Genomic DNA, 57,671 nt, shown 5'->3' on the forward strand with positions numbered 1-57,671 from the left:
GAGTCTGCGTGATCTCCCCTTTACTGCTCTTGTAGATCACGACTGCATTCGGGCCGAACTCGAAGATCACCTGGCGGCAGGCTCCGCAGGGAGCACAGGGAACGCCGTCGCGGTTGACCACGGCGATGGCGGCAATCTCCAGCTTACCGGAGCCTGCACCATCGGCAATGGCCGTGAAGATGGCAGTGCGCTCGGCGCAGTTGGTCAACCCATAGGACGAGTTCTCAACGTTGCAGCCGCTGTACAATTCGCCGCCCGCTGTCAGCAGCGCGGCTCCAACGAAGAATTTGCTGAATGGCGCATAGGCGCGCTCGCTCGCTTCCTGCGCCTTTTGCAAGAGAGCATCGCGATCACGCTCGTTCAGGGTGGCGGTAGTCGCTGTCATACGCACCTACTTTTTCTCAGCACCCTCGGCGGGAACGGCCGCACTGCACGACTTCTGCGAGCGCGGCTTCTCCGACTTCGGCGGCACGTAAGGCGGAGGCTCAACTGCGCTGTCGACCCACGCGGTATACCAGAGGTTCAAAAGCATCTGCGCCCCGCGCCCAAGCTGCTGACGCATAAACTCGCGGGATTCGGGAGTGCCCGCACCTTCAAATCCGCAGGCCTTCTCGATCTGATACACGCGCTCTACCTTGCCCTGCGACTCGCGCATATAAGCAATGTAGTCTTCGAAGGGATGGTCCAGCTTCTTAGGGGCGGCGACGAGATCGGCAAACGGAAGCTGGTCGAGGTTGCGCGAAACGAATAGGCCTTCCATCTTCCAATGAACATCTCGCTCGGTGCTGTAGCCGTTTGGATTGGGTCCGACCCAGCCGTTGTACTTGACGGTCGTGTGCAGCGGATTGGCGGCATCGCCAACGTAGTGGCCTAGCCATCCGGCATAGTGCAGGACGGCGGCTTCGGCGTCGGCCGTGGAGCGGCCTTCCTTCTGTGCCTTGCGGTATTCGCGGAACGAGACCTTGAGACGGTCATACGCTTCCATTGCGGCGTAAGGCTGGAGGCCAACTTTCTCTGGCGTCATCATGTCGATATCGCGCTGGTCGGCCTTGGCGGCCTGCATCTGCGTGCGATTCTCGTACACGTCGCGTATGAACTGAAAGCGGTCCTTCGGCAGCGCCTGCATGAACTCCACGAGTTCCATGTCCATGAAGTGCTCGGGCTCCTGCGCAGACTTGAGCGTGGCTTCCAACTTTTCGCGCCAGCGGTCGGGCTCGGGGCCCATGTAGGCGATGTGGTCGGCGCCGTTTTTTACAAACTGCGGCATGTCGGCCGGAATTTTCTGGGTGGCGGCGCGATTGATGGCCATATGGCCTTCGTTGCCCCAGGTGATGGCGATGGTTGGAATCAGTGCGACCAGAGCCGCGATGACAAGAACACGTGTGACGTTTCGACGCATGATGTACCCTTCGTGGATCAGAGCTGCAATAACCGCTACCCACTGCTCTCAACTACGGTTCTTAGCTACTGCTCTTCTCCGCGCCTTTGCCCATAGCTGCGGCTGCGGCTGCGTTGCGTTTTTCAAGGTTAGCGACATTAGGTTCAAAGCAGCGACGGCAGCGGGCTTCATACAGCCCGGCGGCACCGACCACGACCAGGTCGTTGCTGGCAATGAGGCGTTGCGTGTGCTTGGCCGGATTGCCGCACTGCATGCAGATGGCGAGCGTTTTCACAATCTCGTCGGCAACGGCCAGCAGTTCAGGCATGGGATGGAACGGGCGTCCAAGGTAATCGGTGTCGAGGCCGGCGATGATGATGCGCTTGCCCATGTCGGCGAGGCGGATGACGAGGTCGATCACGCCCTCGCCGAGGAATTGCGCTTCGTCGATGCCGATGACTTCCGTGCGCCAGTCAAGACGCTTTTCGAGCTCAGCCGCGTCCTTTACGCCCTCGGACGGAATCTTTAACTCGCTGTGGCTGACGATGTGGTCGTCGGAATAGCGCTGGTCGATTCCAGGTTTGAAGATCTGCACGCGCTGGCGGGCGATCTCTGCGCGGCGCAGGCGACGAATCAGTTCCTCGCTCTTGCCGCTGAACATGGGGCCACAAACGACTTCGATCCAACCGATACTTCCCTTAGTGATGTTCATAAAAGGCCAGTTCTCAGTTCCCAGGTATTAATGTCTGCCGGTTAAAGCGCCATCGAAGCCGATACGGCTTTCCGGCGTGGAGCGTACTTTTCCGTGAGGTACGACTTCAGTTGCTCGAAGCTGGTGAATACTTCGCTTGCACATCCCAGCACCCATCCGCTGACCTGCTCGACAGGCATGGTGGTGACCAGGTAGATGGGGACGCCGCGACGATGTGCCACGGTGAGTTCTCCCTGCGTTCCCGCGCCACGCCCGGCGTGCTGGTCCCAGTAGGCGATGATGTATTGCGCGCGACGCTCAACCCAGTCGAGATCGTAGCGGATGATTTTGCGGATCGTCTGCTGAAATCGTGGCAGGTCGGCAGTTTTCCAGGCCCGGAAGTTCCGCATCTCTTCGCTCGTCAGGTTCTTTTCTTCATCGAGTGCGGGATCATAAACCTCATGCCCAATGGCGTTGAGGAATGGCGTGATTTCGGCACGCCACGCCTTGCCGTGGTCGGGCGAGTATTCAATAGCACCGCATAGATATACAAGCATCGGAGTTTCGATTGTGCGGCGAGCAGGTGAGAACGTCAACCGTGAATCCGTGTGGAAATCATGGCAACTACGTATGTTGCGCGATAATGCACGATACATTGTGCAACTTACGGTTGCGGCGGCATTCCAGGAATTGCCACCTGCGGCTTGCGCGGCATGGCAAAGACAAGCACGACGACGCCGATCAGGTAAAGAGCCGCAACGTTCGCGCGATCCGCGCCGAGGAAGCGGAGAACCATGCCGAAAAGAACAATGGATTCCCCCATGGCCGCGGCAATGATGGTACCCATGCGCCAGCGGTTCTGAAGGGCAGCGTTCTCCGGGTCGGTCGAGAGTGCCAACTCTGCCGGCTTGGCCAATTTCGTACGCACGATCACTGCAACAATTGCGTTGCCGATGGCAAGTGCCGTCACAATGCCGACGATCATCCGGTCGGGCGCAGATGAGGCGGAAGCCATCTGCTCCGCGACGATGATGTAGAGAAATGCAGCGGCCAGCATTGCGCCATAGATGATTCGAAGTGTGCGATGACTGTTTTCCAAGAAAGCCTCTCAGTCGCAAGTTGGTTTTATCGAACTCTCGACCAATACGGATATTTGTTTCTTTCTGAGCGAGGGTTTCAACCCGAGCCGAAGAAACTTTTTTTCAGTTCTGTGCGGAGCAAAGGGGTCTTTGGACTGCGCGACTTCGTCGCTCCGCTCAAGAAGACGACACCCCTGGCGAAACCGCCAGCACTAACTCATTCCATTCCCGCCCAGTGAATGGCGTTGAACAGCAATTTGAAAGTCGCCTCGGTCTGAGCCCGGTGCTGCGGACGGAATCCGAGCATGACGAGTTTGCCTTTGCCCGTCGTGAAAGAAACAATTGCTGCTTTGCGCTCCAGGCGCTCGGCGCCTTTGATCCATCCAGAGACGAGAACGTCTTTGGCATTGTCTGGATACGAGGCGATCACCGCACGCTGCACATCGGTCATAGGCGGCGTGGTTTGGTATGCGATGTTGCCCTCTACGAAAGCTGCGCTTTCAGCGGGCATTCCATACGCTACGGGATGGCTGGGATCGAGTTCGATGCGCAGCAGTGAGCCGGGGCAGAGGAAGTCGTCGGGGCGCACTCCGGCGAGAGTGTTGCGCACGGGTACGTTGAAGTTGTCGGCTACGAAGTCTCCGGCATCTGCGATGGAGATCAGCGTGCCGCCCTTTTCGACAAAGTCCTTGAGCGCCGCGATGCCTTCCTTGCCGATACCGCCTGCGTACTCTGGCGGGAGATCGACGATGTACTTCATCGCTCCTTCAGGACGTCGCGGGCGGCCCTCAACAATGCTCTCCTTGTCCGCGTCCGGCAGGATGATGGCATCGAATTGCGCGCCCAGGCTGCCCGCCTTCATCATCTTATTGTCGATGGAGTTCACGTCGAAGCCGTACTGCTCCAGTAGCCATCGTGTCCAGCCTTCATCCATGGAAGAGGTATAGGGCTTGTACAGGCCTAAGCGTACACCGCGCAGCTTGCTGACTGCGACATCGGGCTTAGACTTCAGCGCGGTTAGCTTGAGGTGATGATCGGCGGCAAGCTTTGCCACGTCGGTGCTGGCGTCGAGCAGCACGGTTCCGGGGGCGAACTCCTGTCCTTCGGCGCTGAAGCTCGTGCGTGCCACAGATACCGCGGCGTTGCGCTTGCCAAGAAGATTGATAACGCGCGTGACATCGTTCTGCTGATGCGAGATGACATAGACGGCGCCGGAACCTTGCACTCCGCCGGTCGGCCAATCGGAAGCCCTGATCGCCTTGAGGGTGGCTTGCTCTGTCGGAGTGAGCGTGGTCTTGCCGACGGTGACGCCCATCAGCAGCGGCAACGACCATGTTGTCACGTCATAGGGTTGCAGGATTCCGCTGCCTGCTACGGGGCGGATCTCCGGGTAGCGCTGCACGCTAAAAAGTTCAGTAACAAACTTGCCATAGGGCTGTGCTGTCGGGATGAGATAGCTGCCGGTGATATCGGTAAAAACCTGGACGCCGTGCTCGCTCATGAGGTGCGCAAGCCGGGCAGCCGCGTTGGGATCGCGCTGGCGTCCGTCTATGGCGACCTGGTAGAACTCGCCCGGTTTGCCTTCGGCGATAGCGTCCTGTGCCATGCGCGCTGTGCCACGAAGATAGTCCTCGCGGTAGGTGCTCGCCGTCTCCAGCATCGCATCGGAGATGATGCGGTCATAATCCATGATGTCGCGCAGCCTCCACACGCCGCCGCGCCATGGATTTGGGTAGTTGATCTGTTTGCCGTACTCGGAGAGTCCCTTACCGCCGCCGCTCAACTCGGTGGGAGCAACTTCCAGGGGCGTTGCCATGCGCGCCGAAGCAACTTCGATGAGCAGGCCGGTGATGTTCTTCCACCATGCGGTGTTGCGCGTGCCGCCGGGCCAGTACGCATCGAACGCCCAGCCGTAAATCGCGCCGGACTTGCGCTGCTGCTCAAGGCGCCACGTCATGGTGGTGCCAATCATGTTCAGCCCGCGAAAAATGAGTGGATTGAGTGACTCTGCAATTGGGTCCGCATACGGCGGGATGAAGATGCGCGGCCCGGTGGAACCCATTTGGTGCTCATCAAGCCATATCTGCGGGAACCACTCGCCGTAGACGGCGCGGGTGACGTTCTTCGTCTCCTTCTGCGTGAGCATGTACCAGTCGCGATTGTTGTCGTGGCCGACATAGGGGTGATACAGCCACGGCATACGTCCGCCTTCGAACTTCGTCCCCACGTACTTGCGATACCACTCGGTCTCCATGATCTGGCCGTCTGGATTGAGCGACGGAATGAGAAGCAGGATGACGTTGTCGAGACGGCGAAGAGTTTCGGGATCCTGCGCAGTGGCAAGTGCGTGGGCCCACTCCATGGCCATCTGGCTTGAGCCGATCTCGGTAGAGTGGATATTGCAGGTGACGAGCGCAATGGTTTTGCCTTCACGCGCGAGTGCCTCGATCTGCTGCTGGCTAAGTCCGCGCGGATCGGCAAGCTGACGCGCGATTTGCCTATAGCGGTCCTTCTGCTTCAGATTCTCCGGCGACGAGATGACGGCCATGATCATGTCGTTGCCGAGCGTTGTCTGTCCGAGCGACTCGATCTGCACGCGTGGCGACGCGCCGGCGAGCGTACGCAGGTAACTGGAAATCTGCTTATAGTCGGCAAGCTGGCGGTCGGCGCCAACTTCAAAGCCAAGAGCCTGCGAGGGCGAAGGCACAGACTTCTGCGCGAAAGCAGCCGCCGAAAAAAGGAACGCGAAGATCAGCGACAGGAGTGCAAGACGGGAAATTCTGAGATTCATCGGCTCACCTATGACGAGCCGACGATTGTAAGGTAAGGCTTTGTCAGTTCCTAGTTCTTAGTTCAGCGAATCAATGAATGTTCCCAGCTTTTGACGGAAACCCCTATTTCGTCAGACCGAAGGCGCGCGAGTGCAACTCAAGAGACGCACCGAAGTGTTCGGCCATGAAAGCCCACGAGTGTCCGCCGGGATAGATGTGAAACTCATGCTTCACTCCGCGCTGAACGAGGAGCTTGTGCAGGGCTTCCGCGCCGGCGTCAAAGTTGTAGTCGTCATTGCTGCCGGCATCGAAATAGATGCTCATGCCCTTCAGCGCTGCAAGCGGCGCATTGCGGACCAGTGTGAATGGACTGTTGTTCTTGTAATAAGACGGGTCGAATGGCGTTCCAAACACCACGCCGAGCAGGCGCGCGTCCGGCGTGCCGTCCAGGCTTGGCGGCGGCGTTTCCCGCAGGGCCGACATATGTCCGCTCACGGAGATGAACTTCTGCGGATACTTGAACGCGTAGTGGAACGCTCCGTAGCCACCCATCGAGACGCCCATGATCCCGCGCCCTCCGCGCCCGACGCGTACCCGGTACTTCCGCTCAATCGCAGGGAGGAATTCCTTTATAAAGAAGTCTTCGTATAGAAACTTGCCATCTTTGGAATTGATATAGAAGCTGCGGAAGCCGTTGGGTGTGACGATGATGTACTCGCCAACCTTATTTTGCGCGAGCAGATCTTCGTAGAGGTTCCACCCGCCGCCGTTCACCAACGACTGCTCATTGTCCCCGAGCCCGTGCAGGTAATAAAGCACAGGATAGCGTCGTGTCTTGTCCTGGTCGTAGCTGGGCGGCAACATGACGCAGTACGGCACAGAGCGATTGAGGATCGTGCTCTTGAGCGCAGTGCAATCCACCCTGGAAGCGGCTTGGCTTAACGGCGCAAGCGCAGTGACGATTGCCAGTGCGAGAATGAATCGGAGTGATCGCAATATCAAAACAGGTCCTCAAGGGCTAAAGCCCCTTGTATGCAATTCCAATGGCACGGCTGAAGCCGTGCCCCCTCAAAGCAACTTCAAAGAACCTCAGAGCAATTTCAGAGCAAACTTCGAAGATGCTGTACCCAAAGATGCTGAAACTCAAACTGCGTCATCCGGCACGCCGTTGACTGACCGAAAGATCGTTCTAATAGCAGATCCCTCGCTGAGCACAGGATGCCCTCCCGCTCTTGCATCTGGCTTCTACTTTTCGTAGCCGGAGCTGCCGTGTCGAACGTACACCGGCTCATTCGTATCTCAGCGCTTTGATTGGATCCAGCTTTGCTGCCCTTGCAGCCGGGTAGAGTCCTGCGAGCAGGCTCACCAGCACGGCGAATCCTATGGCGCTGCCGACGAGCCACCACGGCACAGCCCAAATGTTCTCGGGCGGCAGATCGTGTCGCGTTAGATATAAGTTGGTGCCGAAATTGATGGCCCTCCCCATGAGCCATCCAAGCAGAACGCCGAGCGTGCCGCCTACGATTCCCATGCTTCCAGCTTCGGCAAAGAACAACTTCTTCACATCGACATCGCTCGCTCCAAGAGCTTTCATCACGCCGATCTCGCGGCGGCGTTCGAGCACCGCCATGACCAGCGTATTGATGATTGCCAGCGAAGCGACGGCGAGGGCGAGCGACCCGAAGATGCCAAGGAACATATCGAAGATGGCGAAGAAGCGTCGCAGGCTCTTCGTGGCGTCGAGGATGGAGTAGGTGCGAAAGCCCATCTTCTTTATCGCGTCCTGCACCTGCTGAACATGGCCGGGCGTGGAGACGCGCACGGCGAGCATGGTGTACAGCTTCCCGGTTGGCCTGGCGCGCATGGCGTTGCGCACGTCGGAAAACTGCATCATGTTCAGGTTATTGGCGGTATCGGTCGGCAGGAATGCTCGTGCGCGCGAGATCATGCGCAGGCCGCCGAACGGCTCGCTCTCGATGACGCCGACGATGGTTAGCGGCTGCTCCCGACGCACGACAGAGAACGATGTGTCTTCGTTCATGTCGCCCTGGTTCATGTCGCCCTGTGCCGTCGCATCCGGCGAAGCGCTTTCCTGCCCGGCCGTCTCGCCCGGCCTGCGTTCGGCGTAGCGGAGCGTGATCTGCTTGCCGATCAGGTTCTGCGGATTCGGATCGAGAGCCTGCGCGAATTCCTTCTGCAGGATGACTTCATTCGCCATTGGGCCGGAAAAGAACTTGCCCTGCATGTTCTCGAAGGCGTCGTTTTCGCGGGCGGAGAACGGCAGCCCACCGATGAATGCGGAGCGGTTCTTGCCGTTGTACGCCAACTCGGCGATAACGCGGATCTCCGGGGCAACCTCGGTCACGGCTGTGATGCGCTGGATATCGGCGCGCGCAGAGTCGTCGAGGGCGCGGTCGGGCACGCTGGCCTTTTCGCGCTCACGATCTTCACTGCTGTTTACGCCGCGATCATCCTGCGACGAAGTAACAAAGACGGTATCGAAGAGGCCGGAGCGGCTCAGGCGGCTGTTGGCAAGCTGCTGGAGCCCCACTCCAAGCGACAGCATGGCCACGAGGGAAGCGACGCCGACGGCGATGCCGAGCGTGGTCAGCGAATTGCGCAGCTTGGATTCGCGGAGATTGCGGGTTGCCAATTCCACCAGGTCATAGGTTTTCATTGCCGCACCTCCTGGCCGTTGTTCACCAGTTTGCCGTCAGCCAGAAAAACCTGGCGCGAAGCGTAGCGGTCGGCAAGCGGGCGCTCATGGGTCACCATGATCACGGTCATGCCGAACTGATTCAGTTCGCCCATAATCTCCATGATCTCCTGCCCGGTGCGGCTGTCGAGATTGCCGGTGGGCTCGTCGGCCAGCAACAGCGAGGGCCGGTTGACGAGGGCGCGTGCGATGGCAGCGCGCTGCTGCTCACCTCCGGAGAGTTCCGTTGGCCGATGGTCCATGCGACGCCCAAGGCCTACGCGGGTCAACGCCTCTGCGGTTCGCGCGGCACGCTCGGGGCGCTCGACTTCCGCGAAGCGCATGGGCAGCTCGACGTTCTCCGCCAGAGTCATGGTCGGGATGAGGTTGAAGGACTGAAAGACCATGCCGACAGTGTTTCGCCGGTATTCGGCAAGTTCTGCAGAGGTCATCTGCGCGAGGTCGCGTCCGTTGACAACGATGGAGCCGGCCGTGGGCCGATCCAATCCGGCGATCAGGTTCAGCAGGGTTGACTTGCCCGAACCGGAACTGCCGAGCAGCGCGAGAAACTCGCCACCCTGCACATCGATCGAAATGCCGTCGATCGCTCGGATAACGGAGTCGCCCATCTCATATTGGCGTGATACGTCCAGCGCGCGGACCGCGACGGCAGTAACAATGGAGGTTTGAAAAGATGTCATAGGAACGCTCTTTCGATGATATTGATACGCCCGAAGTAGCACCTTCGGTAGATTATTTTGGATACGGACGCCAGTTACGTGACGCTACGAGTCGCAACTGTGAAGGCGTGAGCTGAGGCACGCCAGCGCAGACCGTAAGAACGAAGCGTCCAGCTCTGGGTCGGACGCATCAAATAAAGTAACCGCGGAAAGCTAACTTGCGACAGTTCCCGTGAGCGCGCAACTGCCCCGGGCATGGAACATTTCTGATAACTTCTTAGCAGGGGCATTCTGTCCGGGGTGACAAATTCATTTCAGGAGCACTTTACATTGCAGGCGCAAGCCTTCCCTACCGCAGAAATTGTAGGTTCTGAAAACGAAGTACGCGAACGGGTCTTCGACGCGTTCCGCCGTTGGGGCTACCTGGAATCCGATCTCGACCCGCTCGGGTATTTTCCGCGCGAGCTTCACCCAGAACTTCACGTCGCCGGCGATATCGCCGATCAGGCTCGCAGAATTTATTGCGGTACGATCGGAGCCGAGTTCATGCACATCTACGACGCGGAGCGTCGCCGGTGGATACAGGACCAGCTAGAGCGCGAAGCACCTGCGTTCAATCGTGAGGCATTTCTCGATCGCCTCGTGGAAGCCGATCTCTTTGAGCAGGTCGTGCAAAACCTCTATATCGGCACGAAACGCTTTTCGCTCGAAGGCAACACATCACTGATCCCGCTGCTCGATATCATCCTTGTCGCTGGAGTGGAACTGGGCGCTGAAGAGTTCGTCATGGCGATGAGCCATCGCGGACGGCTGAACGTGGTGAGACATATCGTAGGGCGTCCGGCAGAAGAGATTTTCGCAAATTTCGAAGATGTTGATCCCCGCAGCGTGCTCGGTGGCGGAGATGTGAAGTACCACCAGGGCGCAACGGGAAGCCGCGAAATCAACGGAAAGGATATCCGTATCCACCTGGTCTCCAACCCGAGCCACCTGGAAGCCGTGGACCCGGTCTGCGAAGGACGCGTGCGCGCCAAGCAGACGCGGCGCGGAAAGGACGGGAAGCGCCAGACGCTGCCGGTGATCATGCACGGCGACTCCGCTTTTGCTGGACAAGGTGTGTGGGCCGAAACGCTGAACATGAGCCAGCTTCGCGGCTACACGGTCGGCGGCACGGTCAACATCATCGTCAATAATCTGATCGGCTTTACAACGAATCCCAGCGAGTCGCAATCGTCGCGCTTCGCCTCCGACGTGGCCAAGCGCTTACAGATTCCCATCTTGCACGTAAACGCGGAAGACCCGGAGGCAGTTGCGCGCGTGGCGCGCATCGCCACCGCGTACCGGTACACCTTCGGCTCGGACGTGGTGATCGATCTAATCGGTTACCGCCGTCACGGCCATAGCGAAGTAGACGATCCGACGATCACGCAGCCGCTGATGTACAAGCGCATCAAGGCACACGCGCCGCTGTATGAAATTTACGCGAAGAAGCTCGGCGTTGATCCCAAGCCAAAGATGGAGCAGGTGAGGACCGAACTGCAAGGCGCACAGAAGCAGGCGCAGCAGATGACGCGCAAGCCCATGCTCTACACGCTGCCTTCCTATTGGGACAACTACGAGGGCGGTTTGTACGAGCCATCGTACGAAGTGAATACCGGGGTTGTGCGGGAGGAACTCGCAGACCTGGCCGAAAAGCTTACGCAGTATCCTGCGGATTTCCATATCCATCCCAAGGTGAAGAAGCTGCTAGAGCAGCGTGCGGAAATGGCGCAAGGCAAGCGCCCGGTGGATTACGGCATGGCGGAAGCGCTGGCTCTGGCTTCGCTGGCCGTACAGGGCACGCCGATTCGCATCAGCGGACAGGACAGCCGCCGCGGCACATTCAATCATCGACACTCGGCTCTCATCGACACCGAAAATGAGCGCGAGTATGTTCCGCTCTGCCATCTGGATGCGAAGCAGGCACGGGTAGAAATCTATAACTCCGAGCTTTCGGAAGCCGCCGTGATGGGCTTCGAATACGGCTTCAGTCGAGACTATCCGGAAGCGCTCGTGGTTTGGGAAGCGCAGTTCGGCGACTTCGCCAACGGCGGGCAAATCATCATCGACCAGTTCATCACGGCCGGCGAAGAGAAGTGGGGCCTGCTGTCCGGCCTCGTGCTGCTATTGCCGCACGGCTACGAAGGCCAGGGACCGGAGCACTCCAGCGCGCGCATCGAACGGTATCTACAGCTTTGCGCGCGAGACAATATGCAAGTGTGCCAGCCATCGTCTGCCGCGCAGTACTTCCACTTGCTACGCCGCCAGGTGATGCGCCGGTGGCGTAAGCCGCTCGTGGTTTTTACACCGAAGAGCATGTTGCGGCATCCAGAGGCCGCAAGCAGCATAGATGCGCTGGGCACGCCACAGTTCCAGAACGTTATGCTCGATACCGAAGTGGAGAAGCCCACGCGCGTGCTGATGTGTACGGGCAAACTGGGCCACGAGCTCCGCATGGAACGCAAGCGCCGCAAGGATACCGAGACGGCCATCGTCTTCCTCGACCAGATGTACCCGTTCCCGGAGCGCGAGATCAAGTCAATGCTCAAGCAATATGGCGATGCGCGCGAAATCATCTGGGTACAGGAAGAGCCGGCCAACATGGGAGCTCTCTTCTTTGTACTGCCTCGCCTACGCAGACTGGCTGCGGGACGTCCGGTACGCTCGATAAAACGTGCAGCTGCCGCCAGCCCCGCAACGGGCTCGGCCAAAGCGCATGAGATGGAACAGCATACCCTGATCTCGCTGGCTTTCGGCAGCTAGACAGGGTTATGGAGCAGATGCTTCGCTGCGCCCAGCATGACACCCTTGAATGAGAAGAGGCCGGCTGTACATTCAGCCGGCCTTCTTTTTCGGAACACTCGATTCCTTGAACCGGGCACAGCATCCAGGTATGCGAGAGGCGAAAGGTCCTTCGGTACTGCTGTTTTGCAGAATCAACGCGAACCGCTGCGTCGCTGCAGACAACCATCTTCAGACATGGATCGTATTAGCAGCATGTTATCGTAGCTGCCTTGAGCCGCGCCCCAGTATCACCGGGATCGGTTCAGGCGTTACACATGCATTCATTGCAGATGAAATTCGTGAAGTCGCGAGAAAGGGCAAACACGAAACGATGAAAGTACGAGACTTAATGTTCCTTACATTGCTGACGCCTCTGGTCCAGCCAGTCGTCGCCGCTGTGCCTCCGGCGTCGTACAGCACTGATGCCGTAGCGCAGATCTCCGGTGGCGTCTCCGGCAACTCGCTCCAGGACAAGAAGGAAGATAAAAAGCACGGCAAGAAAAAAGGCGATAAGAAGAAGGGCGAGGAAACCAAGAAAGGGTAGCTATAATCCTGCGGCCCGCTGGTTCACGCTGGGGAATGTGGAGGTTGCGCCTGTCAAAGGCAGTCGCGCGCATTCCCCTTTTTGCTTTTGAGAAAGACTTCAGGAGGACTCACCTTGGGGACGACGCCAACTTCTAATAAACCGAAATCCAGCAGCCTTCCTCCGCTTTACGCAGCCTGGGTGGAAGAGCTGTTAGGGGGCGCGCCGCCGGAGGAAACCCGCGCCACGTGTTCCGATTGTGCAATGGTCCGGCGAGAGGGCGACCACGACGACCGGCAGATTTTCTTCAATCCGCGGACGAAGTGCTGCACCTTTTCGCCGACTCTGCCAAATTTTCTGGCGGGGCGGATACTACGCGACGGCTCACCGGAAATGGCCGAAGGCCGCGCCAGTGTCGAGCGCCGGCTCGCAAAAATGCTAGGCGTCACGCCGCTGGGCATCGGTCAAACCGCCACGTATGCGCTTTGGTACAACCACGTAGCTGCGGGATTCGGGCGCAGTGAGACCTTGCTCTGTCCGCACTACGTTGGCGACCCAGGCCGCTGCGCTATCTGGCCTCACCGCAACTCCGTCTGCTCGACCTTCTTCTGCAAGCACGACCGCGGCGCTGCCGGATTTCACTTCTGGCGCGAGGCACTCGAGAACCTGCTGAAGAGCATCGAGTGGGCACTCTCCCGCTGGTGTGTGTTGGAGCTTGGCGTTGGCGGTACCGCGCTCGAACGCCTGCTCGAACTTGGTGACGATTGCAAGACGATCGCTGAAGGCGAATTGGAGGGCACGGTTAAGTCGACCACGTATCGCGCACTGTGGGACCGGTGGATTGGACAAGAGCGGCAATTCTTTGAGGAATGCGCCGCGAAGGTCGACGGCCTGCGCTGGACTGACGTAGCGCAAATCTGCGGGCCACAAGTCCGACTCCTGGCTCGCATGACGCAGGATGTTTACGCGAAGCTCGGCCACACCGCTCCCGAACCCGCTCTGCGTTGCGGATCATTCAAGCTGGTTTCCATGCGCAGCGACGTTGTGTGTCTCTCCACTTATTGCGACTACGACCCGATTGAAATCCCGGCTCGGTTGCTCGGAGTCTTGCAGCACTTCGGCGGACAGCCGACCAGCGAGGCCGTTGCTGCCATCGCAGCGCGCGAGAACGTCACCTTGGATTCAGACCTGGTACGCAAGCTCACCGACTTCGGCCTGCTGGTTCCAGCGGAAAAGTGCAACGATAGCCTCACTTGACTGTAAGCCAATCGTGCGTGGCTTCTTTTGTGGCGTACAACTCAATCAGGGCTCCTCGCATACCATCACGGCATGGGATTGAAGTTGACGACATCGTATCTTGAGGATTCGTTGTCCCTCTTTCGCTACTACAAAAAGTTGGCGGAAGGGGCGATGCAACAGGTAACAGACGAGCAACTCGTCGCAGTGGTAGACCCGGAGATGAACTCCATCGCCGTGATCGTCAAGCATATGGCCGGGAACATGCGCTCTCGTTGGACAGACTTCCTCACCAGCGACGGGGAGAAACCCAATCGCAACCGCGATAGCGAGTTCGTGGAACCGCCATCAGGCCGCGAAGAGTTGATGAGTATGTGGGAGTCGGGCTGGAATTGCCTGTTCTCTGCGCTTGAACCGCTCTTCCCGAAGGACATAAAGCGCACGGTGTTCATCCGGGGCGAGGCACACTCGGTGATGCAGGCCGTGAATCGGCAGATTGCTCATTACGCGTATCACTGCGGACAAATCGTGTTTTTGGCCAAGCACTTTCAACACTCCCACTGGAATCCCTTAAGCGTGCCACGCGGCCAATCCTCAACGTTCAATCAGAAAATAGAATCAGGCGAAGCCAGCCAGCGATAATTCCGGCGCTAGGGACAAGCCAAACAAAACGGCGTGAACCTGGGTTTCGCAAGCAGTACAAGCATCGCTGCCACATGAGTCGCGTTCTCACATTTTGAGAAATAGATGTGGCGACAACCGCGGCAGACTTACTCATCATCAACTAGGAGCTTCCGATCCGAGAGGTCGATTACCATTGAAGATACTCCCGCACACGAGCACAGTTGCGCTCATCTAGTGCCTCATTGAGTTTGTGGTGCGGTTGAGATCAGCACTCGTTTCTTCGTCCGATTGTTTTGGCAAGCGGGCGGTCGGAAGATGCCAGCCTCGATGCATGGCCATAAACCGGAGTCCAAAGCAGAGTGCCGCGCCGGCTATGGCCACCCCGGAAGACGACAGATGCAGCATCCTTCCAATTACCACCACACCTGCGCCAACGAAGGCCGCAACCGCATAAAGCTCGGTGCGCAACACGGTGGGTATTTCACTCAGAAGCGCATCGCGCACCATGCCGCCGCCGATTCCGGTGAGCATGCCAAGCAACAAAGCCGCAAACGGGCCGGAGTGAAAGGCCAGCGCCTTACTGGCGCCAGAAACCGCAAAGAGGGCTAATCCTGCGGCATCGAACACCAGCACGGGACTACGCAGCCGGTTGATAATTCGATACCAGTAGAACGTAATCAACCCGGCAACAAGTGAGACCGCGATGTACGGCCAATAGCTTATGGCGGCTGGCGGAACCGCCCCAATCATCACATCGCGGGCGATCCCACCCGAGTTGCCCGCAGCGAAAGACAAGACCAAAACCCCGAAGAGATCGAGCCTGTGCTTGACCCCGGCCGTGGCGCCGCTGAGCGCGAAAACGAAGGTGCCGCCAAGGTCGAAAGCGACCAGCAGCGTGTTGACAACGACTTGTTCGTTGACGATCATCTGGCCTATATCGACACCCCAAACCTGAGCTGCTACTACCATCTCCTCTACCAGACACCCGTGTCAGGAATGAAGTAACGGCGGAGTTCGACAGGGACCTTCGCCATTGTTCAGCCTGTTCCTCATCAGTGCGCCTTCTTGCCGCCGGGGATCGTCAACATGATGGACAGGATAGCGACGCCTACCATGAGTAGGTTGAACATCAGCGCGATCATCGCCGCCGCACGAACTGCTGGGTTGTCCTGGCGGCCATAAAAGGTGATAACCCCTTCCATCCAACGTGCGCTGTCGGTACCGCTGCTGAGGGCGGTGAAGATCGTCGCTGAGATCGCAACCCCGAACGCAGCCCCGAGCGAGGAAGCCATCTTGTAGATGCCAGACCCGGCTCCTGCCTGGCCTTCCGGAAGGTTGGATAGTGCGGCGTCGGTCGAAGGCGTGGCGTAGAACGCCAAGCCTGTTCCGTACAGCGTGTAGCCAATGATCGCCAAGATTCTGTAATCCTTTAGCAGCAGGTTTGCTGGCGAAAGAAACAGGATCGCCAGGCCCGTGATGAGACAACCCCAGATCATCGGCTTCCGCGCACCAAAACGCTGCAAGAGCTTTTCCCCCACGCGAATGAAAGAGATGATCGCAACAGCGTAGCCGAGCGTGAGCATGCCAGCTTGCTTCGCGGTCATGTTACCGCCAAGCTGGACTAGTTCCAGGGACACGATCAGTGTGCCGGCCACGGCGTTGAGGAGAAAGTTGGAAACGGTGGCACCTGTGTAGGTCGAATTGGAAAAGAGTGAAAAATCGACGAAGGCGGCGGAGGTTCGTGTCTCGACGCGAACGAATAAAACGCCCGTTACCAGAGCGACCGCGATCAGGACAAGCACTGGTAGACTGGTCCACCCGAACTTGTTCCCTTGTGTGACGACAATCTGCAAGGCAACCATCGCGACCATAAAAGTGATTACACCGGCAAAATCGAAGCGATAGGTTGCATTATTCGTCGCCCGGCTCTCGGGAGTGCCTCTCATCAACACGAGACCGAGTAACGCAGCCACAACAGAAGCGAAGAAGATGTAGCGCCAGCCGAGGCTCTGGGTTACTAGCCCGCCGAATAATGCACATAGACCCGATCCACCCCAGGAACCGATCGACCATAGGCTGACCGCCCGCTGCCGCGCGGCGCCGTCCCAGTAGGTTTTCACCAACGCCAGGCTAGCCGGCATAATGCAGGCTCCGGACAATCCCTGCACTGCCCGCCCTGTCAGCAGAAACGACGAGGCCCACCGGCCGGCAGGGGCGAGTCCTACCAAGAGTGAGCCGACGATACTCAGATAGAACCCAATCCGCACGATGCGAACACGGCCGACGCGGTCGGCGAGGCCGCCCATAACCACGATGAAGATGCCCGAGAAGAGCGCAGTAATCGCTACCGCGGTGTTCATTGTGCTGGCACCGAGACCCAGATCGCGCCCCATATCAGGGGCGATGTTCAACGTAGTCTGGGCGAACAGCCAGAACGTGATGACGCCAAGAATGATACCGAAGAGCACACGATCGTTGCCTCGAAACTCCTCGGCTTCGCTGCCTATTGCTGTCACATTGCTGGCAACTTCGCTCTCGTTATCGGAGATTTTGCGTGCCGGATCTGCTGCTCTACGCCACACAGCCTTTACTGGACTCCTTCTTGTGAGAGCCGAAACTCGCGATGCCTTCGGGTTTTTCGCAGCCTAGGTTGATAGCCAAGCCTGAGCGGCAACCACCAGCGCCTCCACGCCTGTCTGCAAAGTTGGATGGATGACTGGTGCGAAGCGCGGGTTGTGATTGGTTGGGATGTCGGCGATGGTGCCCGACTTCCTAGCCTTAGCATACGTCTCAGGATCGGTCCCGCCCACAAACCAGAATACAGACGGGACCTGCCACTCAGTTCCAAAAGAGCCAAAATCTTCGCTCGCGGTAGTTGGTTGGGTTTCTTTCACGCGCTCCGCTGCGAAATAGCTTCGAAATGCGTCAACCGCACGTCTTGTTGACTCTGGATCATTCTTCACAAATGCGTAGCGGTCGAGCCGAGTGATCTCGGGCTTTTTGGGCGCTCTCGATGCTTCGGCTTCGGCATTGACAATGCGTTCGATTGCAACGAGTACCCGTTTTCTGACATCTTCATCGAAAGTTCGTACGTTCAGTTTTATGACTGCTTCGTCGGGAATCACATTTTCCTTTGCGCCGGCCTGAAGCGAGCCGACGGTAACGACCGCAGCGTCGGAGGGAGCGAGTTCACGCGACACAATCGTTTGCAGGCGAAGGACGGTAGCAGCGGCCATAACAACCGGATCAATGCTCGACTGAGGCATCGAGCCGTGAGCTCCTCGACCGAACATTCGGATTTGGAAGCTGTCTCCCGCAGAGGTGATCACGCCGGAGCGAGTGCCAATGTCGCCTGAGGAACCGACCATGACGTGCTGACCCAATATGATGCTCGGTTTCGGGAAGCGCTGAAAGAGCCCGTCATCGATCATTGCCTGCGCACCCGCTGCCGTTTCCTCCGCTGGTTGGAAAACCGCCATCAGCGTGCCCTTCCACGCATCACGAGACTTCGCAAACAGAGTGGCTGCGCCTATCAGCCAGGTAACATGCATGTCGTGACCGCAGGCGTGCATGACGGGCACACTCTTCCCGGTGCTATCGGTGGCCGTCACCTTACTCGCGTAGGGCAGGCCCGTGGCTTCCTGAACCGGAAGCGCGTCCATGTCGGCGCGAAGCATGACCACCGGACCTTCGCCATTGCGCAGCAAACCGATAACGCCAGTCTTTCCGACGGCGGCGGTCACTTCGTAACCGGCAGCACGAAGGCGGTCCGCCGCGATGCCAGCCGTCCGTGTTTCCTGCATCGACAGTTCGGGACTAGCATGAAGGTCTTTGTAGACGGACTCCAAGCCGGGGAGCAAATCGTCGAGATTTGCAAGTACAGTGGCGGAATTTTTCATCGTGCAATCCATATGTCCGACTTCTTTCGCATGGCAGATTTCAGAACTGTTTAGATACAGCTGCGTTGAGAATGATGTACTTGATTATCAAAAAACCGTGAACTCTCAACCGGATCCAAAGAATCACTTGTGGCGAAGGCCCGGAAGCATAGTGAACGGTTGGGTATGCGAAGAGACGCCTATGCCACGCTTGACTACCCGAGCGCGACCAGGGGAAATAACAAGAGCGCATCGTCAGCGCCGAAAAGACTGCGTTCGGAACCCATGCGCTTCATTGACCGCCTACGGCGAGGATCTTTGAGCTATGAGCAATACAGGGCCGCACCTTCGGGTCGTTTACCGCGTTATGCGGCCACCGGAGAGAGCAAGATTACTTGGGATGTGTCGCGCGAGCAGCTCTGGTAGGCAAAAGTGTATCTGGGGTGAAAGGGGTGAAAGGCATCCAGTCGCCGCCAGTGGAGTCCAGCCGCAGGCAGCTTTGGCCCAAAAATAGTAACAGGGCTAGTAACTAGCCCTGTTAGCTGCTGAGATAAATGTCTGGTGCCGAAGAAGGGACTCGTTTGACGGTTTCAGTGTAACCCACTGATTCCGCGGTAAGTAGATGATTAACAGCTGCTTACGGGTGAATCGTTAGTTTCTACAAATTCTCTAAATTCCACCTTGCGACCGGAAATCACCAGCGCTTACAGTGCTATACCGTGCTACAAACTCGTCCTTCATTGTCTCTCCGCAACTTGAAGGTTTACTCCGGCGCGCTCGCCATTAATAAGGACAATGCCAGAGTCCAGCAATTCCTGACCGGTGCAGTCGTAATTAGCGAAGCAGTTCATTGCTTTGAAGGAAAAGAAGAATTCCACCGCCTCCGAACCCACGCCGCCGGCCGGTTTCAGGGTCGTGCTGAAGCTAACACCATCGAAGCTCGTTTCATTCTGAAAGTAAGCGAGCACGGGACGAATAAGATGGGCGATGTGGCTGTCAAAAGCTAGCGCGGCGAGTTGATAACGTGAACCATTGTTGTTGTCCTGGAGCGGTGTGGTAAGCGACATCTGTAAATACGCACCCTGGTGGAAGGCCACGAACGCAGGCGGTGCATAAGAAACGAAATGCGCCTGTGCATCGAGTCCGCGAACCATGCGTTCAATGGTCCCCTGATGGGTCATTTCCAGATTTTTCAGAGTATCGGGTGTGATTAGCCGTATCGGGAAATCGTTCGGTTTGATCAAGTTTGGTGAGACTGGTGTTCCCGGTACGGTAGCGGGTGTGCCGATGCTGGCGACCTCGACGTGATCCCTACGGTTCTCGGGCTTCACGAAGCCGTCGTGCGCAATAATGTTGGGCGATTCATCTCCTGTCAGCCACAGCGCAATCGGTTCACCGTCCACATACACTGCTCCGTCCAACGCGGCAGCTTGCTGTTGCTCAGGAGTCATTGCCACCACCAGGCGATGCGCTGCTGCCCGTGGCATGATGAATACGATGTTCTCAGCGTTTTCTGTAGTGATACCGCTGACTTTGCCGCGCACATGGTGAGAGATCTCCACGGCAAACGCTACGAAGCTATCGTCATTCGGGAACTGCCGCACTGCGGCTTGCAGGATGGGTAAGATGACGTCGTTGAATGTCTGGCGTACCCGTTTGCTCTTGTCCATCAGTTCACGAGAGTATGCCGCGTAGTAGTTGCCGGTAATTTCCAGCACCATTTGCTTGTTGTATATGTCGAAGCCGATGGAACTCTGCTCCGTCCGCAATTGTTGCGGTTCTTCCATGTCCAGCACCCGACTCAAATAGAAGTGATACGGGAACTCGTGTCCATGGATTTGAGCCCCGATCTGCTGCAACTGCTGGTTGTACTTCTGCTGTAAGCGCCTAGCTTCTGGGTCGTGGATTTCGAAAACAGACAGCACCTGCGCCGAGGAGGAGAGCGGTAACAGCAAGACAACGATTGCCAAAAATGCGACCGCATTACTTCTGCACATAAACCACACCTTTCGTCCGGTAAGGCGGATCGGAAACCGCGCGAATGTAGCTGACCAGCGCGGCAATATCGGAGTTCGTCAAGGTGTATCCCCACGGCGGCATCTCGGCCGAGCGGCCCAGTGCGACGCCTCCGTGCGCTATCAGATCGGTCAGATCTGCGTCACTCAGTTTATTGAAGGGGTCGCCCTCGGTGAATGGGCGCGCGTTGGCACCGAGGTTATCGTGATTGGAAACCCGCAGTGCGGTCGATTCCGAGTCGTGACAGCGTGCGCAGTATTCCTCGTTCAGTTCGTGCCCGAGCATTTGCTGGTAACCGAGTGCGACTTCCTCGAGTTGAACATCAATTCGCTTTCCCGAGCTGTCCCAAGTAGAAGCAGTGAGCCGGTATCGTCCGGAGGAGCCTCCCAGGTAAATGTTCGTCGAGAACTGGCCGCTTGAATCGGTAACTCCTTCAGCCGGCGTGAACACTGTTTCCGCAGGACCGCTAAAGCGCACGGGTGCCCCGGGGACCGGATTGTTGTCCTTGTCGTTGACCTGCACTACCACTGGCTGATCGAGCGGGCTACCTACCCCAGCAACCTGCTTGCCTCCGCTGGATTCGACGATAGCCGTACCGTGCGCGGTCGCCGTGGGCTGCGCCGGGCCTTTGCTTTTGTGGGTGCAACTGATAACGAGCGCGGTTGCGACGATGACGCAAGTGATCCACGGTTTCATTTCTTCGCCACCTGCTTTCCGCTCGATTTCTGAGACAATTTCTGAGACATAAGAAATGCTGTGAGTGCGCGGGCGTCAACATCGGTCATATGCTGATCGGGTTCTAGCGACCCGGCACGCAGGCTCTGCGGATCTTTAAGCCAGTGATACACCCACGCGGCGTTCAAGCGAGTCCCCACGCTCCACAACGCAGGCCCGATGTATCCCTTATCCGCCTTTGAATCCACTATGTGGCAAGACTGGCAGGCGTACTTGCCGTAGAACAACTCGCGTCCCTGCTCGGCCATCGCGGGCGTGAGAGCGGCAGCAGGAATTTCGTCGCGATCAAAAGCAGGGGTCTGATAGACCGTCATGATGTAGTCGGTCAGAATATTGATCTCTGTGTCGCTCAAGTTGAACTTCGGCATGCGGCGGATGAGTGTGGGGCGAAGCGTCTCCGGATTTTTCAGGAAATCTGCCAGCCACTTGCGCTGTACCGAGGTGCCCTCCCATGTGAGATCAGGCGCCATGTCGCCGCCGTGTCCATTGATGGCGTGGCAACTGAAGCAACGGAGGTCGTTCATGAGCTGACCAGCTTTGCCAGCGGGCTGATACTTCGACTCGTGGTATCCAGCCACTCGCATGTTGACCGGTTGTGTCTGTGCGCGATCGGTCTGCGCCATCAACGCGGTCGTAATCGCGTCGATCTGCTGCTCGGTGAGTGTGAATTGCGGCATTTTGAGGCTTGGTCCGAACGCGCGCGGCTTTCTCACCTTTGCGACGATGAAGTCGGGCAGCGTGTGCGGTACGTCCGCCGGAAACGCGATCTGCGCGAACGGCTTGCTGCCTTCGCGGCTCAGGTCGGGAGCAAAGTTCTCCGGCTTCTTGATCCCGTTGATCCCGTGACACGATGCGCAACCGTACTCGAAGACGAGCGCTCGTCCGTGCTTTACCTGTTCAGGTGTCGCGTTCGGCAGGTGAACATTGGCCAGCAGGTCATCATCCTTTTTCGCCATCAGGAAGGCGGTCAGCGTGGCGACCTGCTTATCATCGAAGCGATAGTGCGGCATCTTGGTATCCGGATCGTAGTCGCCCGGATTGCGCAGCCAGGCCTGTAACCATTCCGGCTTCGCCTTTGTTCCGATCTTCGTCAACTCGGGCCCCAGGTCACCTCCCACCTTGTTCCCGGCGGCATTCTGAGTTGCATGGCACGAGGCGCAGAACGATTCCCCATACAGGCTCGTGCCTGCCTGCAGATCGGTGGCCGTGCCTGGCGTCGCGGTCGACTTCGGTGCATTCGGCTGAAGTGGTGCGCTCTGTGCGACGAGAAACGCCGTGATGTCCCTTACATCGTCGTCGCTTAGACCGAAGTTCGGCATCGTCGCTGTAGACGAATACCTCTGCGGGTCTTTGATCCAGGCGAACATCCACTCGCGCGTAGTTTTGTCGGCAATGTGAACGAGTGACGGCGGATCATCTGCGCCTTGCATTACCACACCGTCTGCCATCGTGAGCATGTGGCAGCGGACACAGCCTTCACGGGCAAGTAGGTGCCTGCCTTCGTTCAGCTTTGGGGTCCCTGTCAAATGATTCAAGTGACACTGGCCGCAGCCGGATTCGACATAGCGCGCCGACAAGATCGGCTGTTCCCACGCGAGCGTAGTATGGTGCGCTTCTTCGACGGTCGTCGCCGGACCCTGGCCGCGATGGCATGTCACGCACCCGAACTCGCTGAGGTTATGCGGAATCGGTGGATGCGTTCGGAACGGCTGCTCCTGTATATCGCGGAGACTGGTCTCTTTTAATGCGACATGGCACGTCGTGCAACGATCAACGACTCCCTGTTCGGGAATCCAAATCTGCTGAATGCCTTGCGGCATGTGCTTTTCGAGTGTGACCGCTTCGGCACGGCCACGCACCAATCTTTGGTATTGATTCTGATAATGTCGCCATTCACTGAAGTGGTTCTTGGCTGGAACACTAGCCAACAATACCAGCAGCATAAGACTGACGACTCCGAACGCGCGGCCAGGATCGCCAAACAGCGTATGCCACAGAGAACTGATTTTCTGTCGCATCAGTAGGTCCTCCACGGCAGCGCCCACGACCATCCTGGGCCTCGGAAGAACGTGCCGATTGCGGTCAGCAGCACCAGTTCTGCGAGGAACCAAGTCATGATCCAGAACGAGAGTGGCTTGGCTGCCAACCCACGCCGCGGTTCTGCTCCGGGCTTCGCCGCTTGCCGCGCAGCCATCACCATCAACACGGCAACGATGAGTGTCGGCACAAGTGCGATGTAAACGTGGAACATGATCAGGAACACAGACAACGAGAGTAAGACTGAAGCGAAAATTCTCAGCCGTCGCGCGCGGTCCTCCAGGAACAGGCCTTTGCCTTCGACATTCACGTTGAAATACGGAATGATGATCAGCGCAATAATGACCAGTGTGGGAATGAGCACTCCGGCAACCACCGGTGGAAAGTAGTGCAGAAGTTCCTGCAGACCGAGAAAGTACCACGGCGCTTTCGCTGGGTTGGGTGTGTGCATTGGATCGGCGAGGCCTTCGAGCGGAGCGTCCCAGACCAACGCCAACGCAATAAGAAAGATGGAGAACACCTCGATCGCTACAGCAATACGGAAGAGCACGCCGGGATACGTCATCAGGTGCTCTTCATCCGCGACCTTCACGGCGGGTGACGTGCGACGGGTGACAAACGCCACACGAACTGGCGCCTTTCTCTGATCGGAATCAATTCCCGCTACAAACGGCTTTTGCTCGTCACTCATCGTAGAGTTCCTTCCGATGCGGCAGCAGATTTAGGCTGGATGTCGTCGGCGACTACATTTGGCGGTGGGGCATACAGTCCACCATCTTTGCGGATACGCCAGAAGTGGATCGCAATAAAGAAGGTCGCGACGATCGGCAGAATCACGCAGTGCAGCACATAGAAACGCAGGAGTGCGTTGGCGTTCACCTGGTTGCCGCCGAGCAGAAGGAACCGGATGTGCTTACCTGCGATCGGAACGGCTGAAGCGATATTGCTTCCAACTGTCACCGCCCAGAACGCCAGTTGATCCCACGGCAGCAGGTAGCCGGTGTAACTGAGCAGCAGCGTAATCAGCAGCAGGATTACGCCGATCACCCAGTTGAATTCGCGCGGTGGACGGTAAGCGCCCCGGTAGAACACCTTGCACATATGCGCGAACACAAGGAGGACCATTGCGTGCGCAGACCATCGGTGCAGGTTGCGCAGGAACACGCCCGACGAAACGACGAACTGCAAATCCTTCATGTCGTTATAGGCTTGCGGCACCGACGGATGATAGTAGAGCATCAGCAGCACGCCAGTAATCACCAGAATGAGGAACGCGGCAAAGGTCAGCGCGCCCAGATACCACGTTGCACTGAATCCGAGCAAACGCTTGCGTGCCTTAACCGAGAACAGGTGCAAGAACACGTTCTGCTGCACCGCAAGAGCATCATGCAAGCGGCTGCCTCCGGGGCCGCTGCGGAAGACGCTGCTCCAGACACGGCTGGCACGCAGTCTGTCCCAGTAGGATTGAATCTTGTTTGCCATGTCAGACTCTCACGTACTGACGCACGGCAACATCGGCGCCGCGGTCTACCATCAGGTTGCCTTCGTCGCTAACCCACACGCGTTTCCACGGAAGGGGCTTAGGCGCCGGCCCTTCGATTTTCGTTCCGTCAGGATTGAACTTACTGCCGTGACACGGACACGCGATGATGTGTTGTTCGGGTTTCCACGCGGTCACGCACCCCAGGTGTGTGCACACCGCGTCGAGTGCATAGAACCCTTCGGTCGAGTGCACGATGTAAATCCGATTCGCTACGTCCAGAGTGACCGAGTCCGGCGGATAACCCTGTGGTTTGCCAGCGTTCACCACCAGCGAAGGCTCATATAGGACATTCGGAGAGAGAAACTGGTACGCGAACACGACTGTCCCGAGTCCGGCTACGGCGATTGAGGCGGTACCCAATTTGACGAAGAACTGACGACGGCTCCAATTAATACGTTCGTCTTCCACGCCCATGCGCCAAAGTTGCGCGTCGCCCGGTCCCGGCGGTTCAACAACCTTCTTCTTAACTTCGTCTGCCATTGCTATTTCTTCTCCACTGGCGGTCGCGGGGCGCTCGACTGGGGCGCCGCAACATCAAACGTCCGGATGGAAATCAGTCCGGTGGGCTCGACCGGAGCGAGGTGGTACGCCTCCATAGTGATTGTGTTCACTGGGCAGCGAAGCGCGCACAGACCGCACCGGATGCAGCGCGTCTCGTCCTTGATCATGGCCGTTCCGGTGATGATTCCCAGTTCTTCCGCTGCAACGCCGTTCAGCTCGACGTCAAACATTTCCGGGTTCTTGCGAATTGCTTCCAGTGTTCCGGGCTCGAACTCGATCTGCTCCAGCGGAACCAGGCGCAGACATTCTTCGGGACAGACGTCGATACATCCGCCACACAGCACGCATTCAGAACCATCAGCCGGATTACCCTCAAACACGGTGTTGATCCAGCAGCGCAGGCACCGGCGAGCCTCTTCCATCGCGGACTGCTCGTCATATCCGATCTCAACTTCGGTAATGCCGGTTCGCCGCTCCAACGGCTGCATTGGTACTAAAGGCCGCGCCAGCGTCATGAAATCGTGGAGCATGCGGTGACGGCCGAGGATCTCAACCTCGATTTGTGGCTCCGCGTGTTTGTGGCCGCGAAGGTATTCGTCAATGCCGATGGCGGCTCGCTTGCCATCGCCGACGCTGTCGATGATCAATCGCGGCCCAAAAGCGCAATCGCCTCCTGCGAAGACGCCAGGCGCGGTGGTCATCAGGTTTTCGCGGTTGACGCTGATCAGTCCTCGCTGGGAGACCTGCAAACCATCTTCAGGCTTGATGAAATCGAGCTTCGCCGCCTGCCCGATTGCCATGATGATGGTGTCGCACTCCAGTTGTCTTTCGCTGTTCTCGTAAAAAGCCGGATTGAAACGGTGCTGCTCGTCGAAAACCCACTTTGTCTCAAGCGTCTCAAGAGCCGTGACATGCCCGTTCTGTCCCAGAATGCGCTTCGGACCGAGGCCGGCATGGATAATGATTCCTTCGGCTTCGGCCTCCTCAATTTCTTCAAGCGCGGCGGGCATCTCATCACGTCGTTCGAGGCAGACGAGGTGGACCTCGCGCGCGCCCATGCGCAGTGCGGAGAGAGATATATCCACCATCTCATGCGTCGCGACCGCAACGATGTTCTCGTCTTTCGGCACGAACTCGTCGTCAGCGCCGTGCTCGCGCAGCACCTCGCGTGCCGCTGAACGTGCTACATCCATCGCGACGTTGCCGCCGCCGATGACGATCACCTTCTTACCAATCGTGAACTTGTATCCAAGATTGACATTTAGCAGGAACTCGACGCCGCGGTGCACACCGTCAAGTTGGACACCCGGAATGCTCAGGTCTCGGCTGCGATGAGCACCAACGGCAATCAGCACTGCGTCGAAGCCCTGTCGCCTCAAGTCACTGATAGTGAAGTCGCGACCGGCAGCTTGATTGAGTTTGATTGTGATCGCACCGGTCTCGAGGATTTCTCGTACCTGTGCTTCTACAACGTTGCGCGGCAGGCGGTACTCAGGGATGCCGAGATACAGCATTCCGCCCGCGACCGGTGCGGCCTCGAAAATTGTGACCTGATACCCCATGAGCGCCAGGTCATGTGCCGCTGAGAGTCCGACTGGTCCGCCGCCGATAACGGCAACCTTGTACCGCAGTGTCTCCGCCGCTTTCGGCATCGGCAACGGATGGCGCGACTCCGGTCCGTAACGTTCAGTCAGGAATCGCTTGAGGGCGCGGATCGCGATAGGCTTATCGATTTCGCCTCGGCGGCACGCTGATTCGCACGGATGAGCGCAGACTCGTCCGCAAATGCTAGCCAGCGGATTAGGATCGCGCGCATGACGGTACGCTTCCTCAAAGCGTCCCTCAGCGATCAACCCCACGTAGCGGCCGGCATTCGTATGCGCGGGACACGCCATCATGCAGGGGAAATTGGTGTTCAACCAATCCTTGTCAACTCTCTTATCCAGAAAACGCTTTAGCATCACGGCCCCTGGAATTCGGGCGCGGCGCCCCACACAAGCTAGCCCAGGCGGGGGCTTCCGCGTTACTTGCTCAGCGTGAAATCAGACTTGCTCGCGGCCGCCACTTTCACCGGTTGCGACTTCGGTTTGGCACCCTCGTGCCATGCCGTGACCGTGTATTGCCCGTCGGGAACATCCTTGATGGTGTAGTTCCCACTCTCATCGGTTTCGGCGAAATAGGGCGTTGGACTCACGACGATGTAGCCGGCCATTTCCGGGTGCACATTGCACAGCAGCGGCGCGACCCCAGGATGGTCGAACTTGAACGATTTTTTCTCGCCCTTGGGCCACGTACCGAGATTGTGACCAGCCTTCTTGTCCCCACCAATCGACGGCCAGAACACGTTATGCTGTACGTTGTCACTGTTCAGGAAATCAACGGTCGTCCCTTGTTGCACGACCAGGATGTGCGGCTGGAACTGCAGGCTCTTCTGATCCATGACTGGATGCTTGTCAGCTGGCGGAAACGGCTTGCCGGAAATGGCGTCAACGTAGACCACTGATTTGCCACTCACGCCCGATACCTTGCCACCGAGGTCGCCGGCACTAACTGCGACAGTTGCTGCGATAACGAACAAAACAGGAAGCATCAACTTGCGATTCATTGGAGTTCTTTCCTCCTATCGAAATCTCGGACGGTCGTCCCTCAGTACACAAACTCCAGCCCTGCCACTGCCGTGTTCACACGGAACGGTTTTGTGAAGACGGGATTTAACGTGACCGGGTTGAGCAATCCGGCTGTCGGCGCGATCTGCTGACGCGGGCGTACTTGGTATTCGAAAGACGCCTTGATATTGGCGTGGATCAAGAATTGCACCCCAGGCGTGTATCGGTTTCGCGTTGCCATGACCGGAGCAAAGAACGGAGTATCGGTACTGCCCGCGAGTCCGTTGATCCGGTCCTCCGGCGAGTTCACTCCGTCGTACCGCATGATCAGCATGATCCAGGGCAGAGCGCGATAGTCCGCTTGCAGAAAGCCGCCACTGAACGTCGATGGCGCACCTGCGATAAACGAAACCGGAGTCGCCGGGAAGATGGCCCCCGTCGCATCAATCGGAATCAGGTTGTGATCATGGCCGTGCATCCAGACCCCAAACAGGTTGAAGGTCCGGTAGTTGAAACTGAAATCTCCGCCCACCCGATAGAAAGGTTCGCGCGCCGTCAGCAGCGTGGGAGCACCAGTAGACGTTGCCCCCAAGATGCGATTCACACTGCGTCCGTAAAAATCGAACACGCCAACAGAGATATAAGTGTGGTCACGAGGTCCCATCTTGCCGGCAGCCTGAATAGCGCGGCGACTGTCCTTGTCACGCTCCAGGTTGAATCGGTACTCGAAATGACCATAGATATCCTTGAAACTCGAGTCGGACTGGAACGGGTTGCCGGTAACCGTAGGCACGAACGCACCCGGATCTGTGACCCCCGTCGTGTTCTGGTTTATAAATGCGACCGAGTACCAGTAGCCGCCATAATGGTGGCCACCGCTGAACTCGACGCCTTGCCCCGGAGTGTCGAGCGTGAAGCCATTGCTCACGTTGTGGACGCCGGTGACACCCACATTCGTCTGCCCGAAGATGTCCCACGGACTCAGGTTCCAACTGCGTGCCGGGCTGAATGGCAGATCGATTTCGAATTGGCCCGCACGAAGGCTCAGAGAGTCTTTCGGAAGGTGAAGCAATCGGCCCAGATTCACAAAGCGAAGATAGCCATCGCCCAACCCTCCGTTGCCGTTCTCGCCCGTCACGCTGATGTCGTCATCCACCCAGAAGGCGATGTCGCTTCCAAAATTGCCAGCCGTGAAGATGCTGAAAAGCCCGGTCTCGAAATTCGTTCGTGGCACAAACGTCGGCACGCTTGGCGTCGTAGTGCCCGCCGGAACGAACTGGAACTCATTGCGATGTTCGCCAGTCACCTGAAAGAAGTTGTTCATCCGAAGTCCGATCGGCGGCATGCCCGGAATCTTCCCAGGCCAAATCGAGTGCGGCCAGAGTTCCTTTTGCGCAGGCGCCCCCAGCATTACGGGCGGATTTTTGATCATCGACTCGTCATCGGTCGGGAATTTAAACCCGGCGTCTTTAAATGCCTTTCCGAAGTCGTTCAGTTTGGGAAAGTCCAGGTGACAGGTACTGCACGACGTGTTGTACATCCGGGAGAATGCAGGGATCGAGTGACTCCGCGTCGGCATTGTCAGCGGCAGCGCAATAGCCAGGACGGCACCCGCAAATGGCAGCAGTTGCGAAAGCTTAGGCAGGCGAATCATTGGCCTCTCCTTACGTTCTGAACCGGAAGTGGATGTTCGTGCCGATTCATCCGGCCACGCGCGGTGACCGGAAACTGCCTTACTTCATATGACCGAAGGTGAGGCAGACTCTGAGGCCCCGACACCAACGCATTGCACTCAAGACCGGCTCTATCGAGCCACCCGGTTGCCGAATTTGTCGCGACCAAAACTGCTGGCTCGCGACCACCGTGAACACTGTCTGCGAACCAAAACGACGAGTTGTTACGAGTGCGACGACTTCAGAAGAACAAAGAAGGAGGAGCGCGCCCAATCCTTATAGCCAAGGTGAGCGACTGTACGGATGGCGAAGCCACCGTGGTAACTAGATATTCCGTATGGAAAGGAGATCGACATACAGCAAAAGGACGAACGTGAGTGTCGGGAAAGTGAAGACCATTACAATCACCGTCGGAATTGGACTTCAGCTTTTTGACGCCGACATCTTCGATGGCGATTTGCGCACCGTGGAAATCGTCAGTGACCGAGATCACCGGGAACAGGAGCACCACTGCACAGCCTGTCGCGATCAGAGCCAATCGGCCTGCTTGGCAGGTATCGCGATTGACGCCACGTCCGCACACCGCCCACGCGATTCCGCCGGCCGTTGCCAGCAGCCAGAACGCATTGAGCAAGACTTCCACAACGTCCTTACTGGAACCAACAACTACATCGCTGGCTTGTGATGCTCTGTCTCATCGAAAGTTTGTTTCGTGAGACTCTCTCCAATTGCGACAGCATGAGTTAAGTCTGACGCGGAAGTCAAACTCGGTTCTGTGATGCACGTCACATCCGAACAGATGAGGAGAGTCTCTGCTGCCCCGCTTCCAGCCGTGCAGCTTTAGTGACTGCAGAAGACGCGCTTACAAACGGCAATGTTTTCAGTTCGACACAGGAGCAAACGCTGCAAGCATCTGTTTCAATTCGCGGAGTTTGGTAAATGCATACACACTGGCTTGTGTGTTCTGCATGATCATCCTAGGTCCGTTATTGTCAATCTCGCTGCTGAGCTGACGCCGTCGTTTTGGGCGTTTGCGATTTGCGGACACTTCCGAGATTCTTGGTGCGAAGCAAATCGCCTTTGGAAGCTATTCATTCCAAAGGCGATAAAATCTTTGGTGCCGAAGAAGGGACTCGAACCCCCACACCCTTGCGAGTACGTGGACCTGAACCACGCGCGTCTGCCAATTCCGCCACTTCGGCACTCTTTGAGTCGGCGGCTCCGGGCCCATCTGGGCTGGTACAACGGCCACCTTGCAGGTCAACTCAGGCTTACAGTGGCCATTTTACATTCCACGGCCAAGCTGGTCAATGCATCCAGAGTTGATTCTTCTCGCGAGGATCGCTCCGCATCGGCGCGGAGCGATCCGTCCCGTTCGCGAAGGCAACGAACCAATTTCAGCAGCGTGCAACTAATGTGCACCCTATTACTTGACCGTCACGAAGACCGTGGATTTGTAAACGGTTCCCGCCATATCCCAGGCTTGCACAACGACGCGGTGCGTGCCCTTTGTCAGTCCGATGTACGTGTCGAGTTTGTTCGCTCTCACTGAATAGACCGCGACGTAATCTACATAGATTTTCATGGCCGTTATAGCGACGTTCCCAGTTGCGGTGGCCGCGACACGTGCCGGAGATCCAACGATAGCGTTGCTAGTCGGCGTCAGGATCTTCACGCCGAAAACCGTTATCGTGGAAGTCGCCCTTGCGCTTGCTCCCTTGCGGTCCGTCACGGTCGCGGTCACCGTGTAGGTGCCCGGAACCCGGTAGATGTGTGACGCGGTGGCAGCGGCCGTGGATGAGCCGTCACCCCAGTTAATAGTAGTGGAAGCGATGGAGCCATCCGGATCGTACGAGCCGCTCGTCGAAGCCGTGACCGTAACAGGAGCGATGCCCCTGGCTGGCGTCAGCGAGAGCTTCGCCACCGGCGGCTTGTTCTCCCCAGCGGCCGAAACCGTGACTGTGCCGGATGCAGAAGAGGTTGCTCCGAGGTTGTCGGTTACAGTCCCTCTCACCGCGTACGTACCTGCGGTTGAGTAGGTGTGGGAAGCGCTTGGGCCGGCGCTGGACGTGCCGTCGCCCCAGTTGATGATCGAAGACGCGATACTTCCGTCAACGTCCGTGGAGCCGGAAGTGGACGCCGTCACCGTCACCGGAGCGTTACCGGCGGTCGGACTCAGCGCCAGTTTTGCGGCCGGAGCCTGGTTGCCCGCGATGTTCACCGTCGCACTCGTCTTGGATGTTTCGCCCAAATCATCTGTGACCGTCGCTGTTACCGTGTAGGCGCCAGGAGTGGAATAAGTATGGGTGCCGCTCGCAGCGTTGGTTGTCGAACCGTCTCCCCAGGCAATCTGAGTGGAAGCGATGGTCCCGTCCGCATCCGTGGAAGCCGTTGCAGAAGCCGAGACCACGACCGGCGCTATGCCCGTGGCCGGCGACACCGACACGCGAGCTTGTGGCGGCTGATTCGCGATGACCGTCACCGAAGCTGTCGCTGTGTCTTGCGCGCCGCGGTTGTCAGTCACCGTTGCCGTGACCGTGTACGAGCCCGGAGTGGAATACTTGTGCGACGCGCTCGCCGTTTTGGCAACGGTGCCGTCGCCAAAGTCGATGTGATAGCTGGCAATGCTGCCGTCCGGATCGCTGGAGCCTGCGGTGGTTGCGTTGGCGGTAACCGAATCAATGCCGCTGGTTGGCGTGACAGAGAGTTTGGCAACCGGCGGCTTGTTCGAGATCAACACGTTCCAAGATACGGCAGCCGACATTTGGTTGAGCAGAGTCGCCTTTCCCACGGCCTTCACATATAGGGTGTAGGCATCGGGCCCGAAAGCATAGCCGCTCATATCTAGAGTGTTTGTGCCCGCCGCGACATCGTCCACCGGCATGAGGTTCTGTCCGTCCAGAGAGATGAAGACCGTGTAGTGATCGATCGTGCTCTCCTGCCCGGTGATGCTCCAGTTCAACGTCGTCCCGCTCATCGACGCACTTACGCTGACGCAATTGTCGATGCCCGTCTCAATCTCAGTGCCCTCTTCGTAGTCGTTCCATGTAACGATTTGCAGCGCATTGAGCTGATTGCTCGCGCTGTAGTACTTCCCTGCCTCGGCCATTGTCTTGAGCCACGTCTGGCCGCATTGCTGATTTACGATGCGATTCTTCCCCCACGACGCCAGCGTGTCGTTGAATCCCTTGTAGCCCGAACCGTAAGTCCATTCGTTGGGATACCGCAGCGACGTTGCATAGAAATTGTCGAGATATCCGAGACCCATGCTCGTGCTATCACTCGAGATGCCGACCCAGCCGAAACCGCCGTCGCCGTATATCTTTGAGAACGCACCTGAATTACGGAAGATAAATAGCGGATTACCAGGCGTGTTGGCGCGAATGCGCGACCAGTCGAGCGAGTAAGCATCCATGCCGAAAAAGAACACAACCGGGCGTCCCGCCTCGCGCATGTATGCCGGAGATTGCTCAAAGGTTTTGTAAGCGTAGGTCAGGTCGCTGATGACCTGCTGGGAAAGATCGCAGCCCACAGTGGCAGCACATTTCTTCAGTGCGCCGACGTCTTCTGTAATCGCGAACTGGAAGTTTCCGCGCCGTGCCGCTTCATCTCGCAGATAGATGGTCGCCTGATTGTGATGCGTGCTGTTCGGTCCGTACCAATCGACGATTGCGCCTTGTATGCCGCGGCTCTGCATGTCGGCGACCTGGCGGGCGACCTGCGCCGCATCCGCCGACTCGTAGCCGACGTTCATGTGCGACGTGGTACCGAACCATGGCATCAGATGTACGTAAATCTTTGTGCGATTGCCTGCGTAGAGTAACGAACTGATCGGCATCTTGCTCACGTTCCCGGGAGCGATGTTGCCATTCGATTGCGTCTTGAACGTGGATGAAGCGCTGGTGTTGTTTCCCGTTTCCCTGGCCAGCGTGGTTGTGGGTTGAACCGGTGTAGTGGCCGAAACCGTTGTCGCGAGCACAAATATCGCCGCGATTAAGATGAAGCAATTCCGCACGCGAACATCCTCCGGGTCTCGCCATGTTCGCGACATGCGTGACCGATTTTGTCTGCCACCATGGCGCGCTCACGCCTTGGCTCGTCCTGGGGGTTCGCAAGCGGCCTCGAACTCGGGGATAGCCTGCCGGCCGACCTACACGGCCTTTTTTCCTGTATTGAATTGGGGAGGATTGTAGAAGCAGCGGAATGATTCTCGATGTACAGTAAAAGTACTAAGGCGTTCGTTCTTTTACCTTAGATTGAGCATTCGCCGCGAAGCTCGACTCTTTTTGCCCTGAAGCACAAGGAACGTGTAGATTTCTGGCTGGGCAAGCGCTCCCGTGGAACCCTTGCGCACAACGCCTGAGGCAGGAACCGCCTCAAACCCATTGTTATGTTATTGGCTGTTTGCGCTGGTGGTCTTTCGCGGACGCAGGCTTCTTGCGGGTTAGGACGAAAGCTGTCAATCTCAAGCTGAGGAAAATTATGGCGTCACAGCCAGGCATGGAAGGCACTACTAAAATCCCGCTTGAAGTCAGCCGTCAGCTGCGCACCCTAGCGCACGATCTGAGTAACTCTATCGAAACCATCATGCAGGCCTCGTACCTGCTAGGACAGGCACAGGGACTAGATGCAACGAACAAAAAGTGGGTGGAACTGATCGACAACGCAGCACGCGATGCCGCGCGCATCAACCGTGAAATACGCGATATCCTGCGAGCGCAGAGCACGGCCACGCCTTAGTCATCGTACCCCAGAGATGTGCGCCATTGGCGCGATGTAGAAAACCTGCTGCCATGCAGCAGGTTTTTGTGCGAAATACCGAGAATCATGCTGCTTCGAGCAGGGTTGATCTTCTTCTCATCTCTCGCAAGTAGTCCTGAGCGTCGTGGTAGCCCTCCAGCGTACCGACATCCATATAGTGTTCCCCGCTGAAGATACCGCGTACGATGTTGCCGGCGTCGATGTATGCATTCAGCAGATGGCCGAGGTATTCATCCTCTCGGTGCCGAGCCTGCCACAGCAGGTTAAGAGCGCGGAACGCCTCGCCTGTCGCGGTAACGGCGCCCCATATCCAATGAGAGTGCGCGTCCTTCTGCTTAACCTCCACGCGCTCCACATAGCCGCGCTCGTCACAGATGGCGGCGTCAAACACCGATGGATTCAGCACGGGAAAGAGCACCAGGTTGACGTCTGCGTTGCGCTCCACGGCCGGCCAGTACGCATTTTCGGGAAACCAGATCGTGTCTGGCAGTCCGATCAGGACCTGTTGCTCGGGACGCACGAAGGGCTCTGCGCGGAACAGTGCGTCACACAGGCCTCGCGGCTTCTGTTGCACCACGTAGAAGATTTCCGCCGCGTAATCGCGCTCGGCGAAGTAGCGCACAATGTCGCCTTTGTCGGCCGAAATCACCATGCAAATCTGTGTTGCTCCGGCGGCGATCATGCGCTCCACGAGGTATTCCGCAACAGCCTTGGGCCGCTCGAGTCCGTCGATCGTGCGTGAGCCCACGGGCAATAGCTCCTTCGAGCAGCCCAGCGGCTGTATGCGCTGGCCTGCACCTGCGGCTGGGATGATCCCAATCATGCTGCCTCCATGAAGCCGTCTGACAATGCTTCCGGGGAGCGCGCCCGCGATCCCTGCTTCACCGCAACTTCGGCGTGCGCCGGTTCCCCGCGAACCGTCCTTGCCTCTTCGAAGAAGCGCAGCAGGTCGGCAGCCCGCCGCTCTCCCGTATGCTGTTCCAGCGTGCGATGGCGCGCCCTTTCGGCCATGCCGGACAGCTCGGAGTCACTTGCCGCCAGCGCACGCAGAACGTCGTCTGCCGTTTTCGCGATCACGACCTCCTCTCCCGGCACGAAAAACTCATCGAGCCCTTCCCACCAATCGGTGATAATTGGCGTCCCGCAGGCTGCGGCTTCGAAGAACCGTCCGGACGGACACCATCCGGAGTTCGCCATTTCTCCTCGCGTAATGTTCAGCGTAAGCCGCGAGGACGAATACAGCGCGGGGTGATCGGCCGGAGCGACGTGGTCGAATCGCGCGACGTTCGGCGGCCATTGCCACTGCCAGGGGTAGAGCGTCCCGGCGAGTACAAACTTCAGATCCGGTCTGCGGCGCGACGGCTCAAGGAATAGTTCATCCACCTTCTGCTGACGGTCAGCCGCGTAGGTTCCCATGTAAGTAAGCGCGGAGCGGAACTCCGCACGCGACTCTATGGGGTGGTACACATCGGGGTCCACGCAGCCAAACAGCGGACGCGCCAATCGCGCCCCCCAGCGCTCTCGCAACTCTCGCAACGCCTGTCCGCCGGTCCACGAGAGCACAAGATCGAATTGCCCGATCTGGTCGCGGCGCAGATATTCAAGATCACCGGCCTCAAGCTGTTTTAGAGTTACTGGGGTGTCCAGATCGTAGAAGACCTTCTGGGGTCGAGAAAGTCCCAGTACCTCGTCGCTGATGCGCGCGCCTTGCGGACAGTAACTGGCGGTGATGACGACGTCAGACTCGGAAGCCCGCCTTATGGCGTAGCGACGGACCTCGTCCCAGGAACGGTACAGTACGAGTTCGCAAAAGTCCGCTCCGGCGAAATCGCGCCGCAGAGCGTAGTACTCCACATCTTTCTCATAGAAAGTGACCTCGTGGCCTTCCCGTGCCAGCCCCTTCAGGATGGCCCGATACGGAGTCGCATGACCGTTGCCCCATGAAGACGAAATCGTCAGCCCAAAAATCGTGATCTTCAACTCTCACCCCACCTCAGCACGTCCGGACAGAATGCCCGCGCACTCCGGTCCAAGTACACGTACTTACGTCTGTGATGGCGCGGATGCCGCAGGTGTTTGCCGTATAAGTTAGTGAAATGATTGCAGGGATCAAGCTGACGAGAGACAAGACAACCACAGCGGCGAAGAGCGGCGTCTAGCGAAGCGAAGGATCTGCTTTGTTCGGCTGCTGAAACAAAGTAGATCCTTCGCGCTAAAGATAGAAAGCAAGCCGGAAGGCACAACACGGAAGCCGTGCCTAGGCACTTTGAGTCGCGTCACCAGCTTTAGGCTAGCTTCGCATCCATCGTGATTTTCGCATTCAATACCCGCGATACCGGACAACCGGCCTTCGCGCCATTCGCCGCTTCCTGGAACTTCGCCGGATCGGCTCCGGGGATGCGGGCCGTAAGGTCCAGGTGGACGGCCGTGATGCTGAAACCGGCGTCCGTCTTTTCCATCGTGACTGCGGCCTTGGTGTCGATGCTCTGAGCCTTCATCCCTGCCTGTTCCAGTTGCGCGGAAAGCGCCATTGAGAAACAACCAGCATGAGCGGCCGCAATCAGTTCTTCAGGATTTGTTCCGGCGCCGTTCTCAAAACGCGTGGCGAATGAGTACTGTGTATTTTGCAGGACGCCGCTTGCCGTTGACACGGTGCCTTTGCCGTCCTTCAGTCCACCTTCCCAGTGCGCGCTGCCAATTCTCTGCATGTGTTCTTTCTCCTGTCGAAATTACAGCGTGAAAGATGTGACGGGTTAGCGCTGAGCGCGCTGTGTTCCGTCAGGCAATGTGCTGCAATGTGCGGCTGAAACTCAGCTCTAGTAGAAATCAGAACAACTCAGAAAGAATCCGCAAGTGGCACACACTAGCTTGCAGTGATTCTCCTGTAAATCGGAAGAACAGGCCGGGCAGGTCCGCATCGCGCGGACCGCATCTTTGTCTCGCGCGGTGCTTTCTTTCGGCAAAAGCTCTCGCCCGTTCTCGATTCCTTCCCTCACCCATGCAGTATACGTCCGTCAAATGTCTGCGCGCAGGCAAGCAGTTCTTCTCGTGTTTGTCAGTGACACTCGACGCGATGCTCTTCTTTTCAAAAAACATGAAAATTCCAGTTACTTTAGTAATTCGAAATGCATATACTTCCGGCCGTATTCCGAACACAAGTTTTTCAATTCATTAACAGCTAGTCAATAGGAGACCACCATGTCTAAGACTCTTTGGGTAATCCTCGCCGCTTTGATGTTCGCTGGCACTTATTCCATCTCTACCAGTTCGATCGACAACCCGATGGATCCCGGCGAAGGCTCTTATCCGACTCCGATCTGCGCCCCGGGCGGAACCTGCAAGTAGTTCTCACGCAGGACGAATGGATGCCAATTGGAACGGCCGCGTTTGATGTATCGCGGCCATGTTTACTTGTTCTGTAATAGCGAGACTGTTAATTGGCCGGTCCAGAATACTTCTTGAGCGAATCCCGCTAGACGCGCTATGCTCCTGCCCGGGTAACTTATGCCTCAGCTAACGTTCATCGACTACGCGTTTTGGTTCGCTTCGCCTGCGCTACAGGCAGTGCTCGCCGCCGTAATGTACCGTCGACATCTGCAGCGCGAGTTCCCTATGTTCTTCAACTACACGGTCTTCCAGGTCTTGTGCCACATTTTCATGTTCGTGGCATGGCGCTGGTCATCGGACGTGTACTTCTACGCCTACTGCACGACCAGTGCCCTGGGGATCGGTCTCGGATTCTGCGTTATCCGCGAGGTCTTTCTGGATGCGTTCCGTCCGTTCGAAGCGATCCGCGAACTTGGCGTGGTCCTGTTCCGCTGGTCCGTGCTGGTACTGTTGCTGATTGCGGCTGCCACTGCGATTGTCGCCCCGCATGCCAACAACACGCCTGACATCATCTATGCCGGGATCATCACGCTGGAGCGCAGCATTCGCGTGATGCAGTTTGGGCTCGTTCTGTTTATGGTGCTCTTCAGTAACTATCTGGGGGTAACCAAGCGGCACTATCTGTTTGGCATAGCACTGGGTTTTGGTACGTTCGCCACGACTCACATGATTGTGCTGACGCTTCGCGTCTACCCCGGGCTTCTGTCTGGCGCGACGGCAAGCCGGTTCACGGCTGCTGCGTATTTCGTCTCGGTGCTGATCTGGCTTGGGTACACGCTTGCTCCGCAAGCGGAGCGTCGGAAGGTTGAAATTCTTCCGCAATCCGAGCGCTGGAACCACACCCTGGCCAACGTCCTGAACGTGCCGGTCTCCGAGGGCTTCCTCCCGAATATGGAGCGCACAGTCGAACGCCTCTTGCAGCAACAACACCCGACCGAAGATCACCACAACAGCTACTAATAGATATGCCAAAAGCAAAGGCCGCGAGTTTCGCTCGCGGCCTTTTGCCTGCTTGCAAGGTCATCTAATCTGAAAGATTCGGAGTGACTTGCTTTTCAGCCGCACTTTGTTTCGGGGCTAAAATCCGAACGCACAAAACAGAAGCCGCCGATGGCTGCTCGGCGGGAACACTTATCCCACGGCGTCGTTTTTCGGGCGCCACTGCCTGAGTTGTGTAAAACGTCACTTTCCCTGGGGGGATGCGTCCTTCGACGCAGGGGCAAGTGCGATGGCTCCTAGGCCGAAGCCGTTGAAACCTTTCGGCCCTGCTGGAAGCATTCACGGCAGAACACCGGTCTTCCCTGGGTTGGTTTGAATGGAACCGTTGTTTCCTTGCCGCAATTCGAGCAAACAGTCTTGGTTTCTACCTTGGGATACGACGCCCCGGGAGAGCTGCCAAGAACCTGGGCGCGCTTGCCCTTGCAGGCTTTGCAGCGCTTCGGCTCATTCTTGAACTGCTTGTCATGGAAGAACAGTTGTTCCCCGGCCGTGAATACAAAGTCCTCACCGCAGTCGCAGCACTTTAGAACCTTGTCCTGGAATTCCATTGCGAGTTGCCCCTTTCAGCCCGTGATCTCTGAACGGCCAACCAACAGGATTCGCATGATGTCGCCGCTGCGAAGCCTTTCGACCACACAGAGTACATTCTTTGCCTGAACCTCATCACATTGACGAATGTCAATGCGATGTATTGATTGCTTTACGAATGCTTATGACTGCGGGACTGCCATCATGAAATCCTTTTGCCGCTCACCCAAGCGAAAAAAGGTAGAGGCCGCCGCCGGGGAAGCGGCGGCCTTGATTTCCTTCTTGCTAATCTTGCTCGTTAGTCCTGCTCTTTGCGAGCCTTTTTGCGGCTACGCTTACGGGCCAACGCTTCTTTCACACGCTTCTTCTCGCCCGGCTTGAGGTAATAGGAGTGACGCTTCACTTCCTTAATAATGTCCTCTTGCTGGACTTTGCGCTTGAAGCGGCGCAGGGCGTTCTCTAACGATTCGCCCTCTTGAAGTCGAATTTCTGCCAAGCCTTACACCCCCAGACTCGTCCTATCTGGACTCAAATAGCTTACCTTAGGTTTGCTGTGGTGCGTCAAGAGAGTTGTAGAAAATTGCTCTACTCGGCCCCTACGCCTGAAATTCGATCGTAAAGCCCTCAGAAACTCAGCCGGAGCGACAATTGAATCTGGCGCGGGGAATAGGCATTGTTAGGCGTCAAGAACCCGCCATTTGCCCGGTAGTGAGCCGGATATCGTTTGCCAGCAACGACTTTGTCCTGCATAACGAAGTCGCCGGCGGAAGCCAGAAAGCCGTCATCGGAGAGGTCAACGCGCTTGTTTGCGCGGTTCATCACATTAAAGGATTCTGCCAGGAACTCCAGCCGGACGCGCTCCGTAGCGTGGAGACGGCGCGTAACGCGCAGGTCGGTGGTGAAGTAATCGGGGCCAGTGAGCGCGTTCCGGCTCACGCCCGGCAGACGGTCGTTTGCGGAATTGCCGTCGCGATTCGGGTCGCCGATGACGCTGGCGTTAACCGGACGGCCGCTGCCAACCGTGACGATGCTGGAAAATTTCCAATCGTTAAAAAAGAAGCGCAGCACCGGACGGTCGCGATGAAACGGACGCGGCTCTGCGATCCAGGAGGCCATGAATCGGTGACGCTGATCGGTGGTGCTGCGCCCTCGTTCGCTTTGTGTCGAGTAGGAATTCTCCACCGTAACTGGGCGGCCGACGACCATGGCGTCCTGTCCGTCGTCGATGGCTTTCGCATACGTGTAGCCGATCCGGAAGTAAAAGCCGCGTGTCATACGGCGTCGCGCCGAGATGGTGAGACCGTGATAGACGCTCGTAGCGGCACTCTCGAAGACATTCACGGACCCGACCTGCGACAGCGGGCGCTGCAGGTCATTGATGCACGGCGCGAATGGGCAGCTCATGGAGCGGGTCATCTGCCACGTGGAAAACGTCGGGATATCATAATAAGCGCCAGTGAAGCTGTTCCCGTCTTCGCTGAAGACGGGGTAGGACACGATCTCCGGCTCGGGAAGATTAGCGTCGCGCGCGCGTATGAGGTGCTCGCCATGCACATACAAGTAAGAAGCGGAGACAGCGAAGCGTTCTGCGATTTCGCGCTCGACGGTCAAACTGGCCTGCTGCACAAATGGAACTCGGAAGTTCGGCGAAAACGCAGAAATCTCGCTGGTGACGTGCGATGCAAGGCTGTCGGGAACCTCGCACCGGGGTTCGGTGATTCCGCAGATCACGATGGGATTGGGATACTGCGGGAAGATGACGGCGTCGGCGTTGCGCGAGTTTTCCAGAAACAGATGGCTTTGCGCCAGGCCATTGTCGGTTTTCACAGCCGAAGTGTACATAGAGGGAATGCGCGTGTAGAACACGCCATATCCCGCGCGCACGACAAGCGGGCGACGCTCACCGATGCTGTATGCAAAACCAACGCGCGGCGCGATGTTATTCGAATCGTGCGGCAACTTACCTGACATCTCCCACAGTGGATTGTTCTGTAGCCCATCGCCGGAGAAGGTCTGCAGGTCGTAGCGAACCCCAACATTCAGCGCCAGGCGAGAAGTCACGCGAATGGCGTCCTGTGCGAAGAAGGCGTAATCCGAGGAATCGGGATGCGAGTCTGCGGTGCCGAAGTTCTGGATGTAGTACCTGGGCACATTGTGGGCGTAGGCGCGCAGCGGAGTAATCCACATGCCGTAGGTGGCTGGCTCGAAGGTCCACGGATCGACGCGAATATCGCGGAACAAGTACTGTCCGCCGAAGAGTGAAGGAAAGAAGTTGTAAACCCAGGCCTTGCTTACATCGCCGCCGAGCTTCCAACTGTGACGATGCGTCTCGAACGACAGCGTATCCGAGAGGTGAAATTTGTGTTCGCGCGTGCGCCGCGGCAGGATGCTGGAACGGCCAAAGGCTTCGATTACATCGCCGATGCTGGTGCGCACGTCTTCCGAGTTGGCGCGGGACTGCTGAAGATCGCGCGAGAACTGCACCCGGAGATGGCTTGTAGCGTTCGCCCCCAGAGCGCTTGTCAACGATACGATCCCGGTCTCCGTCCGCACCTGTTCTTCGCCATTCTCCGAAATGCCGTAATTCGTGACCGGGCTGGAGGGATCGAAGAAGACGTTGTTTTGTCCGCCGTAGCGCGACGTGTTGATGCGGAAGGTCAGAAACTGGCGCGGAGTCAACGAGACATCGACCTTGAAGAACCCGGCGTTGCCCAGCAGTTCGGATCGGAAGTTGCCGCCCAGTTGCGATAGCTTGGCCGCGGCACCTTGGACGAGCGCGCGGTCAGTGCTTTCGTAATCGCCGGAGGTGGGCCTAAGGACAGTGGAGCCGTCGAGAAACCGGACAACAGTCGGCACGCGGAAGATGTGCTGATCCCATCCGCCGAAGTAGAACACGCGATTCTTTTTGAGCCTGCCTCCGAGGGTGAAGCCGAACTGGTGCTGGCGATCGCTCGGCTTCACGTCCGTGAATGGGTGCTGCGCGTTCATGCGGTTATCGCGAACGTAATAGAATGCGCTTCCCCGAAGCTGGTTGGTTCCAGACTTTGTGACGACGTTAACGACGCCACCGCCAGAGCGTCCAAGCTCCGCGCTATAGGCGTTGGAAGAGACGCGGAACTCCTGTACGACTTCGTTGCTGAACTGGTAGGGTGCGCGATACCGTCCTCTCCCCTGCGCAAAGAACGAGTTGTTGTTGTCGGCGCCATCCACAAGCATTGAAGATTGAAATCCACGCACCCCGCCAAAAGCGAGATCGCCATTGCTCGAGGACGTGAGCCCGCGCGGATCCTGCGTCACGCCGGGCGTGAGCAACGCGAGATCGGTAAATCGGCGGCCGTTAATGGGCAGGTCGGCGATGGAACGCTCGTCGATGACATGGGAGACCTCGGACGATTGCGTTTCCACCATAGGCGCGGCACTGTTGATCTCGACGGTTTCATGCGCGCCAGCCAGCGCGAGCTTGAACTCCAGTTCCAGCGCGCCGGCTATCTCCACGTGTACGTTCGTAAAGACTTGCGGCGCCATCCCCGAGGCTTGAGCGCGAATGCTGTAATCCCCCGGCGGTAGAAGAGACGAGGCGAAGCGGCCGTCAGCATCGGTGTTAATGCGGTGCTCGATCCCGGTATTTACGTTAACGATGAGGATTGCGGCATTGCGAACGCGAGCTCCGGCGGCATCACTAACGCTGCCACGAATAGCTCCCAGCGAAGCATCTTGTCCGATGGATGACAGTGGAGAGAAAAGCACGGCCAGCAGAACGGCGGCAATCACGAGGTGGACGAAATAGCAAGTAGTGGTGCTGATTGGCTTGCCAGGCCGAGTGTCGATCAATGTGTTGCAACAGAATCCGGGGAATGCGCGATACATTCGTGGGCCTTACTTCAAATTTTTCTGCGACTGGAGAAACACGCCAATGTATAGCAATAAGCAATAGGGCGTGTGTGACGTGGCACTCAAAAGGAACATCAAAGTGGCGAGATTCCCGTTTCGGGATCACCTGCGTCAGCGCAACTGAGCTTCACTGGCGCATTTGCCAGGAGTAGATGCAACTCCGGCCCTCCAATCTGCGGTACCTTGAAGAGCGGACACGTTCGGTGGCGTTGCAATTTCCCCCTGCGCGTTGATTCTGATATTTTCAGATACTTACGGACAAGGCTCGAGCCCGCCTGTGGCGCTGTCGGCTTCAGACCGGGTCATCTCTTGTTTCCGTTAACCGACTTCGGAGCAGTGGAATGATTCGAGCGTACAAAGGAACTTCGCCCAGCATCGCGCAAGGTTGTTACATTGATGAGTCAGCGCACGTTATCGGCGACGTGACGCTAGGCGAGAACTCCAGCGTATGGATGAACGTGGTGCTGCGCGGCGACGTGCACCACATACGAGTTGGCGCTAACAGCAATATCCAGGACTGCTCGGTTCTGCACGGCATGCTGGGAAAATGGCCGGTGGAGTTGGGCGACTGGGTGACGGTCGGCCACTCGGTTACGCTGCACGGTTGCGTGGTGGAAGACCGTTGCCTGATCGGCATGGGAGTTGTAGTGCTGAATGGCGCTCGTATAGGCGCGGGATCCATCGTGGCGGCAGGGACGCTGATTCCCGAGGGTATGAACATTGAACCGGGCTCATTGGTCATGGGCTTTCCCGGCAAAGTGAAACGAAAGCTGACGGACGACGAGCAGCAGTCGATCCTGACCTATGCAACGAACTACCTTGGATATAAGGACCAGTATCTGATGGAACTCAAGGCCGGGAAGTAGAAAAGCTGTGGGTGAGCGGAGTTAATAGGGGTCCTTCGACTGCGCACGTCTACCGGCGTGCTCTGCTCAGGAAGACACCGAACAATTAAGAACGAGCAATTAACAATCTGGTTTAACTAACAACTGTTTACCTGGTTTTCTCATGATTAAAGCCGTACGAGGCACACGCGACCTGCTTCCTTCCGACACTGACCTGTGGAACTTTGTCGATGAGCGGGTCCGCCGCATTTTCCAGAAATACAATTTTCGTGAGATTCGCACACCGATATTCGAATCCACCGAACTGTTCGCACGCGGCGTGGGTGAAGACACCGACATCGTCTCCAAGGAGATGTTCACCTGGGAGGACAAGGCGCGTGCGCAGAGCGAAAAGCCTCAGTCACTGACCTTGCGTCCGGAGAACACGGCTGGCGTGGTGCGCGCCTACATCGAGCACGACATGGGCCGCGCGGGCATGTTGCAGAAGCTGTATTACATTGGGCCGCAGTTCCGGCGCGAGCGTCCGCAGAAGGGACGCTATCGGCAATTCTTCCAGATCGGCGCGGAGGTGATTGGGCCGCCAAGCGCAGGCAGCGAATCGCCCATGCGCGACGCCGAAGTGCTGGAGATGTTGACGGCGCTGCTAGATGCCGTAGGGCTGCAGGGCTGGACGCTGCACATCAACTCTGTGGGCTGCGCGAACGATCGCGCCGCGTACAACAAGGCTTTGCGCGAGGCGCTTGAGGGCGTGAAGAACAAGATGTGCGCCGACTGCCAGCGGCGTGCGGAGACGAATCCTCTGCGCGTGCTCGACTGCAAGGTTCCGCAAGACCAGCCGATCATCGAGGCGCTGCCCAAGATCAGCGAGTATCTCGACGAACCCTGCCGCGAAAACTTTGCGCAGGTGCGGGCAATGCTGGATACCATGGGCATCCCGTACCAGGTAAATGAGCGCATGGTGCGCGGCCTGGACTACTACACGCGCACGACCTTCGAATTCACGCACGGCGATCTCGGCGCGCAGAGTGCTGTGCTCGGCGGCGGACGCTACGATGGACTGAGCGAATCCCTTGGCGGACCGAAGGCGCCCGGCATCGGCTTCGCCATCGGCGAAGACCGCCTGGTACTGGCGTTACAGGCGCAGCAGGCTGCCGCCACTGTGACGGTGCAAGCGTATGTCGCTCCGCTCGGTGCGGGAATGAACGGCGAAGCGCTAAAGCTTGCTCGCGAACTGCGAAAGGCCGGACTGGTGGTGGAACTCGGGGATGAGAGCTTCCGTCTGAAAAAAGCTTTCGAGACTGCCGAGAAACTCGGAGCGACGTACGTCGTCATCGTTGGCGAAAATGAAGTTAAGGCCGACGCATTCGCCACAAAGAACATCAAGACTGGCGAGCAGGCAACAATTCCGAGGACAGAACTCGCTGCACAGTTGCAACCGGAGCACTTGCAGCTTGCGACAGTGCTTCCAGAATCAAAACACGGCTTGAAGAAGTAGAGAGAAGGATACGAACGTGGCTCAGTTGGATTTCCTTGGTGACCTGGACAGAACGCATCGATGCGGAGAACTCCGCGCCAGCGATGTTGGCGCAAACGTGGTTCTGATGGGATGGGTGAACCGGCGGCGCGATCTCGGCAATCTTATCTTCATCGACCTGCGCGACCGTGCGGGAATGACGCAGGTGGTGTTCGATCGCGAGGCCAGTCCTGAGTTGCACGACAAGGCCAACGAGTTACGCAACGAGTACGTGGTGGCCGTTGTCGGACGAGTGAAGCAGCGCGAGGCCGTGAACAAGAACATCCCGACAGGTGAGATAGAGGTGGTTGCCAGCGAGTTGCGACTGCTAAACGAAAGCAAAGTTCCTCCATTCCTCCCGACGGAAAAGGTGAACGCCAGCGAGGAACTGAAGCTGAAGTATCGCTACCTCGATCTGCGTCGTGCCGAGATGCAAGGCAACATCGAACTGCGTCACAAGGTTGCGCTGGCGATTCGCGAGGAGTTGAACTCGCGGGGATTCCTGGAGATTGAAACGCCGTTCATGACGCGCTCCACGCCGGAAGGCGCGCGCGATTACCTGGTGCCGAGCCGCGTGCATCCCGGTGAGTTCTATGCGCTGCCGCAGTCGCCCCAGATTTTCAAGCAGATACTGATGATCTCCGGCTTCGACCGCTACTTTCAGATCGTGCGCTGCTTCCGCGATGAGGACTTGCGCGCAGACCGTCAGCCCGAGTTTACGCAAATCGATCTGGAGATGACATTTCCGACCCAGGAGATGGTGTTCGATGTCGTCGAGGGTTTTCTGCAAGCCTCGTTCAGAGTCGCGGGATACGATGTCGCAGCGCCCTTCCCGCAGATGACCTACGACCAGGCGATTCGCTTGTACGGCATCGATAAGCCGGACCTGCGGCTGCCCGCGATGACGGAGGTGAAGAATGCCTTCACGCCGGAGAATCTGCAGACGTTGGGCTTCGACGCGGACCTTCCGTTGGTTGCGATTCGCACGCCGAAAATTGGCGAGCTTTCTCGCAAGGAGCGCGACGAGATAAAGACGCTCGTACCCGACAAGGCGAAGGACGCATTCAAGCTGATCGACGATTTCAAGCGCCTTGAGAAGAGCTTCCCGGATGCGGTGGCGAAAATACGCCACGCAACGGAAGCGCAGGAAGGCGATCTGCTTATCCTCGCCGGAGCGCCGCAGCGGACGGAAATTGGCAGCGACATGAAGACGCGAGCGCAGACGAGCGCTGTGTTCACGACCGCGGGGCAGTTGCGCCTTGCGCTGGCGCAGAAGTACGCCCAGCGACATGGTTGCTTCCAGCACGGTGTCTTCAAATTCGTGTGGGTCACCGATTTCCCCATGTTCGAGTGGGATGACACGGAGCAGCGTTGGAATGCCGCGCACCATCCATTCACGTCTCCGCACGAGAACGACATGGAAAAGCTCGGCGGCGGCATGGACGCCGTTCGCGATCCCCTCTCGCAACTGAGCACCGTACGCGCGCTGGCCTATGACGTGGCGCTGAACGGTACAGAGCTTGGCTCCGGGTCAATCCGTATCCATCGGCAGGATCTTCAGGCGAAAATCTTCGAAGCGCTGGGTATGTCGCCCGAAGAGCAGCAGGCGCGCTTCGGATTCTTCCTGGAAGCGTTGCAGTACGGAACGCCTCCGCACGGCGGCATCGCGCTAGGACTGGATCGCATTGTGATGATCCTGGCCGGCGCTCCGAGCCTGCGCGAAGTGATTCCGTTCCCCAAGACGGCGCAAGCCAAGGATCTGATGATGGACGCACCCACTCCGGTGAGCGATGCGCAGTTGGAAGAACTGGGAATCAGCGTGAAGAAGTAGCCCCAGGCAGTTGTCAGTTGCCAATTGCTAGTAGCCAGTAGCCAGTTGCCGGTTGCCAGTTGCCGGCGGCACCAAGCACCTCATTGACTTCCGAAACACCTCGTCACCTTCCTGAGCGGAGCGACGAAGTCGCGGAGTCGAAGGACCCCTTTCGTCTGCATGGAGCCGACAAAAGGAATCCTCGACTCGGGCTTATGCCCTCGCTCAGAAAACAAAAAACGACCAATCAGCAATCTGTTTTGGGAAAAGCAAACGCTCTGCCGAGGGAAGCTTGCGCAGGCTAGGATAGCGGCGGCCGGTCATTTGGCCGCCTAATGTGTCTTAGATGGCCTTCTTAACCGTAGCGGTGGGAAAACTCTCGCCGTTGCTCCCAACGACGGCTTTCTTTCCAGCCGTCCTTGTTTTGTTGTTCTGGTGCGAAACGAGCAGGGCTTCCAGTTGTCGCAGCATGTCATGGGTGTTCACGGGCTTGACCAGCAGGGACTGGGCGCCGCGCGTCTTCCACTCTGTTCCAAGCGAGGGGTAGGCGGTCAGGATGGCCGTTGCAGGATTGTAGTTCTGCTGGCGAGCTGCGCGAATTACGTCGTAGCCGGCCGTCTCGGTTTCCATACGCATATCGGTGATGACCATCTCGAATATGCCATTGTCTAGTTTTTGCTCGGCCTCCTTGGCGGAAGCTGCCGTTTCTACCTCAAAATCATTCATCTCGAGAATGGCTTTGAGGGTGAGGAGAATCGCAAGTTCATCATCTACGAGCAAAATTCGACGTTTCATTCAAGTAGCTCCCAGGAACCATAAGGATTGCAACTTGCGCTTTTGTGATGCAGTTGTGAAATTCAGAGTTGTAGCAGAACATCAACTGCCGACGGCCGCGACCCACTCGCAGCTTCCTGCTCTAGTGCGACTATAATACTACTGTGTCTAGTTTCTATGTAGAAAACTTCGGCTGCCGCGCAACTCAAGCCGATGGCGCCGCGATTGAGCGGCAACTTATGGAGAAGGGCCTGAACAAGGCCCGCGCGCCGCACGAAGCTGAAGTCGTTGTACTCAATACCTGCACGGTCACTTCGTCAGCCGATCAGGATGCACGCGCCACAATTCGCCGCATTCATCGCGAGAATCCCGATGCTCGCATTCTCGTCACGGGATGCTACGCCCAGCGCGCGCCTGAGGAGATTGCCGCGCTCCCCGGTGTCAGCATCGTTGTCGGCAATTCCCATAAGCACCAGCTCGCGGATATTGCCGGCTCGCGACCGGACGCTTTCGTGCCAATCCAGAGCCTCGAAAACTCCCAATCGCCCCATGCCGAAGTCTTCATCGGCGACATCTTCGCGCACACCGAACTGACTGCCGCACCCGTCTTCGACTCCGAGACCGTCAGTTCGGGTGCCTCGGAGAAGACTCGGCCCAATCTGAAAATTCAGGACGGCTGCAATAACCGTTGTTCGTTCTGCATTATCCCTTTCGTGCGGGGCAAGAGCCGCTCGCTGCACACCGAAGAAGTAATCAGCGAAGTCGATCAACTCGTCGGCGCCGGTTATCGCGAAATCGTGCTGTCCGGCATCAATCTAGGGCGCTGGGGAAGGGACCTGGCAGCCGTAGATCCGAGGCAGCGCGCCCGCTTTTCCGATCTGCTTCGCGAAATCCTTGATCGCACCAGCGTCGAGAAACTTCGCATCAGCTCCGTCGAGCCCATGGACTGGACCGACGACCTGATCGAACTCGTCGCCTTCTCGCCGCGCATCACCAAGCACGCGCACGTGCCTTTGCAATCCGGCAGCGACGGAGTGCTGCGCCTCATGCACCGCCGCTATCGCCCATGGCATTACGAGGACCGAATCGCGAAGATTCACCAGGCAATGCCGGACGCCGCCATCGGCGCAGACGTCATGGTCGGCTTTCCCGGCGAGAGCGACAAGGACTTCGAGCAAACACGCGCGCTGATCGAGCGCCTGCCATTCACGTACCTGCATGTCTTCACGTATTCCTCGCGCCCAGGTACGCCTTCGGCGGCGATGCCCGGCCAGGTTCCCGTGCAGATCGCACGCGAGCGCAACCGCATTTTGCGTGAACTTGCGGCTAGCAAGAAGCGCGCATTCCAGGAAAAGTTCATCGACAGCGAGTTACAGGCTATTACGTTGACGAACCTCGACAGCAACCGCACGGAAGCTCTCACCGACAATTATCAAAAGCTCTGGATTCGAGGCCGTCACGAGTCGAACCAACTTGTGACCGCACGCATCGCACGGATCGAAGGCGATGCGCTCATCGGGACGATCCGCGCGTAAGCTGCGGAAAATACTGAGTGCGAAACTCGGTTTTCGGTCGCCGAAGTATCGCTCTTCCTGCGCCGAATCTCTTGTGGTGTCCCCGTGCTATACTTTCGAGGCTTGTGAGCTTCTTTTCTACCTGACGGAGGATCGTATCGATAAGCGTTTCATCCGCACGAATGAGCGTATCCGTGCTCGCGAAATTCGAGTAATTGACGATGCAGGAGAGCAGATAGGCATAATACCGCCTTTCGAAGCGCTCAAGATGGCCAGGGAGAAAGGGCTCGACCTGGTTGAGATTTCGCCTACAGCCCAGCCTCCGGTCTGCCGGATCATGGACTACGGCAAGTTCCTCTACCAGCAGGAAAAGAGAGACCGCGAAGCAAAGCGTAACCAGAAGCAGATTGTCGTCAAGGAAGTGAAGTTCCGCATCAACGTGGACGATCACGACTACGAGACGAAGAAGAATCACGTGCTTCGGTTCCTGGATGAAGGCGACAAGGTGAAAGCCACCATCTTCTTCCGCGGTCGTGAAATGACGCGCCAGGGCCTGGGACGCGAAATCCTCGAGCGCCTTATCAAGGACATCGGCGAAAAAGGCATCGTGGAATTCAGGCCGCGCCAGGAGGGCAACACCATGCACCTCATCCTGGCTCCGCCGAAGACGCAGAAATAGAGCCGTTTAGCTCCTACGCTTCCGACCTCATTCTGCAAACAGTTTAGCGAGCGTGCCCGATCGGTTCGCCCGAACGGGTGCTCTCGTGTTTTAATAAGTGAATAAGTAGTTTTGATTGAACAGGAACCGATAATGCCGAAAATGAAGACGCACAGCGGCGCCGCCAAGCGCTTTAAGAAGACGGGAACAGGCAAAGTGAAGCGTGGATTCGCTTTTCAGCGCCACATCCTGACTTCCAAGACGACTAAGCGCAAGCGCCAGATGGACATGGGCGGAATGGTCGATAAGGCCGATCAACCGAAGATCAAACGGATGATCCCGTACTAGACGCACCGCAAGGTGCTTAACCGCGGAGACCGACTCCGCAGCGCCCCCGGAATCCGGTTAGGGTGCAAGCGAGTGAAGAGGTCATAGCCAATGGCTCCTGCCTCCAACCGCTGGAACGAAAGACAAAAGGAGAATCAATGCCTCGCGTAAAACGTGGTACTAAGCGCCGCGACAAGCGCAAGAAGATCCTTGAGAGAGCGTCAGGATACTTCCTCACAAAATCTAAGTTGTACCAGGCTGCTCAGGAAGCCGTGCAGCGTGGACTTAAGTTCGCCTTCACCGGCCGCAAGCAGAAGAAGCGCCAGTTCCGCTCGCTCTGGATCGTGCGCATAGGCGCCGCCGCCAGGCTGAATGGTATGAGCTACAGCCATTTCATTAGTGGTCTGAAGATGGCCGGTATCGAACTCGATCGCAAGATCCTGTCCGACATCGCCACGAACGACCCGGCTGGCTTTACCGCTCTTGCCGAGCAGGCGAAGGCCGCCAAACCATTGGCGACGCCCACAGCGTAGTTCACCGAAGATCAAGAAGATCAGCGTAGCCACGGATTAGCACGGAGATTCACGGATTCCAGTTACAATCCGTGTTCGATCTGTGCAAGTCCGTGGCTTAGCTTTTAGCTGTTGAGCTGCTTAGCTACTAAGTCGCTAAGCTCAGAAGCTAGAAGCTCAGCAGCTCAGTAGCGATTTCTTATGTACACCGTTCCGAAACTCGAAGACTACTCGCCCACCGCGCTCGACCGCGCCGCCGCGGACCTGCTTTCCGCGCTCGAACAGGAAGCCTCCACCATCACTGGCGAAGCCGAATGGAAGAACCTCCGCGACCGCTGGATGGCGCGCAAGAACGGCATCCTCACGCAGGTTAATGACCTGTGGCTGAAAGCCGCGCCCGGCCCCGCGAAGCGCGACGCCGGACAGCGCGTCAACAAGCTCAAGGCCGAAGTCGAGCAAGCCATGGAGACCCAGCAGCAGCGCGCCTCCGGTTCGGCTTCCGTATCCAAGCTCGCCGCCGAGCGTGTCGACGTGACCCTGCCCGGCATTCGACGGCAGATTGGCGTCAAGCATCCTGTTCTGCAAGTGATGGACGAACTCGTCGATGTCTTCGTCAAGATGGGCTATTCCATTGCCGAAGGCCCGGAGGTCGAGGCCGACTACTACAATTTCGAGTCGCTGAATTTTCCGCCAAACCACCCGGCACGCGACACGCAGGACACGTTGTTCGTCGCCGGACAGGAACGCCGTCCACAGCGCGACCGACTCCTGCTGCGCACGCACACATCACCCGTGCAGGTGCGCACCATGGAGAAGCAGCGCCCGCCCGTGCGCGTCATCTGTCCCGGCAAAGTTCACCGTAACGATGCGCCTGACGCAACGCACTCGCCCGTGTTCCACCAGGTCGAGGGTCTCTGCGTGGACACCAACATCACCTTCGGCGACCTGAAGGGCACACTCGACCACGCGATGAAGGCCCTGTTCGGGTCATCGGTGAAGACTAGTTTTCGTCCGTCGTTCTTCCCTTTCACGGAGCCCAGCGCGGAGGTCATGATCAGCTGCCCGTTCTGCGGCGGCAAAGGCTGCCGTCCGTGCAAGCAGAGCGGATGGATTGAACTGCTCGGTGCCGGAATGGTTGACCCGGCCGTGTTTGGATTCGTCGATTACGACCCGGCGAAGTACAGCGGCTTCGCCTTCGGCATAGGCGTCGAACGCCTCGCTATGATGAAGTACAACGTGGACGACATCCAGCAGTTCTTCCTCGGCGACGTGCGGTTCCTGGAGCAGTTCGCGTAGCTCTCGGTCTGGCCCCTGGCAACTGGCGTCCGGCAACTGACGTCCGGCAACTGGCAACTGATTATGAAAATTTCTCCGCAATGGATTCGCGACTTCATCTCCGTCGCTGACGACGACCGCCAGATGGCGGAAAAGCTTACCGCCTCCGGCGTCGCCATCGAGGGTTTCTACAATGAGGGCCTCGACCTGGTGTACGAAGCCGAGGTAACGACCAACCGCGTAGACGCCATGAACCACTACGGCATCGCGCGCGAGGTTTCGGCCATCTACGACGCCGACCTGAAGCCGGTCGCCCCCAAGCTTCCGGCCACGCAAAAGCAGTCGAACTTCACCATCCAGATCGACGACGCCCAGGGCTGCGCACAATACACGGCGCGCATCGTTCGCGACGTAAAGATTGCCGCGTCGCCAGCGCACATTGCGCACCGGCTCGAACTGATCGACTCTCGCCCAATCAACAACGTGGCCGACGCGACCAACTACGTTCTTCAGGAACTCGGACAACCGACGCACGCTTTCGACCTCGATCTGCTTGAGGGCGGCAAGATCATTGTGCGTCGTGCCCGCGAGGGCGAAACGCTAAAGACCCTCGACGGCGTGGAACGCAAGCTCTCACCCGAGGACCTGATAATCGCCGACGCCGTAAAGCCAATGGCCATCGCCGGAGTGATGGGCGGCTTCGACTCGATGATTACCGAGCGCACGAAGAACATTCTGATCGAGTCCGCGTGGTTCGACCCGGCCTCGATTCGCCGCACCTCCAAGCGTCTCGGGATGCACACAGATGCCTCGCACCGCTACGAACGCGGTGCCGATCTCGGCATCACGTCCATCGCATGCGCCCGCGTCGCCGAAATTGTGCTGCAGACCGCAGGCGGACAACTTGAAGCCGAGATCGACGTCGTCGGTCGCGTCGTCGAGCGCCCGACACTTTCGCTGTCGCGCACGGACATTACCCGCATCCTCGGCACAGACATCCCCGAGCAGGAGATCACACGCATCCTGCGCCGCCTCGGCTTCACCATTACACCGGGACGCGCGGCAAACGGAACGGCGTCAACCGCTGTTGCCGGTCCTGCGGCGACCATTGGAAGCGGAGGAACACGCGCCGCTATCGCCGAGAGCGTCATAGACTTCGCCGTGCAGGTTCCGACCTGGCGTCTCGACGTCGAGCGTTCCATCGATGTCATTGAAGAGATCGCTCGCATCTACGGCTACGACAAGTTCGCGAATACCCTGCCTTTGTTTGCCGGAGGAGTCGTCGATCTGCCCACGGCACGTAAGCAGGCGCTCCTGCGCTCGCAACTCCTCGCGCTTGGCTACAGCGAGTCCATGTCTTCCACGTTCATCCCGCTGGAAGATGCCAGGGCCTTCGGTGGCGAACAGCCCGTGCAGCTCGCCAATCCACTCAGCGAAGAGGCCTCCTACATGCGCACTTCGTTGATACCCGGACTGGTGAACCAGGCCGCTTACAACCTCAATCGCGGCAACACGGACGTAAGGCTCTTTGAAACGGGCGATGTCTTTGAACTCACGGGCGACAAGGTCGAGGAGCGGCGGCGCATCTCGTTCGTCGGCACAGGCGCAGCCACGTCCGGCGGCGTACACGTGAAGGTTCAGCCCTACAGCTTCTTCCACATGAAGGGCGACATCGAAGCCCTGCTCGGACAGTTCGACGTTAAGCAGATCTATTACGACTCGCACACGCCCGAGTACTTCCACCCCGGACGCTCCGCCCGCGCCATCGCCGATGGAGCTACGATCGCGCGCTTTGGCCAGCTCCATCCCGAAGCCACCGCCGCACGCAAGTTGCGGCAGGAAGTCTTCGTAGCCGAGATCATGCTCGACCGCCTCTTTGATTTTGAACTACGCGAGCCGCAGTACAAGCCGATTCCGCGCTTCCCTGCCGTGGGCCGGGATTTTTCATTTCTGCTGCCGGACGAAGTGCAGTTCGAGCGCATACGCAACAGCGTCGCTGCGCTGAGGATCGAAAACCTCAACAGCTTTGTGCCCGTCGAGATATTCCGAGGCGGCAACATTCCGGCGGGCAAGTACTCCATCCTCTTGCGCGCGGAATTCCAGTCCTCCGAGCGCACCTTGCGCGACGACGAAGTTGCACTGTGGGCGCAGCAGATTATCAAGGCGCTCGAGGCACTCGGCGGCACGCAGCGCTAAAAGCGGACGTCAGACGACGGACGTCAAACAGCAGACGTTAGACAAAAGCAAAAGCTTGGCGCGGCTCCGGCCGCGCCATTTCTTTCTTCAACTCACGTCAATGCCGGGAGAAGTACAGCTATTTGGCGTTTCGCCTTTGTAGCGTCGGGTTTTCTGTAGCTCAGCGACTCAGCAGCTCAGTAGCTCAGCGACTTCTCGTCTTCCTGAGCGCGATGCAGTCGCGGAGTCGAAGGACCCCTTTGATCAGCGCCGAGCTGGCAATAGGGATCCTTCGACTCGGTCTTACGCCCTCGCTCAGGAGGACAAAGATGTTTGATCTCCGCCGTCTGAAGTCTGAAGTCTGACGTCCGAACTTCGCTGTTCGTCTCTTCCACAGCTTATTGCGTTATACTTCGCTCAAGTTCTGCATAATATTCCGAGGACAAACAGTACATGTCCGTTAAGGCATCCGAAGTTTCCGCGCAAGGCTCCACAAACGATTTCCTTTCCCTCGAGGAAAAGGTCTACCGCACGATTGAACTGCTCAAGAATTCTCGCGAATCGAAGATGGCCGTGGAACGCGACCTTACTCGCGTACGCGAGCAACTGGAATCTCGCGAAGAAGAGATTGAATCGCTCAAGGGCGAACTGATCTCCCTGAAGCGCGAGCGCGAAGAAGTGAAGGGCCGCGTCGAAAAGATGCTTGAACAGATCGACGGTCTCATCGAACAATCGGTTGATTAAACGACAACTCGAGTAGCGGCTGTGCACCTTCGGCGTTGGGTTAGCCGAAGGCACTCAGGCGATCTTCGCACAAAGGGCACAATGGCAAACGGCAAAGATAATCCGGCGGCGCAATCGAACGGCAGTATTCGCGTTGAGATTTACGAACAGGCCTACAACCTGCGTGGTTCTGATGCGGAATACATAAAGAAACTGGCCGAGTACGTTGATTGCAAGATGCGCGCTGTCGCGCAGCAGACCGCCACGGTGGATTCTCTGCGCCTTGCCGTGCTCGCCGCCCTCAACATCGCCGACGAGTACCACATGCTCAAGCGCAAGCACGAAGGCTTCGGCGAATACACGGAGCGCGCATCACACCTGGGCTCCGCGCTGGATGAGGTATTACAAGACGGCCGCCGCGTAGGATAGATTCCTTGCCGGGCCTGATATGAATAGCAAATTGCTACCGCTGCTCTGCTTGTACTGCGCGAGCTCGATATCTGCCCAGCATCTTCAGTTCCAACAATTTCGCCGCGTCCTCTTGTGCTACTTCCGGGCTTCTCATAGCATCTAAAGTTCAGAGCCGACCTGCAAAGTTGGTGATGGGGCAATAAACCGCTGCGAACCGATATCTTGTGAACGGGAGCCCGACTCGTCTAACGGTCTGGTGAGCCAGTCCCCAGTCGGATAGGCCTAAAGGATCTCGGGGGGCACCCACCTCAATTGAGGGTTCACAGGCGCTTTGCCCCACACGGCCCCGCGGGTCGGTATCTTTTTGCGTCAGTCTCGACTGAACGGCACTTCCCAAATAAATTCTCTGCACAAACAATAATGTCTATTCAGCAGCTCTCAGCATCTAAAATAGTGTTGTGTTCCCTCGTCTCTTTCACCTAGGCAGTTTCAGTCAGCCCACGTACGGTGTGATGGCCGCTATCGGCCTCATCGTCGGGCTCGCGGTCGTTTTTCGCCTGGCGCGTCAACAGGGGCTCGACCCCGACAAGATGTGGAACCTTGGCGGCATCGCCATCTTCTCCGGCATTCTTGGCGCGAAGCTGCTCATGGTCATCGTCGACTGGGGCTACTACTCCAGTCATCCGGGCGAGATATTCAGCCGAGCAACGCTGCAGGCCGGTGGAGTCTTCTCCGGCGGACTCGTGCTGGCAATCTTCTGCTGCTGGTGGTACCTGCACCACAACCGCATCCCATTTCTGCGCGCTGCGGATGTGTTAGCCCCCGGCGTAGCCCTGGGCCACGCCTTTGGACGCATTGGCTGCTTCGCGGCTGGCTGCTGTTGGGGCAAAGAGACGGACGTCCCCTGGGCCGTAACGTTCACCGATCCATTGGCGAATCAGCTTGTGGGAACCCCGCTCGGCGTACACCTGCACCCGACGCAGCTCTATGAAATGGCCATCGAGTTCATCATCTTCGCGATCCTCTACTGGCTCGTAAAACGCAAGCGGTTCGAAGGACAGGTCGTCGGCCTCTACATGTTCTTGTACGGAGTAGCGCGCTTCTTCCTCGAATTCCTGCGCGGAGATCCGGGACGCGGAGAGGTATTCGGCATCATGACCGGCACGCAACTCATCGCCATCTGCCTCGTCATCGGCGGCGGAATCCTCTGGATGATCCGATTCCCGCTTGAGAAGCGCATTCCGGTGCAAGCCAGCGCAAAGGCCGGTTAGCTGCTGAGCTACTAAGCGACTGAGCTGCTAGGCCCCTTGCAATTCCTGAAGTGAGCGGAGCGACGAAGTCGCGGAGTCGAAGGACCCCTTTTGATCAGCACGGACTGGCAAGAGGGTTCCTTCGACTCGGGCTTACGCACTCGCTCAGGAGGACAGAGGTCCTAGCTCTTAGGTAGCTTAGCGACTCAGCGGCTTAGACTTCGACCCAGCGACTTAGCAGCTCACCAGCTTCCTGCTATTCTTCTAGTTGAATGTCTGAACAAGAGTATCCAACCGATTTACAGGTCACGGCGGAAGACGCCGGACGCCGCCTCGATCAATTTGTTGTCTCGCAATTGCCTGACGTAAGCCGCGTTCGCGTACAGCAGTTGCTGGAGGAGGGCAAAATCCTCGTCGACGGCGCGCAAGCCAAAGCGTCACTCCGGCTGCGTGGTATCGAACGTATTGAGGTTCTTGGCCCACCCCAGGCACCGCCCCTGCGTGCCACTGCGGAAGACATTCCGCTCGATGTCGTCTACGAAGATGACGATCTCGCGATCATCAACAAGCCCGCGGGAATGCTTGTTCATGCCGGCACCGGCAATGCCGAAGATCCGCGCAACAGCGGAACCCTGGTTAATGCATTGCTGCACCGCTTCGGCGCGCTCTCCGAAGTCAACGGAGAACTTCGCCCCGGCATCGTTCATCGTCTCGACAAGGACACCAGCGGCCTGATCGTTGTCGCGAAAAACGATGTTTCGCATCGGCGACTGAGCACACAGTTCGCCTCGCGCGAGGTGAACAAACGCTACATCGCCCTAGTACACGG

General features: G+C 57.9%; 50 protein-coding genes, 1 tRNA gene and 1 other RNA gene (1 of these 52 running past the window's edge). 22 read left to right on the forward strand and 30 right to left on the reverse strand.

The features are described from left to right. From VN622_18015 to VN622_18055, 9 genes are all read right to left on the reverse strand, one after another. A partial coding sequence (locus VN622_18015) for a cytidine deaminase (GenBank protein ID HWR37763.1) occupies positions 1-385 on the reverse strand: 385 nt, incomplete at its 3' end. A 6-nt stretch (positions 386-391) separates the two neighbouring features. Beyond that, complete coding sequence (locus VN622_18020; protein ID HWR37764.1) at positions 392-1,399, reverse strand: nuclease; 1,008 nt, start codon at positions 1,397-1,399, stop codon at positions 392-394. Between the two features lie 61 nt (positions 1,400-1,460). After that, on the reverse strand, positions 1,461-2,090 hold the full coding sequence (locus VN622_18025) for a thymidine kinase (GenBank protein HWR37765.1): 630 nt from the start codon (positions 2,088-2,090) through the stop codon (positions 1,461-1,463). A 41-nt stretch (positions 2,091-2,131) separates the two neighbouring features. Continuing rightward, positions 2,132-2,725, reverse strand: a complete 594-nt coding sequence (locus tag VN622_18030) for a hypothetical protein (protein ID HWR37766.1) — start codon at positions 2,723-2,725, stop codon at positions 2,132-2,134. Between the two features lie 8 nt (positions 2,726-2,733). Then, the gene (locus tag VN622_18035; protein ID HWR37767.1) at positions 2,734-3,168 is read right to left on the reverse strand and encodes a hypothetical protein; all 435 of its coding nucleotides are present in this window, start codon (positions 3,166-3,168) and stop codon (positions 2,734-2,736) included. A 197-nt stretch (positions 3,169-3,365) separates the two neighbouring features. After that, complete coding sequence (locus tag VN622_18040) at positions 3,366-5,939, reverse strand: M14 metallopeptidase family protein (protein ID HWR37768.1); 2,574 nt, start codon at positions 5,937-5,939, stop codon at positions 3,366-3,368. Positions 5,940-6,042: 103 nt separating this feature from the next. Then, complete coding sequence (locus tag VN622_18045) at positions 6,043-6,915, reverse strand: alpha/beta hydrolase-fold protein (protein HWR37769.1); 873 nt, start codon at positions 6,913-6,915, stop codon at positions 6,043-6,045. 292 nt (positions 6,916-7,207) lie between these two features. Next, a complete protein-coding gene (locus tag VN622_18050) occupies positions 7,208-8,596 on the reverse strand; it encodes an FtsX-like permease family protein (GenBank protein HWR37770.1) in 1,389 nt (462 codons plus the stop codon). Further along, positions 8,593-9,315, reverse strand: a complete 723-nt coding sequence (locus VN622_18055; GenBank protein HWR37771.1) for an ABC transporter ATP-binding protein — start codon at positions 9,313-9,315, stop codon at positions 8,593-8,595. Before VN622_18055 ends, VN622_18050 begins: the two co-directional genes overlap by 4 nt. 279 nt (positions 9,316-9,594) lie before the next feature. On the opposite strand from VN622_18055, the gene VN622_18060 reads away from it, so the two are divergent. The 4 genes from VN622_18060 (at position 9,595) to VN622_18075 (ending at position 14,518) form a co-directional block, all read left to right on the forward strand. Beyond that, entirely contained in the window at positions 9,595-12,096 is a 2,502-nt protein-coding gene (locus VN622_18060; protein HWR37772.1) for a 2-oxoglutarate dehydrogenase E1 component, read from the forward strand. Between the two features lie 370 nt (positions 12,097-12,466). Further along, complete coding sequence (locus VN622_18065) at positions 12,467-12,661, forward strand: hypothetical protein (protein HWR37773.1); 195 nt, start codon at positions 12,467-12,469, stop codon at positions 12,659-12,661. A 243-nt stretch (positions 12,662-12,904) separates the two neighbouring features. Next, the gene (locus VN622_18070) at positions 12,905-13,897 is read left to right on the forward strand and encodes a hypothetical protein (GenBank protein ID HWR37774.1); all 993 of its coding nucleotides are present in this window, start codon (positions 12,905-12,907) and stop codon (positions 13,895-13,897) included. Positions 13,898-13,969: 72 nt separating this feature from the next. Continuing rightward, positions 13,970-14,518, forward strand: a complete 549-nt coding sequence (locus VN622_18075) for a DUF1572 domain-containing protein (GenBank protein ID HWR37775.1) — start codon at positions 13,970-13,972, stop codon at positions 14,516-14,518. 213 nt (positions 14,519-14,731) lie between these two features. Here the strand turns inward: VN622_18075 and VN622_18080 are convergent, their stop codons facing one another. The 12 genes from VN622_18080 to VN622_18135 all read right to left on the reverse strand — a co-directional run bounded on the left by VN622_18080 (position 14,732) and on the right by VN622_18135 (position 29,470). Next, complete coding sequence (locus VN622_18080; protein HWR37776.1) at positions 14,732-15,427, reverse strand: trimeric intracellular cation channel family protein; 696 nt, start codon at positions 15,425-15,427, stop codon at positions 14,732-14,734. Between the two features lie 125 nt (positions 15,428-15,552). Next, positions 15,553-17,016 (reverse strand): MFS transporter, encoded by a 1,464-nt coding sequence (locus VN622_18085; protein HWR37777.1) that lies wholly within the window; start codon positions 17,014-17,016, stop codon positions 15,553-15,555. Positions 17,017-17,145: 129 nt separating this feature from the next. Beyond that, positions 17,146-18,399, reverse strand: a complete 1,254-nt coding sequence (locus tag VN622_18090) for a M20 family metallopeptidase (GenBank protein HWR37778.1) — start codon at positions 18,397-18,399, stop codon at positions 17,146-17,148. A 716-nt stretch (positions 18,400-19,115) separates the two neighbouring features. After that, complete coding sequence (locus VN622_18095; protein ID HWR37779.1) at positions 19,116-20,348, reverse strand: hypothetical protein; 1,233 nt, start codon at positions 20,346-20,348, stop codon at positions 19,116-19,118. A 13-nt stretch (positions 20,349-20,361) separates the two neighbouring features. Beyond that, complete coding sequence (locus tag VN622_18100; protein ID HWR37780.1) at positions 20,362-21,090, reverse strand: Ig-like domain-containing protein; 729 nt, start codon at positions 21,088-21,090, stop codon at positions 20,362-20,364. Beyond that, entirely contained in the window at positions 21,087-23,147 is a 2,061-nt protein-coding gene (locus VN622_18105; protein HWR37781.1) for a c-type cytochrome, read from the reverse strand. The genes VN622_18100 and VN622_18105 overlap by 4 nt, the downstream gene beginning before the upstream one ends. Next, positions 23,147-23,857 carry a hypothetical protein gene (locus VN622_18110; protein HWR37782.1) on the reverse strand — a complete coding sequence of 237 codons (711 nt, stop codon included), beginning with the start codon at positions 23,855-23,857 and terminating at the stop codon, positions 23,147-23,149. The genes VN622_18105 and VN622_18110 overlap by 1 nt, the downstream gene beginning before the upstream one ends. Beyond that, positions 23,854-24,648: a cytochrome b N-terminal domain-containing protein gene (locus VN622_18115; protein HWR37783.1), complete on the reverse strand. Its 795-nt coding sequence runs from the start codon at positions 24,646-24,648 to the stop codon at positions 23,854-23,856. The genes VN622_18110 and VN622_18115 overlap by 4 nt, the downstream gene beginning before the upstream one ends. A gap of 1 nt (position 24,649) precedes the next feature. After that, a complete protein-coding gene (locus VN622_18120; protein ID HWR37784.1) occupies positions 24,650-25,189 on the reverse strand; it encodes a ubiquinol-cytochrome c reductase iron-sulfur subunit in 540 nt (179 codons plus the stop codon). Between the two features lie 2 nt (positions 25,190-25,191). Then, positions 25,192-27,171, reverse strand: coding sequence for an FAD-dependent oxidoreductase (locus VN622_18125; GenBank protein ID HWR37785.1), 1,980 nt, complete (start codon positions 27,169-27,171; stop codon positions 25,192-25,194). A 62-nt stretch (positions 27,172-27,233) separates the two neighbouring features. Then, a complete protein-coding gene (locus VN622_18130; protein HWR37786.1) occupies positions 27,234-27,815 on the reverse strand; it encodes a carboxypeptidase regulatory-like domain-containing protein in 582 nt (193 codons plus the stop codon). Positions 27,816-27,856: 41 nt separating this feature from the next. Beyond that, on the reverse strand, positions 27,857-29,470 hold the full coding sequence (locus tag VN622_18135; GenBank protein HWR37787.1) for a hypothetical protein: 1,614 nt from the start codon (positions 29,468-29,470) through the stop codon (positions 27,857-27,859). 407 nt (positions 29,471-29,877) lie between these two features. Here VN622_18135 and VN622_18140 point away from each other — a divergent pair, with 407 nt between their 5' ends. Beyond that, positions 29,878-30,174 (forward strand): hypothetical protein, encoded by a 297-nt coding sequence (locus tag VN622_18140; GenBank protein ID HWR37788.1) that lies wholly within the window; start codon positions 29,878-29,880, stop codon positions 30,172-30,174. A 430-nt stretch (positions 30,175-30,604) separates the two neighbouring features. On the opposite strand, the gene VN622_18145 is transcribed toward VN622_18140, so the two are convergent. Both VN622_18145 and VN622_18150 read right to left on the reverse strand, forming a co-directional pair. Next, positions 30,605-30,691: transfer RNA gene (locus tag VN622_18145), tRNA-Leu, on the reverse strand. 224 nt (positions 30,692-30,915) lie between these two features. Continuing rightward, a complete protein-coding gene (locus tag VN622_18150) occupies positions 30,916-33,504 on the reverse strand; it encodes a PKD domain-containing protein (protein HWR37789.1) in 2,589 nt (862 codons plus the stop codon). Positions 33,505-33,971: 467 nt separating this feature from the next. Here VN622_18150 and VN622_18155 point away from each other — a divergent pair, with 467 nt between their 5' ends. Continuing rightward, complete coding sequence (locus VN622_18155; GenBank protein HWR37790.1) at positions 33,972-34,229, forward strand: hypothetical protein; 258 nt, start codon at positions 33,972-33,974, stop codon at positions 34,227-34,229. A gap of 85 nt (positions 34,230-34,314) precedes the next feature. Here the strand turns inward: VN622_18155 and VN622_18160 are convergent, their stop codons facing one another. From VN622_18160 to VN622_18170, 3 genes are all read right to left on the reverse strand, one after another. After that, positions 34,315-35,073 (reverse strand): sugar phosphate nucleotidyltransferase, encoded by a 759-nt coding sequence (locus tag VN622_18160; protein ID HWR37791.1) that lies wholly within the window; start codon positions 35,071-35,073, stop codon positions 34,315-34,317. Next, positions 35,070-36,230: a glycosyltransferase gene (locus VN622_18165; GenBank protein HWR37792.1), complete on the reverse strand. Its 1,161-nt coding sequence runs from the start codon at positions 36,228-36,230 to the stop codon at positions 35,070-35,072. Before VN622_18165 ends, VN622_18160 begins: the two co-directional genes overlap by 4 nt. A 305-nt stretch (positions 36,231-36,535) precedes the next feature. After that, positions 36,536-36,958, reverse strand: a complete 423-nt coding sequence (locus VN622_18170; GenBank protein ID HWR37793.1) for an OsmC family protein — start codon at positions 36,956-36,958, stop codon at positions 36,536-36,538. 490 nt (positions 36,959-37,448) lie between these two features. Here VN622_18170 and VN622_18175 point away from each other — a divergent pair, with 490 nt between their 5' ends. Both VN622_18175 and VN622_18180 read left to right on the forward strand, forming a co-directional pair. Next, positions 37,449-37,595: a hypothetical protein gene (locus VN622_18175; protein HWR37794.1), complete on the forward strand. Its 147-nt coding sequence runs from the start codon at positions 37,449-37,451 to the stop codon at positions 37,593-37,595. 159 nt (positions 37,596-37,754) lie between these two features. After that, entirely contained in the window at positions 37,755-38,597 is an 843-nt protein-coding gene (locus VN622_18180; protein ID HWR37795.1) for a hypothetical protein, read from the forward strand. Positions 38,598-38,872: 275 nt separating this feature from the next. Here VN622_18180 and VN622_18185 read toward each other — a convergent pair whose 3' ends face one another. The 3 genes from VN622_18185 to VN622_18195 form a co-directional block, all read right to left on the reverse strand. Beyond that, entirely contained in the window at positions 38,873-39,184 is a 312-nt protein-coding gene (locus VN622_18185) for a CxxC-x17-CxxC domain-containing protein (GenBank protein HWR37796.1), read from the reverse strand. 278 nt (positions 39,185-39,462) lie between these two features. After that, on the reverse strand, positions 39,463-39,660 hold the full coding sequence (rpsU, locus tag VN622_18190) for a 30S ribosomal protein S21 (GenBank protein ID HWR37797.1): 198 nt from the start codon (positions 39,658-39,660) through the stop codon (positions 39,463-39,465). Positions 39,661-39,788: 128 nt separating this feature from the next. Then, entirely contained in the window at positions 39,789-43,031 is a 3,243-nt protein-coding gene (locus tag VN622_18195; GenBank protein ID HWR37798.1) for a TonB-dependent receptor, read from the reverse strand. A gap of 365 nt (positions 43,032-43,396) precedes the next feature. On the opposite strand from VN622_18195, the gene VN622_18200 reads away from it, so the two are divergent. From VN622_18200 to aspS, 3 genes are all read left to right on the forward strand, one after another. Further along, on the forward strand, positions 43,397-43,921 hold the full coding sequence (locus VN622_18200; protein ID HWR37799.1) for a gamma carbonic anhydrase family protein: 525 nt from the start codon (positions 43,397-43,399) through the stop codon (positions 43,919-43,921). A gap of 142 nt (positions 43,922-44,063) precedes the next feature. Next, on the forward strand, positions 44,064-45,395 hold the full coding sequence (hisS, locus tag VN622_18205) for a histidine--tRNA ligase (GenBank protein ID HWR37800.1): 1,332 nt from the start codon (positions 44,064-44,066) through the stop codon (positions 45,393-45,395). Between the two features lie 16 nt (positions 45,396-45,411). Beyond that, positions 45,412-47,244, forward strand: coding sequence for an aspartate--tRNA ligase (gene aspS / locus VN622_18210; GenBank protein ID HWR37801.1), 1,833 nt, complete (start codon positions 45,412-45,414; stop codon positions 47,242-47,244). Positions 47,245-47,565: 321 nt separating this feature from the next. On the opposite strand, the gene VN622_18215 is transcribed toward aspS, so the two are convergent. Next, a complete protein-coding gene (locus VN622_18215) occupies positions 47,566-48,018 on the reverse strand; it encodes a response regulator (GenBank protein ID HWR37802.1) in 453 nt (150 codons plus the stop codon). Between the two features lie 143 nt (positions 48,019-48,161). Between VN622_18215 and mtaB the strand changes: the two genes are divergently transcribed. The 11 genes from mtaB to VN622_18270 form a co-directional block, all read left to right on the forward strand. Beyond that, positions 48,162-49,532 carry a tRNA (N(6)-L-threonylcarbamoyladenosine(37)-C(2))-methylthiotransferase MtaB gene (mtaB, locus tag VN622_18220; protein ID HWR37803.1) on the forward strand — a complete coding sequence of 457 codons (1,371 nt, stop codon included), beginning with the start codon at positions 48,162-48,164 and terminating at the stop codon, positions 49,530-49,532. Between the two features lie 76 nt (positions 49,533-49,608). Further along, positions 49,609-50,190, forward strand: coding sequence for a translation initiation factor IF-3 (gene infC / locus VN622_18225; protein ID HWR37804.1), 582 nt, complete (start codon positions 49,609-49,611; stop codon positions 50,188-50,190). A gap of 132 nt (positions 50,191-50,322) precedes the next feature. After that, entirely contained in the window at positions 50,323-50,517 is a 195-nt protein-coding gene (rpmI, locus tag VN622_18230) for a 50S ribosomal protein L35 (protein HWR37805.1), read from the forward strand. A gap of 137 nt (positions 50,518-50,654) precedes the next feature. After that, a complete protein-coding gene (gene rplT / locus VN622_18235; GenBank protein ID HWR37806.1) occupies positions 50,655-51,029 on the forward strand; it encodes a 50S ribosomal protein L20 in 375 nt (124 codons plus the stop codon). Positions 51,030-51,209: 180 nt separating this feature from the next. After that, positions 51,210-52,304: a phenylalanine--tRNA ligase subunit alpha gene (pheS, locus tag VN622_18240; protein ID HWR37807.1), complete on the forward strand. Its 1,095-nt coding sequence runs from the start codon at positions 51,210-51,212 to the stop codon at positions 52,302-52,304. A gap of 63 nt (positions 52,305-52,367) precedes the next feature. Continuing rightward, positions 52,368-54,479: a phenylalanine--tRNA ligase subunit beta gene (locus tag VN622_18245; GenBank protein HWR37808.1), complete on the forward strand. Its 2,112-nt coding sequence runs from the start codon at positions 52,368-52,370 to the stop codon at positions 54,477-54,479. Positions 54,480-54,911: 432 nt separating this feature from the next. Continuing rightward, positions 54,912-55,202, forward strand: a complete 291-nt coding sequence (locus VN622_18250; GenBank protein ID HWR37809.1) for a hypothetical protein — start codon at positions 54,912-54,914, stop codon at positions 55,200-55,202. Between the two features lie 81 nt (positions 55,203-55,283). Beyond that, on the forward strand, positions 55,284-55,610 hold the full coding sequence (locus tag VN622_18255; protein HWR37810.1) for a cell division protein ZapA: 327 nt from the start codon (positions 55,284-55,286) through the stop codon (positions 55,608-55,610). 153 nt (positions 55,611-55,763) lie between these two features. Further along, a non-coding RNA gene (ssrS, locus tag VN622_18260) (6S RNA) lies at positions 55,764-55,951 on the forward strand. Between the two features lie 99 nt (positions 55,952-56,050). After that, entirely contained in the window at positions 56,051-56,863 is an 813-nt protein-coding gene (lgt, locus tag VN622_18265; protein HWR37811.1) for a prolipoprotein diacylglyceryl transferase, read from the forward strand. Positions 56,864-57,114: 251 nt separating this feature from the next. After that, positions 57,115-57,671 carry the 5' portion of an RluA family pseudouridine synthase gene (locus VN622_18270; GenBank protein HWR37812.1) on the forward strand. Its footprint extends 508 nt past the window's final position, so the window shows 557 of its 1,065 coding nt (coding positions 1-557); it begins with the start codon at positions 57,115-57,117; its stop codon lies off the right edge, out of view.

It is taken from the genome of Clostridia bacterium, assembly GCA_035561135.1.
Taxonomy (GTDB): domain Bacteria; phylum Acidobacteriota; class Terriglobia; order Terriglobales; family Acidobacteriaceae; genus DATMYA01.

Bases quoted from the DNA above. Each gene is read 5' to 3' on its own strand.
- VN622_18065 (HWR37773.1), top strand. From the start codon at position 12,467: ATGTTCCTTACATTGCTGACGCCTCTGGTCCAGCCAGTCGTCGCCGCT.
- VN622_18185 (HWR37796.1), bottom strand. From the start codon at position 39,184: ATGGAATTCCAGGACAAGGTTCTAAAGTGCTGCGACTGCGGTGAGGAC.
- VN622_18245 (HWR37808.1), top strand. From the start codon at position 52,368: ATGAAAATTTCTCCGCAATGGATTCGCGACTTCATCTCCGTCGCTGAC.
- VN622_18255 (HWR37810.1), top strand. From the start codon at position 55,284: ATGGCAAACGGCAAAGATAATCCGGCGGCGCAATCGAACGGCAGTATT.
- VN622_18080 (HWR37776.1), bottom strand. From the start codon at position 15,427: ATGATCGTCAACGAACAAGTCGTTGTCAACACGCTGCTGGTCGCTTTC.
- VN622_18100 (HWR37780.1), bottom strand. From the start codon at position 21,090: ATGAAACCGTGGATCACTTGCGTCATCGTCGCAACCGCGCTCGTTATC.
- VN622_18170 (HWR37793.1), bottom strand. From the start codon at position 36,958: ATGCAGAGAATTGGCAGCGCGCACTGGGAAGGTGGACTGAAGGACGGC.
- pheS (HWR37807.1), top strand. From the start codon at position 51,210: ATGTACACCGTTCCGAAACTCGAAGACTACTCGCCCACCGCGCTCGAC.
- VN622_18030 (HWR37766.1), bottom strand. From the start codon at position 2,725: ATGTATCGTGCATTATCGCGCAACATACGTAGTTGCCATGATTTCCAC.
- VN622_18120 (HWR37784.1), bottom strand. From the start codon at position 25,189: ATGGCAGACGAAGTTAAGAAGAAGGTTGTTGAACCGCCGGGACCGGGC.
- VN622_18175 (HWR37794.1), top strand. From the start codon at position 37,449: ATGTCTAAGACTCTTTGGGTAATCCTCGCCGCTTTGATGTTCGCTGGC.
- rpmI (HWR37805.1), top strand. From the start codon at position 50,323: ATGCCGAAAATGAAGACGCACAGCGGCGCCGCCAAGCGCTTTAAGAAG.
- VN622_18040 (HWR37768.1), bottom strand. From the start codon at position 5,939: ATGAATCTCAGAATTTCCCGTCTTGCACTCCTGTCGCTGATCTTCGCG.
- rplT (HWR37806.1), top strand. From the start codon at position 50,655: ATGCCTCGCGTAAAACGTGGTACTAAGCGCCGCGACAAGCGCAAGAAG.
- VN622_18135 (HWR37787.1), bottom strand. From the start codon at position 29,470: ATGATTCGCCTGCCTAAGCTTTCGCAACTGCTGCCATTTGCGGGTGCC.
- VN622_18195 (HWR37798.1), bottom strand. From the start codon at position 43,031: ATGTATCGCGCATTCCCCGGATTCTGTTGCAACACATTGATCGACACT.
- VN622_18110 (HWR37782.1), bottom strand. From the start codon at position 23,857: ATGAGTGACGAGCAAAAGCCGTTTGTAGCGGGAATTGATTCCGATCAG.
- VN622_18250 (HWR37809.1), top strand. From the start codon at position 54,912: ATGTCCGTTAAGGCATCCGAAGTTTCCGCGCAAGGCTCCACAAACGAT.
- VN622_18155 (HWR37790.1), top strand. From the start codon at position 33,972: ATGGCGTCACAGCCAGGCATGGAAGGCACTACTAAAATCCCGCTTGAA.
- VN622_18090 (HWR37778.1), bottom strand. From the start codon at position 18,399: ATGAAAAATTCCGCCACTGTACTTGCAAATCTCGACGATTTGCTCCCC.
- hisS (HWR37800.1), top strand. From the start codon at position 44,064: ATGATTAAAGCCGTACGAGGCACACGCGACCTGCTTCCTTCCGACACT.
- VN622_18025 (HWR37765.1), bottom strand. From the start codon at position 2,090: ATGAACATCACTAAGGGAAGTATCGGTTGGATCGAAGTCGTTTGTGGC.
- VN622_18055 (HWR37771.1), bottom strand. From the start codon at position 9,315: ATGACATCTTTTCAAACCTCCATTGTTACTGCCGTCGCGGTCCGCGCG.
- VN622_18215 (HWR37802.1), bottom strand. From the start codon at position 48,018: ATGAAACGTCGAATTTTGCTCGTAGATGATGAACTTGCGATTCTCCTC.
- VN622_18125 (HWR37785.1), bottom strand. From the start codon at position 27,171: ATGCTAAAGCGTTTTCTGGATAAGAGAGTTGACAAGGATTGGTTGAAC.
- VN622_18160 (HWR37791.1), bottom strand. From the start codon at position 35,073: ATGATTGGGATCATCCCAGCCGCAGGTGCAGGCCAGCGCATACAGCCG.
- VN622_18050 (HWR37770.1), bottom strand. From the start codon at position 8,596: ATGAAAACCTATGACCTGGTGGAATTGGCAACCCGCAATCTCCGCGAA.
- VN622_18105 (HWR37781.1), bottom strand. From the start codon at position 23,147: ATGCGACAGAAAATCAGTTCTCTGTGGCATACGCTGTTTGGCGATCCT.
- VN622_18115 (HWR37783.1), bottom strand. From the start codon at position 24,648: ATGGCAAACAAGATTCAATCCTACTGGGACAGACTGCGTGCCAGCCGT.
- VN622_18200 (HWR37799.1), top strand. From the start codon at position 43,397: ATGATTCGAGCGTACAAAGGAACTTCGCCCAGCATCGCGCAAGGTTGT.
- VN622_18130 (HWR37786.1), bottom strand. From the start codon at position 27,815: ATGAATCGCAAGTTGATGCTTCCTGTTTTGTTCGTTATCGCAGCAACT.
- VN622_18075 (HWR37775.1), top strand. From the start codon at position 13,970: ATGGGATTGAAGTTGACGACATCGTATCTTGAGGATTCGTTGTCCCTC.
- VN622_18070 (HWR37774.1), top strand. From the start codon at position 12,905: ATGGTCCGGCGAGAGGGCGACCACGACGACCGGCAGATTTTCTTCAAT.
- VN622_18020 (HWR37764.1), bottom strand. From the start codon at position 1,399: ATGCGTCGAAACGTCACACGTGTTCTTGTCATCGCGGCTCTGGTCGCA.
- VN622_18180 (HWR37795.1), top strand. From the start codon at position 37,755: ATGCCTCAGCTAACGTTCATCGACTACGCGTTTTGGTTCGCTTCGCCT.